Here is a 47,966-nt window from a genome sequence, read left to right on the forward strand (position 1 = left end):
GGGCCTATCTTTTTTTACCACAAGTGGGTCAACGCCTTACCTTGTCTAGCTTCTAACGGGGTTGTCACCCCCCCAGGCTAAAACAAACAATCTCAAAAACCCGCCCCCACCAACGGTAAATAGTATTAATTAGCTGTGACGCAGGGGAATTTCTATGTAAATTTTAGTACCTTTACCGGGTTCCGAAAAACACCTTAACTCTCCTTTGTGCTGCTCTACAATTATCTGATAGCTGAGAGCAAGTCCCGAGTAGATGGGTGGTTCCGCAGGGTGGGCAACCAAAAAGGCCTCAGAAAGTTGCGCTGTGATATCTTTGCTAATTGCCATGTCGTTATCAGCAATCTCAATAGAAATTCGCTCAGCATCGACCACCTGAGTGCTAATCAAAATCACAGGCTTAAATTTGATTGATTCCAACTCTGCCAGCTCTTGAGCAGACTCTTCCAAAATATCGATCGCGTGATTGATGATATTCAGAAAAGCTTGATTTAGCAGACCTGCATAACACTCAATTTGTGGCAAATTGCCGAATTCTTTCATCACCTTGATGTCTCGCCTTCCCTCGCGAGCCGGCAAGCGGTGCTGTAACAACAACAGAGTATTTTCTAAACCGTCGGAAACATCGAATAACTGCCAGCCCGATCGATCGCTGCGGGAAAAATCCTGTAGCGACAAGATTATTTGGCGGATGCGATCGCTCCCGGTACGCATGGAACTCACAATTTTTAATAAATCGTCCAGAACGAATTCCACATCCATATCTTGCTGCTTTTGCAGGATTTCATCTCCGGGAGTGACTAGCTCTTTTTGATACAATCGCAGCAGTTGAATTAAATCGGTCGCGTAGCTTTGGACGTGAGTTAGATTGCTGTAAATAAAAGTAATTGGGTTGTTAATTTCGTGGGCTATCCCAGACACCAGTTCGCCCAAACTCGACATTTTTTCATTTTGCAGCATTCGATCGCGCGACAGATCCAATTCTTGCTGGGTTAACTCCAACCGCCCCCTCAACTCGTGCGATCGCTTAGACGCGCGCACCCGCGCCAATAATTCCTGCTTAACTATCGGTTTAAACAGAAAATCGTCAAAGGGCGCATCCAATTCTTGAATTTCATCAAATTGCTCCGGTGTTGTCAGCAGAATAAAATAGGCTGCCGCCAATTCTCGATCGGCTTTCACCAGCCTGCACACCTCCAAAAAGTTGATTTGAGGCGAAGTCCCGTCGCAAATTATCGCTTCGGGGGAAAATTCCTTCGCCAAGTCTAAACCCTCCTTGTCGTCGGGAACGACTCTCACCTGATGTCCCTCTTGGCTGAGTAACTCTTGGACAACTTGAAAAGTCACAGTATCCGCGATGATCGCCAGAATCTTTGCCATACTTCTACCACCTCCACAAATTACTTTTTAGGATACAACCGCCCGAATTGCGCTGACAGATTTAAACTTCCAAAAGAGTTCAATTTCACCAAAAAACAGCCCATCCCTGCTCCCTCAAAACCAAAAATAGCTCATACCATTTTAGATTTTATATTTTAGAGTAAAAAATTGGTAATGACTTACTGTATAATAGGTGGGAGCTTGCCTAAAGTTGCATATTTTTTGGGGACTGGTATCACGAGAAGGTATAATTTTAGACGGGTAATGCAAAAATGCAAATTTTCTCCTTCGTAATTAATGTTACATCAGAGCTTGCGGTCGAAAGACTGCTGAGGGCGATCGCAGATACTTTCTCAAATTGCCCCAGGAAACAATAAAAAACTTTAAAATCAATTAATAGTATCGTTAAATTCACCTTCTCGGTCAGCGCCTGGGAATGCCAATTACCAACACCACCTCAACTTTGATTCAAGCCGAAACACTAGAACTATTAGAATGGCCGCGCCTGTGTCAGCACTTGGCTACCTTCGCTGCGACCAAACTCGGCGTCGCCGCCGCCCTAGACCTCGCAATCCCGGCAACTCAAGCTCAAACAGCAGAACTCCTCGCCCAAACTCAGGAAACTTATCAGTTAGAGAGCCGCGCTGGCGGTGCTTTGAGTTTTGAAGGAATCCAAGATATCGGCACTTCCCTGCAGCGAGCCGAACTCCAAGGTTTGCTCAGCGGCGAAGAATTGCTGGCAATTGCTACTACCCTCGCCGGAGCAAGGCAATTGCGCCGGATAATTGACTCTCAGCCAGATGTGCCGACGCTCAAAGAACTGGCAGCCCAATTGCGGACTTATCCTGAACTAGAGCAAGAAATCCATCGCTGTATAGACGATCGCGCTCAAGTAGCAGACAGAGCCACTCCTAAATTAGCAGGAATTAGAGTTCAAATGCGACAGTTGCGCGATCGCATTTATCAAATATTGCAGGGGATTTTGCAGCGCCAATCCAACGCCGTACAAGAACAGCTAATTACCCAAAGAAGCGGACGCTTTGTCATTCCCGTCAAAGCTCCCCAAAAAGATGCCATACCGGGCATCGTTCATGACTCCTCGGCTAGCGGCGCGACACTGTACGTAGAACCCCACAGCACAGTTAATCTTAACAACCAAATGCGGCAGTTGCTCAGGCAAGAACAAGCTGAAGAAGAAGCAGTCCGCCGCGTCCTCACGGAGCAAGTCGCAGCAGTAAAACCTGATTTAGACAGATTGGTGGTGGTAGTTACAACTTTAGATTTAGCAGCAGCTAAAGCGCGTTATAGTTTTTGGTTGCAAGCAAATCCGCCGAAATTTATCGAATTGGGAGAGCCAGAATTAGCACCAAAAAATCCCGAAAAAGAAGATGAGGAAAAAGAAGAAAAAGAAGATGAGGAAAACTCAGAAAACAGTCAATTATTAATTCGCAACCTGCGATCGCAAATTACCCTGCGCCAGTTGCGCCATCCTTTATTAGTTTGGCAGCAGCAATACGAGCAAGGCTTTCCAGTCGTGCCGGTGGATTTAACGATCGGGCCGCACATCCGCGTCGTCGCCATCACAGGCCCTAACACTGGCGGCAAAACTGTCACCCTCAAAACCTTGGGATTGGCAGCTTTAATGGCGAAAGCAGGAATGTTTGTTGCCGCCCGCGAACCAGTAGAATTGCCTTGGTTCGACAATATTTTGGCCGATATTGGTGACGAACAATCTTTACAGCAAAGTTTGTCTACTTTCTCCGGTCATATCCGCCGCATCAGCCGCATTTTAGAAGTTTTACACAATAAATCGCAGGCTGAAGGGGAAGAAAATTCAAACCTTCCAATTACTAATTCCCAACAGCAAGACCAAGAAGTCACAGATACACAGAACACTGTTTCTGATCTCCCAATTCTCAAACCAAAATTACAAATTCCCCAACCCCAAATCCCAATTACCAATTCCCAATTACCAATTCCCAAATCTTTAGTTTTGTTAGACGAAGTAGGAGCGGGTACAGACCCCTCAGAAGGCAGTGCATTGGCGATCGCCCTGTTGAAATACCTGGCCCAACATTCCCTATTAACAGTTGCAACTACCCACTTTGGCGAACTCAAAGCCCTCAAATATCAAGACTCCCGCTTTGAAAATGCCTCAGTAGAATTTGACGACAATTCCATGCAGCCAACCTATCGCTTGTTGTGGGGAATTCCCGGACGTTCCAACGCCCTCACGATTGCCAAAAGACTCGGTTTGCTAGCATCCATAGTCGAAGAAGCTCAAACCTATGTCGGGGGAGCGTCTCAAGATGTTAATCAAGTGATTGCTGGACTCGAAGCACAGCGCCGGAAACAGGAAACCAAGGCCAGAGAAGCAACTCAACTGCTACACCAAACCGAAAAACTGCACAGAGAAGTTTCTCAAAAAGCAGCGGCTTTGCAAGAGCGGGAGCGAGAACTAAAAATAGCTCAGGAAGTGGCAGTAAATGAGGCGATCGGGTCGGCAAAATCAGAAATTGCTCAAATCATTCGTCGCTTGCAGTCGGGCAACCAGACGGCTCAAAATGCCCAACAAGCGACAGACACTTTAAATCAAATTTCCCAAAAACACCTGCCCTCTCGGCAACAACCGGCTAAACCCAAACCGAGTTTTATGCCGAAAGTGGGCGATCGCATCCGCATTCCCAGCTTGGGCCAAACCGCCGAAGTCCTCAGCGGCCCCGACGCTAACGAAGAGTTGAGCGTTCGGTTTGGGATTATGAAAATGACTGTCAAACTAGGAGAAATTGAATCCCTCGACGGTCAAAAACCGGAAACTAAAGCTCAATTAGCCAAGGTAGCAGCCCAAGCCCAAGCACTGGCTGCGGCTAAAGCTAAGCAAGCAGCGGCGGAACCTGCAAAACCCAATCCCGAAATCGCCATCCGCACTGCTCATAATTCGATCGACCTACGGGGTGCAAGAGTCTCCGACGCAGAAATCGAAATAGACAGAGCTCTTTCCAAGGCCGTGGAATACGGAGTGCTATGGATAATTCACGGCAAAGGTACGGGACAGTTGCGGCGCGGGGTTCACGAGTTCCTCGCGAATCACCCGCAGGTTTCCCGCTTTGAACTCGCCAGTCAAAAAGAAGGGGGTGGAGGTGTGACGGTGGTTTATTTACATTGATTTGTGGCACCCGGTGGCGTAGCATGGTTAAAAGTAAAAATTTATGGGTTTTGCGGATTGCGATCGATCGAACTTGAAGCCGCAACTTTTAGCCCGCAACTCCGTCCAGCAGTTAGGATTGCCGGAATCAAAGCAACGAGCTATGGAGACAAATTAACAGATGTGCTGTTGCCCACAGGCCGCAAAGCTTTAATCACTGCATACTGTTTGATATCCTGCCTCAACCAGTCTTAATTTCCCGTGCTGAAGCCATGCGCTCGACCGTAAAGCCCTCCGCTCCCACAAACGAAACGGGCCCCTCTCCCAACTGGGAAGAATTGACCCGAAAAGCACCAGAACCTACCCAGTTGGACAACATTAAAGCCCAACTGGATTTAGTTCTGTTAGCCCTAGAAGCACTGGCAGAAATTGGCTCAGAGGCGATGCTCAAGGTAGCAGCCGAACTGAATTTAGAGCCAATGGTAGCCGATCGGGTAGCTTTGTGGCGGCTGCGACAGTCTAACCCGCTGCGGAAAGGCCAGGGAGGGCGCAAAAAACTCGATGTGGAGGAAGCTCGATCGCTCGTTTTGATAAGCTGTCATTTGGCAAAACAGCACCAAGCTTTAATCCGCCGCGCTGTTGCTTTGCTCGAACAAATGGCAGAGCAAAACCGCGAACCTCACACAATCGCTTTGCTGGGAGATTATATTGACAGGTTCAGCAACACTTATGGCTCGCGCATGGAAGATGGAGAAAATTTATCAGCCCGAGAACTGACTGATTTGGCCCTCAAACTCCTGATCGATTTGCTGTTTTACAGCAGTCCCGGCGGGCACCGCCGCCTCTGGCTGGCTCTTCTAGACCGCGCTAAGAATTAAACAATAGTCAATAGTCAGTAGTCAGTAGTCAGTAGTCATTAGTCAGTAGTCAGTAGTCATTAGTCATTAGTCAACAGTCATTAGTCAGCAGTCAACAGTCAACAGTCAACAGTCAACAGCCAACAGACTTTCTGCTATGGTTCTCAAACGGTACACGCCCCCCACTTGCACGCTGGAAATTACAGCCAAAAGTTCGCCTCTATCTCGCTGGGCGGGCCAACCGGTGTTTAAATCTTTAAGTTTCGAGCTGCGACTCGACGACCCCAGGCTGCCAGATAACGAACACGTTACTCTCAGGGGCGATCGAATTCAACTCGAAACCCTCCACGAAGCTGTCAGCAACTACGTCCAAAACTTGCTTGGCGAATCCCGCGATTGGGAAAGCAACCTCAACTCTCAAACCGATCGTATCCCTGCAGGTTCAGACTCGCCAGAAGCCGCGCGTAACGCCGTTATATTCGATCGAGCCGCCAACACTTCCGAACTAGCAACTTCCAACCCCTACTCTCTCCCAACTTCCTACCTTCCGGTTCCCCCCCGCTTAGAGCCCCGTGGCTTGCTCGCCCACAACTTGTTTTTAGGCTCTTTGAGCGCTGCAGAATCCGGGCCAGTAGTTCCCTTGAGTACCCTGCAACTGTTTGACTTGGCCACAGCACTAGATGACTGCGCCGCCGAAGTGATGGCGCTTCCCAACCTCAACCGTGAGTCCCGACGGCCGCTGTCCTCACCCTGGCTCAAGGTGGCAGCATTACTGGTCGCCAGCGCGGGCCTGACAACAGGAACTATCAAAATGCTCGATCGAACCGCCACCTCCCCGCAAACCGCCACAGCCCCCGATCCAGGACAGCCCCAGCTAGCTGCCGGCATCTCCCCCAGTCCTGTTCCCGCCCTACCGACACCCCCAGCACCAACACCCGCAGCCACACCCGGTTTACCGCCCCTGCCCCCCCCGCCCATCAACACCGCCGCCTCCCCCAGCCCCAGCTTGCCTCCCCTCGCCCTCGCCCCAACTCCAGCCACCAACAGACCCAGCCCTATCCAGCAGCCACCCCTGCTATTTCCCGCCAACGGCAGCGCACCCAGCGCCCCACAGAGCGCCCCAGCATTCCCTCAAGGGCAAACAATCACAATTCCCGCCCCCGAAGAACCACCCATTTCCGCCCCCCAAGCACCCGCACCAGTACCCTACGTGCTGCCCCCCCTACCGCCGAGACTAGCTCCCGCCGTACCTCCCCCCCTGCCGCCCTCCCTGTCTGCTTCCCGATTTCCCGTTCCCCCGCCCCAAACCTTCCCCAGCCCCATCGAGCCGATTGTCCCCCCCGCCAGTACCGAACTCCCAGCCCTTGAGGACACTCAACCAACCACCGAGTCCGAGGACAACAACCAGGCCGCGGCCAGCCGAAAAAACCGCACTTTATTTGATACAATTCCTCAAGTTTCAGAAGCTAGAACTTACTTTGAGGAACGCTGGAAGCCTCCTGAAGGAATGGAACAAACTTTGGAATACAGCGTGCTGATCGATGAAAATGGATCAATTCAAAGTATTGTCCCGATGGGAAAAGCAGCAGCAGATTATATCGAGCAAACTAATATGCCATTAGCCGGCGAGCCGTTTGTTTCTGCCGTTTCTAATGGAAAAAACCCGAAAATTCGAGTTGTTTTACGACCAAACGGTCGAGTACAAACCTTTTTGGAAGAGAGTGATTAAACACTCTCAAACACATTGTCGAGATGGAAATCCCGGTTAATTGCTAATCTTAAACAAGTTCAAGTCAAATCAAATTTAATTTGTTTTCACTGTCAAAACTTGCGGAGGCGACGCATCGGGCGGATAAATAAAATCCACTTCTACAAGTCGCTTTTCTCCCGATTTCATCTCTAGTTTTACCAAAGGTTCCCCCTGCTGTCCCCGCCGCTGGACTAAATGCACGTAGCGAGTTTGAGGCACTTTATTGTCATCATTATAGCGCACTCTGACCGTCCCCCTAAAAAAAGTTTGAGGTGCCGGAGGTTCTAAAAAATTAAGTCCTCCTGAAGTTAATTTGTCTGTCTTAATTGGAGTTTGAATCGCGACTGTTACAGTTTGATTTTTGCTGGTAGAATTGTACAGCGGCAAGCTGAGATTGTATTGAATTCCGTAATTGCCGTGGGCGCGGTATGCTGTATCTGGGTAGCGGACTAGCATCCTCGCACTTTGCACTTGATTTGTGCCCAGCATTCCGCGCGGGAGGCTGCTTAATGGGTAGGAAAATGCTGTTCCGGGTTGGGGAATTGCTAGGTTTGATGTGGCTTGGTTGTCTGAGAGAAGTGCTCGCCATTCTGAACCTAATGCTACACCGGCAACTCGGCCGTAAATTACTTGACCTTCGGTGATTTCTGGCGGTGTGGGAGTTCGATCGCGCGGCCCGGCTATATTACCATTGTCTAATAAGTTTTGCCATTCTGCTAAGTTGGGCGATCGCTCGTTTCCCTGTCCGTTTTCCTCTGGGTCAACTCGGGCAAACATCGCCAGACTGGCAACATAGACTATACCATCGCTCCGCAACCGCATCAAGGTCGATCGACCGTTTAGCGGCGGTACCAATCCCCGCACCGGTATCGGATGATTCATCAACAGTTCGCTTTTTCCCGGTGGAATAATTAACCCAGGCTCAAAGTCAGACTGTCTCCTTCCTCTGAGAATATCATTCACAGCGCGACTTCCCGGCCCCGCGTAAATATTACTGTTTGAATTATCCACTTGCGGCGGCAATTCAATAAAAGGTGCATCGGGTTGACTGAGATAACTCGCAGCTTGCAATATATCTAATCTTACAGGTTTATTGCCCGGATTATAAACAATTATTCCTTGATACAATGTTCGCAAATCTTCCGGGGAAGGTGCGCGGGCTATGTGGTGGGCAAATATGTCAAAACGTCCTTGAAACGGAAAGTTTAAATGTGCCGCCGGAAATCTTTTACCATCTGGGGGAAATGTCGAAAGCAAAATTCCTTCTTGCAGCACTACTTCGGGACTGTTGCTGTTAAATACTGGTATGTTGTCTAACTGTCCGGGGAGAGGTCGCACTTCTTGGATTTGGAGGATTTCTTGAGGTGCGGGAGGGGTTTGGGCTAAGGGGATAATTGATATAATTGGCAGCATTTTTGAGATGAGTTTTTTTTTACCGCAGAGGGCGCAGAGGGCGCAGAGGAAGAGAGGGAAGAGAAGAACCCGTAAATATTTGCGTCAGGGCGGGTTTTGTACGGAGATTTTGCTCACTTCTAGCAGATATTGTGATTTTTACCTCGCCCACTGTTCTAATATGTAATTGTAAAATTTGGCGGTGTCTACTTTATCCATTGCTTGAATTTTTCGCCCTCCTATTTTAACTTGTGTGCGTCCTTGGCTGATGCCTTCGGTAATAATTTTGGTTTCCCATTCTCGCAGTTGGTAAAATTCGGGATGCGCTAAATAAGCGGTTGCCAAAATGTCCCAAAAATAGTAATCTTGAGATATTGCTAGGGCATAACACTGTCCTGCTAAGTCGGAAATTGGATATTTGCGCTGTTTTGCTAAGAGATTGGAAAATTCTACAGTCAGCGGTACATTATTCGTGATGTCTAAAGGACACATGACAACGGGAATTTGGGTTTGCCAAATTCTCTCGATTGCTATCGGGTCCCAGTAAGCATTCCATTCCGCCGACATATCTTGTCCGGGTTCCATATCTTTGCTAACATTGCCCATAACATTTAGGGCGCCTCCCATCCAGACAATTTCTTGAATTTTGCTTTCAATTTCTGGCGCGATATCTAAAGCTTGCGCTACTGTTGTTAACGGCCCCGTTACCATTAATGTGACTGGTGCGGCTGCATCTCGCAAAACTCGCACCATAAAGTTTTGTCCGGGTTCTGATATTAACGGGGTGTCAATGGTTCCTTTTTCATTTAGAATGGGAAGTCGATCGACTGCAAAGGAATCTCGCCGAAATAACACGGGAAATGGGTTGAGTCCCCGCACGGTACTCGCCGCCACTGGAACTTCTGAACGCCCCATCAAATCCAGGATTTTGCGCGTTGCACTCACCGCCGGTTGAATGTAGCAGTCCGCAGGAGTTACAATTACTCCCAGAGTTTCGACTTCCTCCATTGTCATCAGCAACACGACTGAGAGATAGTCATCAACTGCACCGTCGTGATCCATTAGTACGAGTTTTTTGGACATTTTGCTTCCCCGGTGACTGAGTTAGTGTAAAGTACAAATATTAATTTTTTTGTTCGAGAAACACAACTGCCTCAACTATATGAATACAGTATCACCTTACGGCTCTTGGAAATCACCTATTTCTTCCGATTTAATTGTTTCTGGAACTGTCGGACTCGGACAAATTGCTATTGACGGCGATGATATTTACTGGGTTGAGGGAAGGCCTTCGGAAGCGGGAAGAAGCGTCCTCGTGCGGCGCACTCCTGACGGTATAATTAGCGACGTGACACCGCCTCCTTTTAATGTTCGCACTCGGGTTCATGAATACGGCGGCGCTGCTTTTGCAGTTGCTGGCGGTGTTGTCTATTTTTCTCATTTTGCCGACCAACGTATTTATTCTCAAGCATTAGATTGTCAACCAGAACCTCTGACACCTGCTGCTAATTCTTGCTATGCAGATGTGATAGTTGACAAGCAAAGAAATCGCCTGATTTGCGTGCGCGAAGACAATGCAGGTGAGGGCGAACCTGTCAATAGTATTGTTAGCATTAATTTAGATAACGGCGAAGATATTCAAATCTTAACTCAGGGCAATGACTTTTATGCTTCCCCTCGTTTAAGTCCAGACGGTTCTCTACTTTCCTGGATTTGTTGGAACCATCCAAATATGCCGTGGGATGGCACAGAATTGTGGGTGGCAGAAATTAAGGCCGATGGTTCTTTAGGTGAAAAATACTTAGTTGCTGGCGGGCTTGATGAGTCAATTTTTCAACCGGAATGGTCGCCCGATGGAGTTTTGTATTTTGTTTCTGACAAGTCTAACTGGTGGAATTTATATAGAACCGTCAATCCTTGCTTGCCGAGAGAACAGCAAGAGGTCGAACCTCTGTGCGAAATGGCGGCGGAATTCGGACTTCCTCAGTGGGTTTTTGGAATGTCTACTTATGCCGTTGTCTCGGAGAGCAAAATTATTTGCACCTACACTCAGCAAGGCAAATGGCATTTAGCGAGTCTTGATTTAACGACAAAGCAGTTGACAACAATTGAAACGCCTTACACTGATATTTCCTCGGTCAACGCGGGGGGAGAAACTGTGGTTTTTCTGGCAGGTTCGCCGACTGAATCTACTGCTATTGTACAACTCAATTTAGCAACAAATCAACTAGAAATATTGCGCCAATCGAGCAATTTAAGCATCAATCCGGGTTATCTTTCTGTACCGGAACCTATCGAGTTTCCTACGGAAAATAATTTGACTGCTTTCGGTTTCTTCTATCCCCCGAAAAATCAAGATTTCGCAGCACCTGGGGGTGAAAAACCGCCGCTTGTTGTCAAAAGTCACGGCGGCCCAACTGCTGCTACTTCTAGCAGCATGAATTTAAAAATTCAATATTGGACGAGTCGCGGTTTTGCCGTACTTGATGTTAATTACGGCGGCAGCACTGGTTACGGCCGAGAATACAGAAAAAGACTGCAAGATAGTTGGGGCATTGTCGATGTTGACGACTGCGCTAACGGTGCTAAATATTTAGCTCAAAAGGGTTTAGTTGATGGCGAAAGAATGGCGATCGCCGGAGGCAGTGCAGGGGGGTACACTACTCTGTGCGCTCTTACTTTCCGCGATGTGTTTAAGGCCGGTGCGAGCTATTATGGAGTTAGCGATTTGGAAGCTTTGGCAACGGATACTCACAAATTTGAAGCGCGCTATCTGGATGGATTAATCGGGCCTTATCCTGAAAGAAAAGATTTGTATGTAGCTCGTTCGCCGATTCATTCCGCCGAACGTTTATCTTGTCCCGTTATCTTTTTTCAAGGATTAGAAGATAAAGTGGTTCCGCCTAATCAAGCGGAAATGATGGTAGAGATATTGAAAGCTAAAGGTTTGCCGGTTGCTTATGTTGCTTATGAAGGGGAACAGCACGGTTTTCGCCGCGCTGAAAATATCAAAAGAACTCTTGACGGCGAATTCTATTTCTATTCCCAGGTGTTTAAGTTTGAGTTAGCTGAACCTGGGGAGGAAGTGCAGATTTACAATATGTAGAAAAAATTAAGTTTGCAGTTGCTTTGTTTGGGCTAAAACGCAACTGCACGCTTTAGCATATTTCGCAAATAGGGAATGTGATGTCGTTCACAATTTTGGCTGTTTGCTGTCACAAGTTTTGGCGGTTGATTGTCACACCTTTTAAGGAAATACACTGACAGAATATCAGAGTGCGATCGCCTTTTGTTACCGAAGAAACGCCCGATCGCGCCATCCTCGATTTTAGAGTCAATCGCTATGCAAACTCCTATCAACCTGATTCCATCTGCTTTGGGCGAGCTGTTTGCCGAAGTGAATCATAATGGGTACATTACTCTAGCCGATCGGTACGGTTTGATGGCTGCTATTTTTGACGAAAATTTGACTGAGGAAGACAAACGCTCGATCGATCGACTCCTGCGCTCTGTGTGCCGGGGAAGAATAAAATTAGTTAACGAATTGTCTATGATCAGGTAAGTGCCGATAATTTTCCTTAACAGTAATTTTCAACATCTCAATAATCAAAAAAAGTCCCAATTGTCTCGTAGTTGGGACTTCGGGCGAGGAAACTATTGTTAATTTTTTATCGACATAGAACTTACGCAAAAAAAGGTTTAGCGCGCGAATTTATAGCGGTAGGGTTTGCACTGCGAACCTTACATATAGTTTTGCGTAAGTGCTGAACAAGTTTAATGTGCAGACATAGTTGTCGCCAACTGTAACTTGCTTAAACTTTCTTCAGGCTGAACATCCATCTGATAGCTGAGTGCCGCAGGAATCCCGAGCACGCAGCACGGAAAATTATTGCCTAGTTCCTTAACCAGCGAGTGGTTGCCCGAATCGCAGCCCAAGAATAGTAAATCTGCTGATTCTAATTCAACCACATTTCTCAGTTCTGTAGCAACCTGCCCGATGCGTAAATGAGCTTTGAATAAACCGCGCCATTCCTCAGCCAAACAGCGCGCTTGCCACAGCAACTTATCTGCTATCTCATACTCATTCTTTTGACCAAAAATTTCTCGAAAATAATGCGGATCAATCCAAGTTTTTGGCTGGGATACCGATTGGATTTCGGTTGGTAAACTCATCGCAGACGCTGCACAATTAAGGGCGAATGTTTCCTCTAAATTAGACACTTTCTGCTGTGCGACCAAGGCATTTGCTACAGCAAATTCGCAAGGATCTTCACCGTAACTTTTTGGCGATTCGTCGATTACGTAGACGACTTGAACCGTGACTTCTTTAGTTGTTACTAAACGAGTTTGATGCGCCATCCAAAGGGTAATATCCAGAGCTATTTGACTTTGGGGAGAACTGTTGTAACCGACCATAAAATTGATTGTTTTGGCCTGTTTTGAGGATTTTGATTTCTTAGAAACTGGTAATGTTGGCTCAGGCAGCAACACCATTTCTTCTGCTAAATTTTGGTATCCCAATGCAGTTTCAAAACGCGCTAACATTGTTTTGAGATTCACAGGCTTAACCTCTCTTAAGTGAATTGTTATGTCGATCCGTCGGGTGTTATTCGTCTTGAGTAAAGTAGCGATCGAGAAAATTCAAAGCATAGTTGCGGAGTTCGTAATAATCCTTCGATTCCCGCAACTCCTGGCGATCGCGCGGGTGTGCAAACGGCACTGACAAAATCTCTCCTATTGTCGCAGCCGGGCCGTTTGTCATCAGCACAATACGATCGGACATATAGATAGCTTCATCCACATCGTGAGTAATCATCATTGCAGCTTGTCTGTGATTTTCCCAGATATCCAGCACCTGTTTCTGCAACTTGCCGCGAGTCAGAGCATCCAACGCTCCAAACGGTTCGTCCATTAATAACATTTTCGGTCGAATCGCCAAAGCTCGCGCAATCCCAACCCGCTGTTTCATGCCCCCTGAAATTTCGTCTGGATATTTATCGGCTGCCGATGTTAAGTTTACCATTGCTAGGTGTTCGTTGACAAGACTAATCTTCTCGGAACGGCTAAGACTTTGCAAAACTTCATCAACGGCCAGCCGAATATTTTCCCGCACCGTCAGCCAAGGCAGCAATCCGTAGTGCTGAAATACCATCATGCGATCGGCTCCAGGTTTGCGAATTTCTTTTCCTTCCAGTGTCACCATACCCCTGCTCTGTTTTTCCAAACCAGCCACTATTTTTAGCAGCGTTGATTTGCCACAGCCAGAGTGACCGATTACGGAAATAAATTCGTTTTCTCCAATACTTAAATTGATATTTTCCAAGACGCTAAATTCTGTACCGTCACCATTTTTGTAAGACTTGAACAAATTGTCTATTTCCAGAAATAGACGATCGCTCTTGACGGAATTTTGGGTACTGATAGAAGTAGAAGTGTATTGACTCATGGTATTCTCCTAAAAATTAGTAAAGTGTTAATTGACTTTTCTGGCTATTGCCTAAATCCTAAAATTGGGCAGTCGGTTGAAACCGACTTTAGCTATTAGCCAGGGACTTAAGTCCCTGGCGGGACATTAGGAAAAGCGCAACATCTCAAACATTAAGCCTGAAAAAAAGACTGAGGGCGGTTTGCTCGAATTTCAAAACTATTCAAATAACCCACCGGATCGCTAGGATCAAATGCCTTTTTATCAATGAAAAGTTCTGCCGATTCCACTTGGTAATCCTCCTTGGGACAATCGATCGCCATTTCGGCAACAATCTTGCGGTAAAGGTCGGTTCTCCAACCTTTTTTAGCTAATTCCTCAGCATTTTTTGGCACTTCTTTAATCTGTCCCCAGCGTGCGGCTTGAGTCATCAACCAAATACTCTGAGACTGCCACATAAATGTTGAATGATTTCCGGGTATTTGAGGTAAATTCTTAGGAATGTCATAGAAAATAGTTGCATCTTCCGATTGTATGGTGCGGTCTTTTTCGTCAAACCCTCCATAGTTGTAGTCGCCAACTATTGCTGGTCGCGTAAATTTGTCGATCGCCCCTTTTTTCGGTTTCGCCCCCGTAAACGATCGCTCAGTCAGCAGCGCCGATATTTCATTGCGATTTTCCGGCTTGCTGCAATACTGACAAGCTTCCACCATTGCTTTAACCAGCGAGTAATAAGTCTTCGGATTTTCCTCAATGAATGATTCCATTACTCCCAAAAGGCGATCGGGATGTCCCAGCCAAACTTCCTTGCCTTGCACGAAGGTAAAACCCACTCCTAAATTGCCTTGAATTGCCCGCGTATTCCAAGGTTCGGCTACCATGTAAGCCTGCATGGCGCCAATCCTGATGTTCGTTACCATCTGCGGCGGCGGCACAATAATTACCCGAAATTCTTTGAACGGATTCACACCCGCAGCCGCCGATATGTAGCGGACAAAGTATTCATAAATAGAAGAACTCAGAACCACTGCCCAAACTCTTTTTTCCGACGGCTGACTGTCAAAAAAAGCTCGAAATTGTTTGCCAAATTCTTCTAAATTGCCGTTGTATTCGTGCCAAGGGCGTAAACCGAAATCCCACATAGCTTTGTTCATCGTCATGGCGTTGCCGTGGCGGTGAATTGTCATTGCCGCACACAGGGGTGCGTGTCGCGCTCCTTCGGCGCCAACTCGGGCGTTTGTGACGGCGCCGGATACGACTGGGGAGGCGTCGAGGCGGCCGAAGATTACGCCGTCGCGAGAGGTTGCCCAGCTTGCTTCGCGGTTGAGTTGGACGTTTAAACCGTATTTGCGGAAAAAGCCTTTTTTCCAGGCGATCGCAAATGGTGCACAATCGTTAACCGGCACGTATCCTACGGTTAAATTTGGTTTTTCTAAGGTTCGGGAATCGACAACCGGCTTTACGGCTAAGGCTTCTTCTGTGAGTCCTTTTGCCGATCGATCCGCGCTAATTCCACAACCAGATAAAGCCATTCCCGCCGCCGCCGAGCCCATTCCTTGCAAAAACTCGCGGCGCTTCCATTCATTGGAAAACTTGTCACTCATATTTAATTCTCGATCGCTAATAGCTAAATGTCTGTCATCAAAAACCCTGAGCTAATGACTAATCACTAATGATTAATGACCGATCGATGCGTTACCAATTCCTGAACTTTGTCCACAGCAGCGTCGAGCAACAATCCAGTTAAGCCAATTACAAACACCGCTAAAAATACCGAACTCAGATTCAAACGGCTCCACTCATCCCAGACAAAAAAGCCAATTCCTACACCGCCTGTCAGCATTTCTACCGCCACAATCACCAGCCAAGCAATCCCTAAACTAATCCGCAAACCTGTAAAAATGTATGGCAAACTCGCCGGCCAAATTATCTTGGTAATCCGCCTCCAGCGCGGCATTTCCAACACTCGCGCCACATCCAGATAATCCTTGGAAACGCTAGAAACTCCCAAAGCTGTGTTGATAATTGTCGGCCACAAAGACGTGATGAATATGACAAAAATTGCCGACGGCTCTGCTAAATTAAAAATCGATAAAGCTATGGGCAGCCAAGCTAGCGGCGACACTGGTTTGAAGATTTGAATCAGCGGATTGAGCGCCATCATTGCCGGTTTCGACATCCCGATCAGAAATCCCACAGGAATCGCAACTGCTGCACCCAGGAAAAATCCCACCAACACCCGTCGCAAACTCGCTAGCAGCAGCCACCCAATGCCTAAATCTCCAGGCCCGCGCCGATAAAATGGATGGAATATGTAATCTAAATTAGCGATTAACGCCTGATAGGGAGTGGGAATCAAATCGCTGTTGAAGCTGGCAACAATCCACCACAAGCCAAGAATTCCCAAAAAACCCGCAGCAGGCAACAAAACAGCATCTCGGATGACAACGGGTTTGACCCGCTTCCACGTTGCAACTCCTGCAAGTACGATCGCAGATAAATTAAGCTGTATGAACATTTCAATCTCCTTCAGAGTCAGGGCAGGTACAAGAATCTTGAACAATACCAACCTGAGACACTGACGAAGCCAAACTATCTTGTTCAGAAATTTGGCTTTTCAGTCTCTTCTCAATGCCTGCGAAGTTAGCTGACGGGCTAGGACTGAGAGATGTCCTTCTCCTTAGATTTCAAAATCAAAAATTACACTCACATTTGGCAATTTTTAACTTTGCTTTTTAATTCTGTAGAGATTCGCCCCGAAAATTGGTTCCTCCGCTCCAGCCACACGCTTGGTTTGATCGCGCAGTGCTGGATTAGGCTTGACTTTTTAAGCCAATTTAACATAAATTAGCACGAGCATTTAATTTTGTCAATATGTCTTTAGAAGTAGCCATTGGCGATCGGCAAAGCTCAAAAAGAGAAAATTCAAAAAGTTAACTATTAAACTAGCCTAGAGAGATAAAATGCGATCGCTCAATTTATTTATAAGAGCCATGATAGATTTTAGCCAAGCGCTACAAGATAAAATTGACATAATTGTCCAAAACTGGATCGAAGCTGTTCGCGCCGACGAGCAAATCGAAACCGCCAAGCAACTCACCTACACTTCCGTGCGCGACAGCCTTCCCATCGTACTGCAAGCGATGGTAACTATGCTGTCCCAATCAGAAGAAAGCGACATTCGGACACTCATAGAAGAAAGTTTAGACCACGGAACTCTCAGGGCAAAACAAGGCTACGATGCCGAAGAAATTGCGCGGGAATACCGCTTGCTGCGGAGGGTAATTTTCTCGGCTATAGAGCCAGAATTGCTAAAAGGCTCAGCCGCTGAAGTGAGCCGAGCTTACCGCTTAATTGACAGTGCCCTCGACGAAGTAATTGCTGACTGTTTCCAAAGCTATACCCAGGCAAGATTCCAAGAACTACAGGAGTTGCAAAACCAATTGCAACTTACAAATCAAGAGCTGACTCGCTTAGTTCGCGCCAGTCAAGAGAATCTATCTCACTTAGCTCACGAATTGAAAACTCCCCTCACCTCTATTATTGGTTACTCAGAATTGTTTTTGCGCCAAAGAAACAATTCTCAACTTAAAGATTCTACTCCCAATTTGGCACATATTGATAAAGTCCTCAGCAACGGCAGACGGTTACTTAGATTAATTAACGATACTCTCGAAATCTCGCGGTACGACGCGGGACGCATAAAATTGCAGCTAACTGCGACAAAGGTGCGATCGGCGATCGGCACTGTTGTCGAAATAATCGAGCCTTTGGCCAAAGCAAAAAATTTAGAGATCGCCCTTGAATGCGATCCGGTTCTGGATCAAGTGATGACAGATTACTTGCGCTTGCAGCAAATTATCACCAACTTGACGAGCAACGCCATTCGCTACACCCAAGCTGGTACTATTACCATAAAAACCGAATTATTGTCACACAAACATTGGAGTCTCTGCATCACCGATACAGGAATTGGCATTGCTTCAGAAGACTGCGATCGGATTTTTATGCCCTATTTTCGAGCCGACAGCTCCCTGGCTTCTGGGATGCCGGACAGTACCGGCTTAGGGCTAGCAATTGTCGCTCGATTAGTCAACCTCTTGCAGGGTAAAATCGAATTAGTTTCTGAAGTAGGAGTTGGCTCCTCCTTCACTGTAATTTTTCCCTTAGAATTGGATGGAGTTTAGATTTAGGACTCACTGCAACCTCTATACTTAGGTCACAACTAAGCACCTTACTCCTTCTTTATTCCTCTCGCAACAAAACTAATGACTAATAACTAATGACTAATGACTTCTTCAAATCAGAAACCGAAGAGTTACATAAACAGCCGCACTTATTAATTGCACCGCCATCACAGGAAGTCCGTAACGCAGAAAAGTTTGAAAAGAAATCCGGCGTCCGTGCTGTTCAGAAATTCCCGCCGCCACTATATTAGAAGAAGCTCCTACCAAAGTGCCATTTCCGCCTAAAGTTGCTCCATACATCATCGCATAAAACAGCGGCAGCACAGCAGGTGGAAACTGCCCTGCAAAATCCGGCGCCAGCACTTCTGCCGGTGCAAGCCCGACATTGACAACATACTGTTTTAGCAGCGGCACCATCGCCACTACCAACGGAATATTTGGCACCACGCTCGACATCAAACCCACAAAAAATAACAAAACTAAAGAACCCAGAACAATATTTTTACCTAAAATCACTGCTAATATTCCAGATATATTGCCGATTACTCCGGTTTTTTCCAAACCGCCAATCAGCACAAAGATAGACATAAAAAATAGCAGCGTGCTCCAATCTAAATCCCGCAAAATATTATTAACAGAATCAATTTGGGAATGGTGAGCTAAAAGCATTGCCAAAGCAGCCCCCAACAAAGCAACGGCTGCCGGTGAAATAGGCACGGGCAGAGACTCTCCTATTACAAAAAATGTCAGCACGAAAGCTATAATTAAGCCGCCTACTGCTAAAACTCGCGGGTGATTAATTTTTGGGTGGGGCAAATGTTCCAAATCGTCTAAGTTCTTGTGCCAAATTTCGCGGAACAGCCAAGGCAACATAACTACTATAACTCCTACTGCAATTGCCCCGCCCAAACTTAACTTTACCAGGTAATCTGCAAAGCTCATGTTAATAGCATCACCGACAATGAATGTCGCTGGATCGCCCACGATTGTCAGCAGTCCCGAACTGTTAGCTACAAATACCATTAAAATCAGTAACGGCACAAAATCTACACCGACTTCTTCTGCCATTGGCGGAATTAATGGTGCTAGCAGCATGACTGTCGTGGCATTGGGCAAAACTGCACAAATTGGGGTAGTAATTGCGACAATACCCAGCAATAGATTTTTGCCCTTGCCTTTCGCCAAAAGCACCATTTGAGTTGCCAAGTATTCAAATACTTTGGTAGGCTCAAAGGCTCTCACCATTACCATCACACCGAAGAATAAACCCAGTGTTGCGTGACTCCGACCAATATATTCGATCGCGTTGTTTAACGTCATCACGTGGGTAAAAACCAGAATCACCGCTCCCAGAAATGCCGCAACTGTGAGGTGTATCCATTCTGTAATTATTAAGAAAATTACACATATAAATGTTGTTGCAGCAATCACAGCTTGTACGTTTTCCATTTATTCCCCTGAAAAATTTAAAACTTAAAATTAAAAACTATTAGTGTGAGGCAATTTACTACTTTATGGCTCTTCTGTCAATAGGTTGAAGGGCTGATTATCGTAACAACAAGCTGGGATCGAGCCCTAGAGAGAGATCCGGCATAGGGAAAAAATAACCTCAAAACTACTTCTTTTGGCAGGGTCGCGATCGCCCGAAGTTTGGTATGGCGATCTGGCGATCACTAAACTACAATGAAGCATGGGCAATCTCTGCCAAACTCACCCCCTACGCAGACATCATGGACTACAGCCAAGTGCTCGCCGACAAAACCGATATTATCGTCCAAAATTGGATTGAAGCAGTTCGTCAGGATCGGAAAATTGAAACTGCTGAGGCCCTACCGCACTCAGCAATCGAGAATCACATACCTCACCTGTTGGCGGCGATGGCCACAGTGCTTTCCCAATATCAACGCAGCGAAATAAAAGTAATAATTGAAGCCAGTTTAGATCACGGATTTCTCAGGGCCGAACAAGGCTACGACGCCGCAGAAGTAGCCCGCGAATACCATTTATTGCGTCAAGTAATATTCTCCCACTTAGAAGCAGAATTGCTAGCAGGAACCACCGCCGAGGTATTCAGAGCTTTTCGGCTCATAGATGCCGTACTAGACGAAGCAATTGCCCAGTGTTTCAATAGCTACGTTGCTCAGAGGCTGCTGGAACTTCAACAAATCCAAACTCAGTTACAACTCACAAATCAAGAACTCTCTCGCCTTGTCAGCGCCAATCAAGAAAACGTCTACCATTTGGCTCACGAACTCAAAACTCCTCTCAACTCAATTATTGGTTATTCCGAACTATTCCTGCGAAAAGAAAGATGGCAACCTGAAGTCAAAGATACCCTCCCCGGCATCGAACACATCGAGCGAGTATTGCGTAACGGCAGACAGTTGCTCCGCATGATTAATGACACACTAGAACTTTCTCGCGCCGATGCCGGAAAAATTAAACTTCACCTGCAGCGAACTAATGTACAATCAGTAATTAGCACCGTAGTAGAAATGATGCAGCCAATTGCTGATGCTAAAGGACTAAAGCTCGCTGTTACCAGCGACTGCGGCCCAACACAAGTAATCTCCGACTTTGGGCGGCTGCAACAAATTCTGATCAACCTGCTGAGCAATGCCATTCGCTATACAGAAGCTGGTAGCATTGAATTAAGTTGCCACCCTGCTGGAGAAGGAAATTGGGCGATCGCAATTACAGATACCGGCATTGGCATCGCCCCCGAATATACAAACCGCATCTTTGACCCCTTCTTTCAAGCCGGAGAAGTCGGCAAACAGCTCTTTCCTGCCGAAAGCACCGGCCTGGGATTAGCAATAGTATCGCGGCTCGTCACGCTGCTCCAAGGCAAAATCGAGGTAGTATCAGAAATAGGAGTCGGTTCAACTTTTACCGTGATTCTACCCCAAGAAGTTAAAATTCTCCAAGAAGTAAGCTAAACATTAAGTTCAAATTTTTACATCCGAAAATCCTATGCCCGCAGCCAACCTTAGCCCTTCCACCACAGCCTTTCCCCTCACCGCCGTAGTCGGGCAAGAAGCAATCAAATTAGCCCTGCTGTTAGCAGCAGTCGATCCCGGATTGGGAGGAGTTGCGATCGCAGGCCGCCGCGGGACAGCAAAATCAGTAATGGCCCGCGCCTTGCACTCTCTACTGCCACCAATTGAAATTGTTAAAGACTCTTTTTGCAACGCCGAACCTACTCATATTCTTGCAGAAAAGGCATCTTTTCTATTGGAAGAAAACGGGCAAGATTCCAACACTACCGATACTAATTCCCCAAAGACAGAAATAATTCCCACACCCTTCATTCAAATTCCTTTGGGTGTCACCGAAGACAGACTCTTAGGTTCAGTCGATGTCGAACAATCAGTAAAATTCGGCCAAACCGTATTTCAACCCGGACTCTTAGCCCAAGCAAATCGAGGCGTACTTTATGTAGACGAAATTAACCTCCTCGATGACAACATTTCCAACCAATTGCTAACAGTATTAACCGAAGGGCGCAACCAAATAGAACGCGAAGGGATTAGCTTCCAACACCCCTGCAAACCTCTATTCATCGCCACCTACAACCCCGAAGAAGGGCCGCTCAGAGAACATTTGCTCGATCGCATCGCGATCGTACTTTCAGCCGACGCAGCACTCGAACTAGAAGAAAGAGTCTATGCAGTAGAACAAGCTTTATCCTACTCCAGCTCCCCCCAAGACTTTCTCAATCAATACAGCGAAGACACCGACAACCTCAAAACCCAAATCATCCTAGCCAGAGAATGGCTCAAAGATGTCAGCATTAAACGCGAACAAATTGCCTACCTAGTAGAAGAAGCCATCCGGGGTGGCGTTCAAGGACACCGCGCCGAAATATTCGCAGTCCGCGTCGCCAAAGCCTGCGCCGCCATCGAGGGACGCACAGAAGTTAACGCCGAAGACCTGCGCCGCGCCGTAGAATTAGTCATCGTACCCCGCGCCACCATCATCCAAACTCCCCCAGACGAAAACTCTCCTCCTCCTCCCCCTCCACCACCACCCCAAAAGCAGTCAGAACAAGAACAAGACGAACCAGAAAACGAGCAAGAAGACGAAGAAGACCAAGAGGATGAAGACAACCCGGAACCTGAAGAAGAACCAGAAAAAGATACCATTCCCGAAGAATTTCTCTTCGACCCCGAAGGCGTAATTCTCGACCCCAGCGTGCTTTTCTTCGCCCAAGCCGCCAACCGCCAAGGCAAATCGGGCAGCAGAAGCACTATTTTCTCGGAAGATAGAGGCCGTTACGTCAAGCCAGTATTGCCCAAAGGCCCCGTCCGCCGCATTGCCGTTGACGCTACCCTCAGAGCCGCCGCACCCTACCAAAAAGCCCGCCGCGACCGGAATTCAGACCAGGAATCCACCGCCGGCTCAATCACAAATCGAGAGAAGCGTGTATTTGTCGAACAGGGAGATATTCGGGCGAAGCGCTTGGCCAGAAAAGCTGGAGCTTTAGTTGTCTTTGTCGTCGATGCCTCCGGTTCGATGGCCCTCAACCGGATGCAGTCGGCCAAAGGTGCAGTCATGCAGCTACTCACAGAAGCTTATCAAAGCCGCGACCAAGTGGCTCTCATTCCCTTTCGCGGAGAACAAGCAGAAGTGCTGCTACCGCCGACTCGCTCGATAGCCTTGGCCCGCAAGCGTTTGGAACGTTTGCCCTGTGGTGGCGGTTCCCCCCTGGCCCACGGATTGACTCAAGCAGTGCGGGTGGGAGTCAATGCGCGACAGTCTGGAGATATTGGTCAAGTGGCGATTGTCGCCATTACTGATGGGCGGGGGAATATTCCTTTGGCTCGTTCTTTGGGCGAACCGATTGTAGATGGAGAAAAGCCTGATATTAAGCAGGAATTGTTAGAAATTGCTGCCAAAATTCGTGGGTTGGGAATGCAGTTGCTGGTGATTGATACCGAGAGCAAGTTTATTTCGACTGGCTTTGCGAAGGAATTGGCCAAGACTTCTGGAGGGAAATACTATCACTTACCGAAAGCTACCGAACAGTCGATCGCAGCTATGACTAAAAATGCTCTGCGCGACGCGATCGGCTAAAATCCTGATATCCGCGTTTATGTGCGGTTAAAAATCCAAAAATTAGACTTTTTTTTGCCAAAAGTCTAATTTTTAACTCTCACTCTCCGGCGAGTCACCGCCAGCGAACCCGCAACTAAACCCAACCCTATCACCGCCGAAGGCTCAGGAATTCTTACGGGCAGAGGCTCCCGGCTTACCGTTGCCCGGTTCTGGCTTGAAGAAGTTGTACGTTGGGGGAGTTGACCGATACTATCAGCCAGCAGCAAATGTTCTGAACCCTGCCCTGAAGTAGCGGTAGAAACGGCTCGGACATTAGCTGCAACGGCAGCTTGACTACCGGAAATAACGGTGGCGGCAGCCAATAATATTCCGGCTGTAGGTGACAATAATTTGCGTTCAAAAAAGGTGGGCATTGGACATTACCTATTTAGCAGTTTGTCGATCGAACTCGCTCTATTCATTAATTTTATGGGCATCCTCTGTCTGAGCTACCTTAGTAATTAACGGAACCGATTGTAGATTTTAGATTTTAGATTTTATATTTTATATTTTATATTATTCAAGTTTCTGATCCCTAGTTTCAACTAAGTCGCAAATCAAAAACCTAAAATCAACTGTGGCCCCTGCCTCTAGCATATACTCCTTAATCCCCAATCGTAAATCCCCCATCCAAAATTGATTGACTTCAGCTATATCTGCGATTTGATGGACTTTAAGTTGGCCCCTGGCTACATATAGCCCCGACCCTTTAAACTCAATTATAGCTTTGCCGCGAGGCGCAACGGTGGGAGACAGCGACACGGCACAGACCTGTACGCAGTCGATTATAAACAATCGATCCCTGCTTTGGAGTGATTTCACCCCCGTTCTTTATCAAATCTTTAAACTCTTTCAGGTTTTGCAAACACAGTGTAAAGCTGTCAAAATGATAGATAGCAATTCTCAGCCAAAATTAGGTAAATCCTCGTGAGTAACACTAGCAATTTCCGCGAAGCCGTGCGCGAGGCCAAAAACCACGCGCTGGTAGGCCCCAACGTCATCTCCAACGCTCTCCCCTTCGTCGGCGGCGGACTTGTCTTAACTGCTGTCGGCACCTACGGTGGCCTGGGAGTGATCCGCAACTATCCCGCGATCTTCTTTCCCACATTCATCGCCGCGATCGTCCTACAATTAATTCTGTTCTTTGTCGCCCGCGGCGCAGCCGAACAAAACAACAAAAATACCGCTTTGCCTCTGCTGGCAACCTACAGCTTGCTTACAGGCTACACCCTCAGCGGATTGGTGTCTCTAGCCCTCAGAAGCGAAGGCGTCGGCATCGCCGGTATTGGTTTTGCTGCACTTGGATGTGGCATTACTTTTATCGCCGCCCGCCAAATTGGCTCCAACCTTTCTGAACAAGACGGCATGGCCCTCACCAAAACTATCAGTTTAGGTGTGATTGCTTTGTTAGTCGTCGTTGGCGGTCAGTTTCTGCTCTCTCTATTTGGCGTCTACACCCCAACATGGTTGGAAATTGGCATTTCTGGCATCGGCGTGTTTATATTTGCCGGCGCTGCGATCGTCGATTTTTACATATTACCCCGCAGCTACCGCGACGACCAGTATTTGCCCGCCGCTCTGTCGATGTACTTGACCTACATCAACTTGTTCATCTTTATTCTGCGCCTGTTGATTGCTATCAACAGCCGCGATTAATTGAAACTTTAGCTTAAAAAAACCGCGGCTCGATCGACATCCGGCCGCGGTTTTTTAATTAAGATTTGGAATCAACATAGTCGTCATCGCCTCCTTTGTCCCTCATACAAAAAACTTATATCATGTTCACAGCCGACAGACATAAGGTATAATTTTAATTTTTAATCACTCAATCAAAACTCTTGGTATCTAATTGTGTCGATCGCGATTTGAACATTCATAAAAAATTAATTGGGGAAAACTCATGTACTTAAAATATGAAGATATCAGGAGAGTCAGCGTAGAAATTACCTCCAGGTGCAATGCAGCTTGCCCGCAGTGTCCCCGCACCGACAACCCGATTTTGCCGGGGGCAGAATTAAAGATGGAGGATATTGAGAGAATTTTCCCCCAAGAGTTTTGCTCTCAGTTGGATTTGGTTTATATGTGCGGCAACTACGGCGATGCTATGACTAGCAATACCACAATTCCGGCGATCGAGTATTTGCACCGCATGGGAGTTCCTCATATCAGCCTGTACACCAACGGTAGCGGACGCAATCCCGACTGGTGGCAATCGCTGGCAAAGGCGATGACAGGAGAACACGATCGCGTAATTTTTAGTATCGACGGGTTGGCAGATACTAACAGCATCTACCGCCAAAATACCAACTGGGACAGGATAATGCAGTCGGTTAATGCCTTTATCCAAGCTGGCGGAAAAGCTGTATGGCACTACTTGATATTTGAACACAACCAGCACCAAGTAGAAGCAGCGCGGGATTTAGCCCAACAAATAGGATTTGTCGAGTTTGTACCGAAAGCTACCTCTCGTTTTGTGGCGAAAGAGATTTATGATAAAGAGTCAGCAAATCAAGAGCCTCAGAAAGCAGAAAACTCTCAGGTAGATGCCAAGAGCGATCGCCAAAACCAACCAGCAACAGCTAATGTGTCAGCCCCTCAGCATCAAGAACAGGCAGCGCTTCAGTTCCACCGACAAGGTGAGGAATGTTTGAAACAAGGGCAACTGTCAGAGGCGATCGCAGCCAGCCAACAAGCCCTGAAAATTCAACCTAATTTTGCAGCAGCCTGGAAAACTTTAGGCAATGCTGTTCAAGGTTTGGGGAAGATGCAAGCAGCAGCAGATTGTTACGCCAAGGCCCTCAAAATTCAGCCTAATTTTCCCGAAGTTTATGCTAATGTCGGCAGTCTTTATGCTCAACAGCAACAGTGGCAACCAGCTAGTGCTTATTACCAAAAGGCGATCGAGCTTAAACCCAATTTTGCAGGAGCTTATCGCAATTTAGCTAAAGTTTTGACGCAGTTGGGGCAACCAGGAAAAGCCAATTATGCTTGGTATCAAGCTATAGCTATCGAAACCTCTCAAGCACCCGCTCAAACTCAGCCTATCCCATCACAGCCAGCCAGCGAAGAACTGCAACCCCCATCACTGGAACAATATAAAAATCCACAGGGAGACCAATTTATCCAAGCTGTAGAAAAATTTGGTAGCCTAAATAATTACTACCGTAATGTAGAAATTAGCTGTCAAACTCAAGCCACCAAAGAGATTTTCATCAGTTTTGAAGCGGAACTCTGGCCTTGCTGTTGGGTAAGCCATACTAAATACGCTGTTTATAACCACACTTACAGACCGCAAATGCTGGGTTTAATTGAAAAGTACGGCAAGGGGTTTAATTCTCTCAGAACTCAATCTGTGAAAGATGCGATCGCCAGAGATTGGTTTCGCGAAGACCTCACAAAAAGTTTTTCCTGTTCTAAAAGGTTGGACGTATGCGCTCACGAATGCGGTAAAACTTTCAATTCAACAGGTTCGCAGTATATATAAGAAGGAAGGCACTACACGGATAACGCTGTTAATTCTATCGGGAACCCTGGTTTTAATGTGGTGAAGCGATCGAATTTCATGTCACGATTCAGGCAGGTTATCGGGATCGAGCCCTTGCGATCGCAAATACTCAGCTAGGCGTTCGGCTCGCTGTCGTTCTACCCTCAACTCCTCGCGCATCTGCCCCGCCGCTACATCCGGCAGGGGATAGACATTTCCCGACTCGTCGTACCAAACCAGAATTTCTTGCTCGATGCCCCCAATAACTTGCCCAGATCGCCCCATGCCCAGTCCCACTTCTGGCATCCAATAGGGCTCGCCAATCTGCTGGCGATACTGCCCGTCAATCAGCTTGTAGGCTTCAAACGGTTGATGCCGATCGCGCCGCCAAAATTCGGGGTTGTAAATAATGTAGTACAAAACCCCTAACCCGGCATAAATCGACATTTTATCGTCGTATTCTCCGCCGGGTTTGTGAGACACCATTTCCAATGCTACGATCGGCACAACCTCGTTTTCTTCCCAGACAGCATAGCTGCGGCGAGATTTGCCCCCTTTTCGGCGCTCCACCCCCAAACTGAGAAACCCGTCGGGGACGACAGGCACTTTGGGACTGATTCCTGTGGTGTGATACACCGCCATATCCACCCCAAAGTACCAATCCATGCGAGCCGACCAAATGCTGGTCAGGACAAACAACAATAGGTTCGGCAGCAGATTCTGGTCTTCGTTATCCACAGGGGTATCGTCCGAACAGGGCAGGTCTTCGGTGGACGGCAAGCTGAATTTTAGTTCTGGGGAAATCATGGCAGTTAACTCCCATCGAGAGCGTTAACCTGATTTTAGACTATAGCAACTTTTTTTGAATTTTGAATTTTTAATGCGGTAAAGTTTTTAATTCAACGGGTTCGCACTATATCTAATCAGGAAGAAGCAATAACATTTTGTTGAAAAATCCCAATTTCAGCTAAACTCAAAAATACACCCCAAAACTAGGAGAACTCACAGTGGAAGTTCTAGACATCAAACACAATATCGAAACTTTGTCCGATCGACTGGGTACAACCCAGGACTATCTTTGACATCCCCGCACTCACAGCAAAAATTCAAGACTTAGAGCAAATCTGCGCCCAACCAGCATTTTGGGACGACCAAGATCGAGCTCAAGAAACCCTCCAAGAACTTAATGACTTCAAATCTCATTTAGACCAATACCGCGGCTGGCAAACTAGCTTGGAAGACGCTAGAGCTATTTTAGAACTGCTGGAGTTAGAAGCCGATGAGTCCCTGTTCCAAGAAGCCTCATCGAGTCTTTCTCAGTTAACCCGCGAACTCGACCAGTGGGAACTGCAACAATTACTATCGGGGCCTTACGATGAAGGCGGCGCCGTGTTGACAATTAACGCCGGGGCCGGCGGCACAGATGCTCAAGATTGGGCCGAAATGCTGCTGCGGATGTACACCCGCTGGGGGGAAAGTCAAGGTTACAAAGTACATTTAATGGAAATTTCCGAGGGAGAGGAAGCAGGTGTTAAATCGGCTTCTTTGGAAATTGTCGGCCGCTACGCTTACGGTTATATGAGGTCGGAAAAAGGCACTCACCGTTTGGTCAGAATTTCGCCTTTTAATGCTAACGACAAGCGTCAAACCAGTTTTGCCGGCGTCGAAGTGATGCCAGTTCTCGATCGATCCGTCAAGTTGGACATTCCAGAAAAAGATTTGGAAATCACGACTTCCCGCGCTGGCGGCAAGGGCGGGCAAAATGTTAACAAGGTAGAAACCGCAGTCCGCATCGTTCACCTTCCTACTGGTTTGGCCGTCCGCTGTACAGAGGAACGCAGTCAGTTGCAAAATAAGGAAAAAGCTCTGGCATTACTCAAGGCTAGGCTGTTGGTGATTGCTAAGGAACAGCGGGCTTCGGAAATTGCCGAGATTCGCGGCGACATGGTGGAGGCGGCTTGGGGCAACCAAATTCGCAATTATGTTTTTCACCCATACCAAATGGTCAAGGATTTGCGGACTGGGGTGGAAACAACCGCCATCGCAGATGTAATGAACGGCGAATTAGACCCGTTTATTCAAGCTTACCTGCGGCAGGAAAATCAGTTGATAGCCCAAACTGATTCAACCGCCCGAATATAATTGGCGCCTTGACATACAAAGTCTGCCTGTGCAGACTAAAGAATCAAGAGCAGTAATGGCAGCGGATTTGCTATAATTTTGAGGTTTTGGTCGATCGCCCGACCTCCAATAGGTCGCGCGGTCAAAAACCTTGATATGATAAAACTTGATCTAACGAACAAAAGGAGAAATAATGACCCAAGTTGTAATAGGCGAAAATGAAGGGATTGAGTCAGCCCTACGACGGTTTAAGCGACAAGTTTCCAAAGCGGGTATTTTCCCCGACATGAGAAAGCACCGCCACTTTGAAACCCCCTTGGAAAAGCAGAAGCGCAAAGCTATTGCCAGAAGGACTAAGAGACGCTTTCACCGCACTAACAAACCCTAGAATTATTAGCACTAAATTGATTCGGCAGATATAATGCCTTGCGATTCTAGTACCGCAGCGACTCGGAGAATCACCGCTTCGCTGTAGGGAGCACCAATAATTTGTACCCCCAAGGGCAAAGCGCCGGGTCGCTGTACGGGCACGCAAAGAACGGGCAAGCCAATAAATGATAGGGGTTGGGTGAACAGTCCGAGATTGGGACGCACTAAGATTTCTTGTCCGGCTATTACCATTTTCTCGACGCCAATTTCAGGGGCAGCTATCGGGGTTGCGGGTGCGAGGATGATGTCTGTGTGTTGGAATATTTCGCGAATTTGATCGCGGTACCACTGTCTGAATCTCTGGGCTTGCAAGTACCAAGTTGCAGGGATCAGGGTTCCCGCTAAAAAGCGATCGCGCGTGGCGGGATCGAAGTCTTGAGGGCGCGATCGCAAATTGTCTAAATGCAAGTTTCCCCCCTCGCAAGCGGTAATGATAAATGCCGCAGCCCTGGCGCGATCGGATTCCGGTATGCTGACAGTCGCAAGCCCCCCTATTTTTGGGGGGTTTGTTGTTTTATCTGTGCTGTTACCACAATCCAAGACATTTGTCAAGGCTTTAGCAACTATTTCTACAGCATCCATTGCTTCCGGTTCGGTCCCTGTGGCGAAATACCCGTCAGCAACAGCAATTCGCAATCCTTCGATGCCTTGATTTAACTGCGGCGAACAAAGTTCTGGCGGGCGTTGAGTGCAAACTGGGTCACGAGAATCAGGGCCTTGCAGGATATCGTACAGCAGCGCCATATCTCTGATCGATCGCCCAAACGGCCCCACACAATCCAAACTACCCGAAAATAAATAAGCGCCAGCCCTGGACAAACGGCCGTAAGTAGGCTTAAACCCAAAGACACCGCACAAAGCAGCCGGTACGCGGATGGAACCGTTAGTATCAGAACCAAGGGTGATGGGTACAAAACCGGCGGCGACTGCTGCAGCAGAACCGCCGCTGGAACCGCCAGCGATGCGCGTAGTATCGCGGGGATTGCGAGTCGGGCCGTAGTGGCTGTTTTCCGTCACGAAACCGTAGGCGTACTCGTCCATGTTGAGAGTACCCACGAGAACAGCCCCGGCTTGTTTTAGTCGGGCGACCACGGCCGCGTCCTGGGTAGCCGGAGGATGGTCAGCGTTGATTTTTGACCCTGCTAGAGTAGTAATTCCGCCGATGTCGAACAGGTTTTTGGCTGCGAAGGGAACGCCTGCTAAAGGGCCTGGGTTTTGGTTATTTGCGATCGAATTATCTATATTTTCGGCTGCTGCGAGTGCGCTGGATGCAGTGATTGCAGTAAAGCAATTAAAAGCTTTATCCTTAACAGCAATCCGTTCCAAAGCAGCACTTACCGCATCTGTAGCCGTAACCTTACCACATTTAACAGCCGCTGCCGTAGCAACCGCATCAGCCTTATCTAAAAAACATCTGCGTTCATCTGCGTTCATCGGCCCTCATCTGCGGTTAAAAATCTAAGGTTCAAACACCGGCGCGACTTCTACTTCTTGAGGTAAAGGGAATTCAGTAACGAGTCGGGCGATCGCAGCTATCCTCTCGAAGTTTACCACAACACCGGGCCGATGTTCAGGGTCTAAGGGTAAGTTTATCAGTTCGGCCGTGCGATCGACATATTCTTCTATATTTGTCATTAGTCCATCCCAAACAACATCAGCGTTTATCCGCGTACATCTGCCCTCATCTGCGGTTGAAAATCTAAGGTTCAGATATAGGTGCGATGATTATTGTATTGTAATCGCGATCGGGCTGTCATTTATTATCGCTCAGTTTTTTGTATTCCTCGGATTGTCTGATATCATCTAGAGGCGATATAGGTTCAGTTGGTTGATCGGGACAGAACTCTATACATATATCTATAACAGCTTTCTTATACTTTTGAGCATCGTAATTTTCATAATATGAATTTACTATTCTTGCCTGCACTCTTACTGTTCCTTCCTGCCACCCTCCAAAACCTACTTTGAGAAGTTTACAGCTTACTCCTTTACCTTCCCAGTGAATTTCATTGTTCCACATATAACGTTCGGAATCGAAGGAAATTTTATTTATGTCGGATTTTATATCAGCACGTTCTTCCGAAGTACCACCCCTAACTTTCCAGGGATAAATATTTAAAAAAATTTCCGTAAATTCTTTACTAACTACCTCCTTGAATTTCGCTACTGTAAATGTATTATTGTTATCGAACAACAAAACATCATCATCGCGGTCTAGTGGTTTAAATTTATCATTCATAAAATTTGATGCTGTCATGGAGCTTTAAATATCAGGCGTGTAGAAGCAGGAGTTACAAATGTTCTCGTGGCCATCTCCACCTACGAATACAACTATCTTTACCTTTTTTATGTCTGCTTGCTTAGCAGATTTTATGAACTCACTCCGCTTCGATGTTTGTCTTTAACTCAAACACTGACAGTTTCCCGCAACTTATCAACGGCAACATCCAGGGGAGGCAAAGTAAAATCCTCAGCATCCAGTAATTCCTTAACCTTCTCAAAAATCTCAACCTCCGCCTCTTCCTGATCCGTCAGCTTATCATAAAAATAAGGGTCAGTAAACCACTGCTCAAACGCCATCTCTAGCCGCCCATTCGGTGCTAGTTCAAACCGCCAATACTTAGAAACTCTACTATCAACCACCTCAAACAGCGGTGCAGGATTCTGCATGGGATAATAGGTGTAGTTATCGTCACAGATATAGTACCAAACATTACCCTGCGATTGGTAAAGAGCGTAGACAACATATTCCTTGCCAAGCGTTAGGGGGAATTCCACTTCTTTCGTAAAATAGAACTCAGGCTTGAGGTAACTTTCAGGGAGAGCATTACCTGTATTGGCAATACAGCGAATTTTCATGTTTTTTATAACTACAGATTTTTTAGTGCAGCTTTAAGATATGTACGTTTGAATTTGAACTCAACAGTTTTGGCAGTCTCGTTATTTCTGAACCAATGTAGTTCAACAACTGCTCCCTCAATTACTGCGGTTTGGGCACTAACCATTTTAACCCCATCACCGACTTTCCCTCCGTAATTAGCAACCAATCTGGGAGCATCTCCCAACGGCTTATCTGCACTGCCTTGAATTCGCTTGCCCACGCTAGCTTTAGCATCTTGCAACAGAAGTTGCTCCTGCAAATTTCTCGGACTCTCATCGGGAATAGCACCTTGATTCACCATTTAACAGCTTCAAATATTGTTTGTCAAATACCATAAAAATTAATTTTAGCAGGTGAAGTTTCCGCCAGCAACTTTCCCCGCGAAATCACATACCGAACTGCAGCGCGCCTTCTAATTGCATCATAACAATCATCAGCATCCAACACAATCAAATTTGCAGGTTTCCCCGCCTCTATCCCATAATTCTCATCTCCCAGATAGAGAGTTTTAGCACCATTGATAGTGACCATATTAAAACAAGCTGCAATCTCAGCCATTCCCGTCATCTGACAAACATGAACCGCCATATGAGCGACATCCAACATATTTCCCGTACCTAAACTATACCAAGGATCTTGCACGCAGTCGTGACCAAAACTCACATTCAATCCCTGCAGCCACAACTCCTTAACTCGCGTCACCCCACGGCGTTTGGGATAAGTATCAGCGCGGCCTTGCAGAGTGATATTAATTAAAGGATTCGCGATGAAATTAATTCGCGATTTTGCCAAACTTCCCATCAGCTTAAAAGCATAAGCATTGTTATAAGAACCGAAAGCCGTCGTGTGACTAGCTGTCACCCGCGAACCCGCCCCGCTTCTAATCGCACAAGCTGCTACCACCTCCAAAAATCTCGACTGCTCATCATCGATTTCATCGCAGTGAACATCTATTAATCTATTGTATTTTTCAGCAAGTTCAAAAATTCGCTCAACCGACTTCACCCCATCTTCCCGCGTCAACTCATAATGCGGAATCCCGCCCACAGCATCCGCACCCATATCCAGAGATTTCTCTAAAAGTTTCTCATTTTCTGGACTTCCGTAAATCCCGTCTTGGGGAAAAGCCACAACTTGCAGAGTCATCCAATCTTTGACTTGTTCTCGAACTTCCAAAAGTCCTTGCAAAGCAGTCAGCGTCGGTTCGCTAACATCAGCGTGACTCCTGACAAACAAAATCCCTTGAGACGCTTGCAGCCTTAAAGTTTCAACAGCCCGTTTTTTGACATCATCCAGAGTTAAACCTTGCTTTCGTTCCCCCCAAATTTGAATTCCCTCGAACAAAGTGCCGCTTTGATTCCATCGCGGTTCCCCCGCCGTTAAAGCCGAATCGAGATGAATGTGCGACTCCACAAAAGGAGGACTAACTAATTTGCCTTGAATGTCGATTTCGTGTTCGCCAACTGCTGATATCCGAGGCGAAACGGCGACTATTTGCTCATTCTCAATAGCAATATCTACCGTTGGGCGATCGTCGATCGCACCCAACAAACGACATTCGCGCAGAACAATGCTATACTTTTGCTCAGGCATGACAATTGCACTTATTTTAACACTTGTAAACTTTATCCTTCCTAGTTGCGATTCAGCCTAGTGAGACCACAAGAATTCGCCAATCACTTGCGAACCCCATTTTTCTCTTCCTCTGCGTCCTCTGCGCCCTTTGCGGTTAAAAAATCTTACTAAAAAAACCAACCTATAACCCTAATCACCCCGAATAAAGCGCAACTACAAATCGCCAATATCAGACAATCTCAAACTCCAGATTGTGATTTTTCACCAAATCAAAGGTAAAATGGTCAACCACATTAGTATTGCTCAACTCCAGATTGTAAAAATCAACAAAATCCGCATCAAAATACGGCCCCGCGTGCCAAGTACCCACATCTAACTTAATAAAACAATTGCCCGGAATCCGAAAAGCAGCCATATCCTCTAAACTCGGTTTATAGCTATCCCCAGGAGGCGCAACCGCCATCAACCAATCCTTCCCCTCCAAAGAACCCAAACACTGAGTACATTGAATATGCCTCGTAATTTTGCCAAACTTGCGACCTTTCTGGTGCAGTCGCATGATGTAAAATCTAGGAATACCATTTTGCAAATTTAACTGAGCATCCTCAGCATCGAAAGACTTGCCATCAACAGCCGCCCAGATAACTTGACCGTAACTCCGAAAATTCTCCGGTGTCACCCATTGTGCGGATAACTGCTTAGTCGAAATTGATTCGCTCATAAAGCCCAACATTCCTAGCTTGATCCGTTAGGAACATTCTAATACAGTAAATCCTCTCTCATCTCTTCTCTGTGCCCTCTGTGTCCTCTGCGGTTAATTAAATAAAAAAATCTAGTTCACTTTCTCGATCGCCCAAAACACCCTTACAATAAAAATCAGCACACTGCTGCAAAAAACGAGCCGGAATATCAGGCCGAGCACCCCAATGCAAATGCAAGTAAGAAGCGTGCACTTGACAAACTCCCCAACCTTCAGCAACCGCCTCAACTTCCCCCCGCTTCCCATACCTCCAACTGTGATAAACTGGATTACTCGGTTCCACAATTAAATGCGATCGATGAAACTCATGTCCCCAAACCTCATCAAGAGCAGTTAACACCAAACTATCCCTCACCGCCACAGCTTCTCGGTATCCCAGCGTCAAACGCTTTCCCATCGCAGCAGCAGTTTCCAACACTCCCACCCCTGGCCAAGAATTGCCATCGAAGTCTACAATAGAATCACACAAGTACATTAAACCGCCGCACTCCGCATAAGTCGGCATTCCCAAAAAAATAGCACTTCTTACCGCATCCCGAATTAAAACATTACCGCTCAATTTTTGAGCAAACACTTCGGGAAAACCGCCACCAAAATATAACCCTTGCACATTGTCAGGAAAAACAGCATCATCAAGCGGACTCCAAAATACCAACTCCGCACCCAAATCTTCCAACAAATCAAGATTGTCCTGATAGTAAAAATTAAAAGCCCGATCGCGCGCAACTGCAATCCTCACTCCAAATTGTTTTCCCAAACAGTTGACAACATCATCTTTTTTAGTTACAATAACGGAAGGGACACTGTGCCTACCCGAAAGTTGCTCTGACCCCTCACCCCCCTCATTTCGAGTTGCAGCCAACAAAGGCAAAAGTTGCTCCCAGTCAAAACTAACAGCAGCCAAATCCGCTAACTTATCGATCGCAGCATGAAGATTCGGCAACTCCTCAGCAGGAATCAGCCCCAAATGTCGATCGGGAATAGTAACAGCCTCATCCCTACGCAAAACGCCTAAAATCGGTAAATTGAGCGGTTTGAGAGCATCTTGAAGCAACTCCAAATGTCGATCGCTCGCCACCCGATTCAGCACCAAACCAGCGAATTTAAGGTCAGGGTTAAAAGAACGAAAACCGTGGGCGATCGCAGCCACAGAACCCGAGAGTCGGCTGCAATCTATCACAAACAATACCGGCAAATTCAGCAAATAAGCAACATGAGCGGTAGAAGCAAAGGAAATAGAATAGTGTTGTTTTCCTTCTGGCTTCCTTAAATCCGTTAAATCTGTTACATCCTTTACATCTCGTACAACCGTTGCCGAACTTGTATCCGTTACATCCGTTACGAAATCCGTTGCCGAACTTTCTTCTTCCTTCTTCCGAGAAACCCCATCAAATAGCCCCATTACCCCTTCAACTAAGGCATAATCGACATCTTGAATATGACGATAAAAACACTTATTTACATAAGATTCAGAGGTTAATACCGGGTCTAAATTCCGACAGGGGCGACCAGTAACAAAAGCATGAAACATGGGGTCAATGTAATCGGGACCAACCTTAAAAGATTGAACATTCAAGCCGCGACGGATTAAAAAAGCTAAAAGGGCGATCGTTACAGTAGTCTTTCCCGCCCCGCTGCGTTCGCCAGCAATTACTAAAGTCATAGTTCTAGATTAGTTACAAAAAATACATATTTAACGAACCGCGAAGACGCGAAGGGCGCGAAGGAAGAATGAGAAGAATAGCGGTAATTTCGTGGTTTTTTGGAAGTAATTTAAACTTTTGAGTTAAAGAACATTATTAATTCAAAATTCCTAACTGAAAATTCATAACTCCTAAAAAAGTAGGGCAGACATTGCCTGCCCCACTGAATGCTAACTCAATCCGTCTTACTTATTCCTTTCTCCTTTCTCCTGATTCCATCCATCCGTTACATCCGTTACATCCGCTACACAATCCGTTGCCGAACTTCTCTTTACCGCTTAGCCAACTTCAGCATTTGAGCCGTCACTGCCAAACTTTCTTCGTAAAGCACATCTCGGCCCCAACTCTGCAAGTGCTGACCCAGCAAGTGTTCCGTTACCTGATCGAACAGAGGACTCACCTGGTTAAACCGATCGGTTTGAGCGCCACCCTTCGTTTCCATCCGCATACAGCCACCGGCTTCCGAACACAGAACCGTACCGCAGTCAGCCTTTTCGTTGGTAGAATTCAAACGCAGAGCAATCAAATCGCCCGCGATATCGCCCGAATCAGCAGTAGGAATAGCAGCCAACTCAGCTTCGACAACCCGTTCGTCCGGCCCCGCGAATTTAATTCGCTTGATGTGGTAATCGCCCTCCTCTTGTTTGAAAGCAACCGGACGCCACTGAAGCCGGCTCGCCAGCCAACCCAAATACATCAGCGCTTGCGTAGAATTGTCCTGTTCGTAATCGATCGTCACCCGATCGATTTCCCGAATCGCAGCCCGACGTTCCGGGGCGTCAAAAGCCTCAGCAGCCAACTCCTGCCACGCGGCCAGTCGGCGCCAATTCAGATCCGCGATCGGAATTCCCTCCTCGATCAGACTTTGCATCAACAGCAATTCCGCTTCACACTCGGCAAAGCTGCTAGAGTCAACAATCACAGAACTGCTAATTGCCGCCAGCCGCTGGAACAAACCTCGATCGGCATCAGGATTCGCTTTCCACCACAGCAGCGTCGGCAAATTTGGGATAGTCAACGCCGTCACGATGCCGCTCACCCGTTCCAAAGCAGCTTCCGTACCCCGTAGCGTAATATACTCGCAGCAGATCAGATTGCCAGTGGTGCGCTTGTGAACCGGACAATAAGCAGCGACTTGAGCCTGTACGCCCGTATCTTCCCCCGCCGTCGGGCACAGAGCAATAATCCGGCAGGGATTGGCAGCGACAATCGCGTCAGCCACGCCCGAACCCCCAGAACCCAAACCACTCGATCCCATCTCCTCGCCATTTGAATTTTTGCGAGCCACTTCTTCCCGCAAAGTCGCCAGCAATTCAGCGTTAGGTTTGCCAGTTCTCGGCAGTCCGTAAGCTTTTTGAGCCGCCCTGATGCTAGATGCCGTCATGGGCCCGGTAATACCGTCCACCGGCCCGTCGTAAAAGCCCAGATCCGCTAATAAACGCTGAGTTTCTTCCGGTTCGTAGACTACAAAAGTAAAAGTTGTTGCCCTACTTGCGATCGGAAAATCCCCTTTCGACCCCGATTCTCTGTAACTTTCCCAAATTTGACTCAATTCGGCCTCTATTTGGTCGATCGACACATCTTTAGGACTTTGTAGCGAAACCAGAGGCGGAGCTTTCATCGGTGTCATCGTCATAAATCTTTTCTCCTTTGTTATTTGTTATTAGTCATTAGTCATTGGTTCTTAGTCATTGGTTTTTAGCTAATCAATAATGACTAATCCTGACCAATAAACTAAAGACTGCGGACTAATGACTCTTAAAGTCTGCGCCACTTGCGACCGTCTCTGTTAATTAGCAGTTCTGCTTCCGCCGGTTCCCAAGTACCCGCTTCGTATTTAGGAACCAACTCCTGTTCGTTGGACGATTCCCAAGCCATCAGCGCCGGCGTTACCACCCGCCAAGCTTCTTCCACTTCATCAGAACGGGTAAACAAAGTTTGGTCGCCCAGCATACAGTCAATTAACAGTCGATCGTAAGCATCCGAAGATGTCACCCCAAAGGAAGAACCGTAACTGAAATCCATATCCACCGTCCGCGTCCGCAAATCCGGCCCCGGCATTTTCGCCTCAAACCTCAGCGAAATCCCCTCGTTCGGATGCACCCGCATGGTCAAAACGTTAGGAGTAGTTTGTTGGGCGGCAGACTGAAAAATTAACAGCGGAACTTCGCGGAACTGAATCGCAATTTCGCTAACTTTTTTCGGCAACCGCTTGCCGGTTCGCAGGTAGAAAGGCACTCCCTGCCAACGCCAGTTGTCAATCATAAACTTCATCGCCACAAAAGTCGGCGTTGTCGAGTTGGGAGCAACCCCCGGTTCTTCGTGATATCCTGGCACCTGTTTGCCCTTCATCCAACCGGCGGAATATTGACCCCGAATCGCTGAGAACTCCAAGTTATTCAAATCTGCCAAGCGAGTTGCTTGCAGAACTTTCATCTTTTCGGTGCGGATGCTGTCAGCGTCGAGCGAGTTCGGCGGTTCCATCGCCGTCAGACAGAAAATCTGCATCAAGTGGTTTTGCAGCATATCCCGCAACGCCCCAGAGGATTCGTAGTAACCCGCCCGGTCTTCTACGCCTACTGTTTCTGCAACTGTAATTTGTACGTGATCGACAAATTGCCGATTCCACAGCGGTTCAAAAATCGCGTTAGCAAACCGGAACACCATTAAATTCTGAACAGTTTCTTTACCCAAATAGTGGTCGATCCGGTAAACTTGCTGTTCTTGGCAAACCTTCTGCACGACTCGGTTGAGAGCTTTTGCCGAACTCAAGTCGCGGCCGAAGGGTTTTTCAATTACCAAGCGGTGTTTTACTGGATCGACCAGCATTTGAGCCGCGCCCAGTTGCCTAATTGCTTCTGGGAAAAAGTTCGGGGAAACTGATAGATAAAATATGTGATTGCCGCGAGTTCTCCTTTCTTCGTCGAGTTCCGCTAAGAAATCTTTGAGTTTTTGATAGCTTTCGGGGTTATCTATGTCGCCCGGACAGTAGTACAAACCTTTAGCGAAATCTTGCCAAAAATCTTCATTGCCAATACCGCCGCCAAATTCTTCAATGCCTTCGCGCATTTGCTCTCGGAAGTAATCGTGACTCCAAGGGCGACGGGCTACTCCCACCACGGTGGTTTCCGGTGGCAAGCGTCGATCGCGCTTCATCTGATAAATTGCAGGTACCAGTTTGCGCTGGGTAAGATCCCCAGAAGCTCCGAAGATTACCAGAATTTGTGGTTCCGGCACTCGTTCTTTTCGCAAACCGACCCGCAGTGGATTTTCAAGTAGCGTTACCATTTACTTTCCTTTTTCTAGTGCTGTTAACCGTGCCAAGACACCATGATAGTTTGCGGTCATTTCTGCTAGTTGCTGGGTGAGAGAGTTAATTTGCCCTTCATACTCTGCTTTGACTTCCGCTCTGATTTCCTCCCGGATTTTTATCCTCTCAGCAGCCAGTCGCACTTCCCAATCTTTATCGCGCTGTAGCAGTTCAGCTTTCAACTGCCTGTTTTCGGCTCGCAGTTGCTCCAACTCCAACGCCACAGCAGCACTACGGCGATCCCTTTCTCTGTTTTGCTCTCGGATTTGCTCTCTAAGGCGCTGATTGTCCGATCGCAATTTCTCCAATTCTGAAGCACTATCTTTATGAGTTCTCCCGCTTCCGTCTGAAGGAAATCGCTCCTCAACCAAGCGCTTAACGGCTGCACCAGTTGGAATGCCGTTGGGTGATGACTCTACTGCTTCTTGCCAGATTTGGATTTGTAATTCTGGGGAGAGTTTGGTCAAAGGACGAACTTGATTTTCCTTTCTAGGCAAAATGTGCGCAATTGCGCACAAATTTTCCATCACGAGGGCTGCCTCAATAAATTGATAGGCTGTCCGTCTGGCTATGTTCCACTTTTCTAAGCAATAACCCTCAAAGGTCTTGTGGGTTTCCCGGTACAGTTTCTGTACCAGAATTCCGTTAAGGGCTTTGCCGACTTCGTAAAAAGTCTGAAGTCCTTGTTCTACGATCAATTCCAGTTCTTGAAGCCTCGCCCGTTCGGCGACATCAAGTTGGCCGGTTGCATACTCGCTCTCTAGTAGGGTATTGGTACTTTGCATAGCAATTCCTCAGCGGTGGGAGATGGAGAATTGGAGTTGGAGTTCTGGCGAGAGTCGTGCTAGAGGACGGACTAGATTTTTTTTTCTAGGAAAAATGTGCGCAATTGCGCACATTTTTCCTAGAGAGGATTTAAAAATCAGCATTTAGGAGCCAAAACAATTATCTATTCCGAATCCTCAACGCTTCTGCCTTCAAGGATACAGATATCTGTCTAGGCGACGGGTGACAACTTCTGGACTTTCTCTTGCAAGGAATCCATCAGGGATTGGAACGGGGTGACGAATTTCTCAATCCCGTCGAGGAGCAAGTCTGCCATCACTTTGTCCAAGTTGATGTCGATGTCGGGATCTTTGAGACTTTCGATCAGCGTGTAAGCTTCTTCGACATTGTTCTCAATCCGGGGTGCGACATCGCAGTGGTCGAAACAAGCTTCAACAGTGTTCGGCGGCAAAGTGTTAACGGTGTCGGGGCCGATTAGTTCATCGACGTACATGACATCGCTGTAGTTGGGGTTTTTGGTGCTGGTGGAAGCCCACAGCAAGCGCTGTACTTTCGCTCCCTTGGCAGCTAAAGCTTGCCAGCGATCGCTCGCTACGATCTCTTTATACTTCTGGTAAGCTACCTTCGCATTGGCGATCGCAACTTTCCCCTTCACTGCTTCCAGTTTGGCTTTGGTGGAAATATCTGTGACATTTTTGAGTTTCTCGTCAATCTTGCCATCGATATTGATGTCGATCCGGCTCAAGAAGAAACTGGCAACAGAAGCAGTATTGCTCACATCCAAACCTTTAGCAGCCCGCGCTTCTAAACCGCGAATGTAAGCCCAGAAGGTTTCGACATAGCTGTCAACCGAGAACAGTAAAGTCACGTTAACGTTAATGCCTTCGCTGATGACTTGCTCGACTGCGGGCAAACCTTGAGCGGTTCCCGGAATCTTAATCATTACGTTTTCTTTGCCGAGGGCTTGGTAATAGCGCAGGGCTTCGCTAATCGTGCTTTCTGTGTCGTTGGCGATCGTCGGTGGCACTTCAATGCTAATGTAACCGTCCAAACCCTTCGACTCTGCGTAAACTGGGGCGAAGATGTCGCAAGCGTTGCGGATATCTTCAAATACCAGAGATTCGTAAATCTCCATGACAGATTTGCCGGCCCGGATGCCCGCTTCGATATCTGCGTCGTAAATCACATTACCCGCGATCGCTTTCTCGAAAATAGCTGGATTAGATGTAATCCCGCGCAGTCCCCTACTTTCAATCATCAGTTTGAGTTCGCCCGACTCGATCAGATCGCGAGTCAAATTGTCCATCCAGATACTTTGGCCAATTTCTTTGATTTCTAACAGGTGATTCGTTGGTGTTGCTGTCATTACTGTAACTCCTACAATTTGATAGCTGTTAATTGGGACTTGGAAATTGGAAATTGAAAATTGAAAAGTGGTAATTGAAAAGTGGTAATGGGCAATTGGTAATTGGGAGTCGAAAGTTATAAGTTAAAACCCTCTTCCTTCTTCCTGACATCCGTTACATCCGTTACATAATCCGTTGCCGAACTTCCCTCTTCCTGACATCCGTTACATCCGTTACATAATCCGTTGCCGAACTTCCTTCACTCTTGGGCTGTTCTAGGATTGCGCGATCGATCTTGAATAAAAGACTCGACCATCGCTACATTTTCTTTACTGCCGATTATCAAGGGCGATCGCTCGTGCAGTTTGGTCGGCACAACGTCTAAGATGTCTTGAATGCCCGTACTGGCGCGCCCGCCGGCTTGCTCCATCAAAAACGCCAAGGGAGCCGATTCGTAGAGCAAACGCAATTTGCCCTCCGGTTGTTTGACCGTTCCGGGGTACAAAAACACGCCTCCCTGAAATAAAATCCGGTGGAAATCTCCCACCAAAGCCCCACCGTAACGGGCGCTGTAGCCTTCGCTGCGGTGTACGTAGCGAATGTAGTCTCTCAAAGATTCCTCCCACTGCCAGAAGTTGCCTTCATTAACGCTGTAAATCGGGCCGCGATCGGGAACCTTAATGTTTTCGTTAGCTAGAATAAACTCGCCCAAACTCGGATCGAGGGTAAAGGAATGAACGCCCTGACCGATCGAATAAACCAGCATGGTACTCGGGCCGTAGAGCACATAACCAGCGGCAATTTGTTTGTGTCCATGTTGCAGCAAGTCGGAAGCAGAACCATCTTCATCGTCCCCCTCTTGCCTGCGGATGCTGAATATGGAGCCAACATTGAGATTGATGTCAAGATTGGAAGAACCGTCTATAGGGTCGTAGAGCAGACTGTAGCGTCCGATCGGACAATTTTCGGGAATGTAGTAGGGTTTTTCCATTTCCTCCGAAGCCAAGCGGCAGACAAGTCCGCTTTGCTGGAATACCGAGATAAAGACTTCATTGGCATAGATATCCATCTTTTTGACGGATTCTCCCTGCACGTTCGTAGCCCCTGTAAACCCCAAGGCATCTGCCATTAACCCGGCTCTGCTGAGCCGCCTCGCGATCAGCTTTGCCGCCAGCCCGATGCGATTCATCAGCGCACTGAGATCCTGAGCATCTGCTGAAAAGCTGTGGAGTTGCTGGAGTACGTGACGGGAGAGAGTCGTGCAATCTCGGTCTAAGGCTTGCACCTGATCGATCGGGCCCAGTCGGGCTTCCCCTGTCGGCGCTTGTACCATGATATTGATAACCTCCCTGTCTTGCGGCTCTGAGTTTGGGTTGTTCAGGTGCTTGACACTTGCGCCTGAATCGGCTATTAGACCGATATTCCCCTAACTTCTATCTTAGGGAGGGTTTTGCGAAAGGGCGTCGAACTTTAGGTGAATTTTAGATCCGCATCGAAAATTGAGGAGTTCGATCGACTGTTGAGTCGGGAATTGTATCCAAAATTACTAAATTCTTTAAATTAACCGCTCTTGACGCTCTTGACGTAGAGGAAGAGTCGAACGAAGAACGAAGAACGAAGAAGGAAGCTTGATTAATTATCAAGAATATTTCTAAAGATGTAGCAGGAGGAATTAGTCCTACATGGGCAAAGAATCTCGATATTTATAAAAATACGACTACAAAAGGGGAAGCCGATCGCACTTCTTGAATACAGAGTTCAAATGATTAGTTGAGAGTCGCAATCGCCTTTTCGATTGCTTATGCTTGACTCAGGGCGATCGTTACTGCCAGTTTACTGACCAACAAAAATAAAGATGTTTGTGCTTAAATACCGTAAAGGCAAGAAATATCTCGCCCTGACTGGGATAGTCTCGTTAAACTCCTGTATCTCCTAAGCGTGAAGGTTCCATTGATGAGTAGTACCCCAAGAAAGAAAAAAACGATCCTGTTTTTGGCCGCCAACCCGAAAAACTCCACTCCCCTGCGCTTAGGTGAAGAGGCCAAGGAAATTGCAGAGGGGTTGCAACGCTCTAAAAAGCGCGACAAGTTTCAACTTGAGCAACAGTGGGCGGTGACGCCAAGAGAAATGCAGCGAGCCGTATTAGATTATAAACCAGAGATGGTGCATTTCTCAGGGCATGGTGCAGGAGAAAGCGGTTTAGCCCTAGAAGATGACATGGGGCAGATTAAGCTGGTAAATGCCAAAGCTTTGGCAGCTTTGTTTGAGGCGTTTAATGAGTACGTGGAGTGCGTCATACTCAACGCTTGCTATTCAGAAGTGCAAGCGTCTGCGATCGCACGTCACATTCCCTATGTGATCGGCATGAACCAAGCCGTGGGAGATAAGGCCGCACGAGAATTTGCTGTAGGTTTTTACGATACGTTGGCGGCGGGGGAGTCGATCGAATTTGCCTATAAGTTGGGTTGCGTTAGCATCAGCATGGCAGGAATTCCAGAAGAACTTACTCCGGTATTAAAGAAGAAGTCGGATTTTTCTCATTTGGATGCACCAGAGCGATCGCGCGATGCTTCTGTTAGCGATATCGTTGAGGAGTCGTCGCCTATGCTGGAAAATGCGCGATCGATCGCCGCACCTCCCGTTTCTCTGCTCAATTTAGATAACCCAGAAGGTTCTGTTAGTTTAGATTCTCCCCTGTATATCGATCGTCCTCCCATCGAATCGGACTGCTACCAAACTATTGTAAAACCCGGAGCTTTAATCCGAGTCAAAGCCCCCCGGCAAATGGGAAAAACTTCCTTAGTGCAGCGAATTTTATACCACGCCAAGGAACAGGGATATCAAACAGCGTATTTAAACTTTCAATGGGCTGATGGTAGTTTTCTCACCAATCTTGATGAGTTGTTGCAGTGGTTTTGTGGTGAGATTACCAATGAATTAAATTTAGAAGATAGGTTAGGAGAATATTGGAAAGGCGTTCTCGGCAGTAAAAATAAAACTACGAAGTATTTCCAACGCTATCTACTATCGGACAGCGATCTGCCTCTTGTTTTAGGGTTAGATGAAGTCGATCGGATTTTTCAGCATTCCGAAATAGCCACCGACTTCTTTGGATTATTACGAGCTTGGCACGAGCGGGGAAAAAATGAGGAAATTTGGAAAAAGCTAAGGTTAGTCATTTCTCACTCTCAAGAAGTTTATATTCCTCTCAATATTAATCAGTCGCCATTTAACGTGGGATTGCCCATAGAGTTACCTGAACTCAATCAGAGACAGGTAACTGATTTAGTGAATCGACACCGATTAAATTGGTCAAATCAAGAGATTTGTGACCTGATGGAAATAGTGGGCGGTCATCCTTATTTAGTTAGAGTTGCTCTCTACCAAGTTGCCAGGGGTAGAATTACCTTAGATAGCTTGCTAAAAGTCGCTCCTACTGAAGAAGGCCCTTACTACGATCATTTACGACGGCATTTAGTTAACTTGGAAACAGATGCAGAACTAGCAGCAACAATTAGACAAGTAATTAACAGCGAACAACCTGTAGAGATTCACACCGGAGAGGCTTTTAAATTGCGAAGCATGGGGTTGATCAAATTTCAGGGAAATGCTGTCATGCCATTGTGTGGTTTGTACCGTCAATATTTTCGCCATCGCCTAGCCTCTCCCCAAGCGAATATGACTGCTGTGCAACAAATTAATAACCAATCAAGCTTGCACGTAGAGAGTAATTTAGCAGCTATTATTTTTTCGGATGTCGTTAATTCCACCGCCTTATCAGTTGCCAACCAAAAGCTGACACTAGAATTAGTGAATCGAGATTTCAACATCATCCGAGGCATCTGCGCTAAACATCAAGGCAAAGTCCTTAAAGAAATGGGCGATGGTTTATTAATTTGCTTTCCCGAAAGTGCCGTAAAAGCAGTAGCCTGTGCGCTAGAAATACAACGAAGTCTCGCCCAAGCTGCTACAACCTTACCTCCGAGTCATGTCCTCCAACATCGCATTGGTATTCACTTGGGGGAAATATTCTCTTTTAATAATGATATCAGAGGGGCTGGTGTAAATTTAGCGGCTCGTTTAGAAGGGAAAGCAGATTCAGGTGGAATCTGTATTTCTGAGACAGTTTATCAAGTCGTTAAAACCCATTTATCTTTAAATGTGATTGACTTAGGAATGCAACAGTTAAAGGGAATTCCTGAACCTGTACGACTGTACAAATTGATTCCTTGATTCTCTGATTTTTCACCTATGAATTAACAATTACCTATGAAGGATTATCAATATCAAGTTGGAGGGAGTCTGCCTGCAAACGCCCCAACTTATGTCACTCGAAAGGCGGATGAAGAACTTTATCAAGCTTTAAAAGCAGGAGAATTTTGCTATGTTCTTAATTCCAGACAAATGGGAAAATCGTCCCTGCGAGTGCGGACAATGCAGCGGTTACAAGCAGAGGGAATCGCCTGTAGTAGCATTGATATCACAGAAATTGGCACCTCAGATATTACACCAGAAGAGTGGTATGCAGGCGTGATCGATAGCATCGTCAGCCGATTAGATTTGTATGACGTTTTTGATTTAGATGAATGGTGGGAGCAGAACAGCTTACTATCCAATGTTAAACGATTTAGTAAATTTATTGAAGAAGTATTACTCAAGAATATCTCAGGGAACATAGTAATTTTTGTCGATGAATCGGACAGTTTAATTAGCTTAAACTTTAAAATAGAAGATTTTTTTGCTGTGATTCGTGATTGCTATAATAATCGAGCCGATCAACCCGACTATCGTCGATTAACATTTACGATGTTAGGGGTGGCTACTCCATCAGATTTAATTCAAGACAAGCGACGCACTCCTTTTAATATTGGTCGAGGGATAGAGTTAACGGGGTTTCAATTAGCAGAAGCCCAACCTTTGGCAGTTGGGTTAGACACTCAAGCAGAAAACTCTCAACCATTGTTAGAAGCTGTGTTATCTTGGACTGGTGGACAGCCATTTTTAACGCAAAAACTTTGTAAATTATTGTTTAATAATGCCAACTCTGCATCCAGGCAAAATCCTGCTGAGTGGGTAGAAACTTTAGTGCGAGAAAAGGTGATTGAGAATTGGGAAGGACAGGATGAACCAGAGCATTTAAAGACGATTCGAGGACGCATTTTACGGAGCGAACAACGGGTCAGTCGGTTATTGGGACTATATCAGCAAATTTTGCAGCACAATGAGATAGCGGCTGATGATAGTCCCGAACAAATGGAACTACGATTAACTGGGTTGGTGGTTAAGCAGTCTGGAAAACTTAAAGTTTATAACCGGATTTATCAATCGGTTTTTAACCTAGATTGGGTGGAAAAACAATTAGCGGAACTACGCCCTTACAGCGAAAGTTTTAAAGCTTGGATAGAGTCTGATTGCCAAGATGAATCGCGACTGTTGCGGGGTCAAGCCTTACAAGATGCTCAAACTTGGGCCGCCGATAAAAGTTTGAGCGATTTGGATTATCAGTTTTTAAATGCCAGTCGGGAAGTACAACAACGGGCAGTGGAACGAGAGTTAGAAGCCCAGAGACAAGCGAATAAAATTTTGACTCAAGCGAATCAGACGCTAATTAAAGCAGAGCAATTGGCCACCTATAAAGTCACTCAAGCCCAGAATTTAGCAAATGTCATCCAGGAAACTGCTTTTTCTAATGAATCATTTCGTTCAGGACAGAGATTCCAAGCACTGTTGGAAGCATTAAAGGCAGGGCAAGCATTCAAACAACTAGATGCTTCAGCCGAGACAACAAAACATATTAGAGGACGAGTGATAGCTGCGCTGCAACAAGCAGTGTCCGCAGTAAAAGAGCGCAATAGTTTGGAAGGGCATAGCAATTCGGTCTATAGCGTCGCCTTTAGTCCAGATGGCTTGACTTTGGCTTCTGCAAGCAGGGATAAGACGATCAAACTGTGGCACCTCGAAAGCCAAAAACCCATCGCTACCCTCACCGGGCACAGCGATTCTGTCTTGAGCGTCGCCTTTAGTCCAGATGGCTTGACTTTGGCTTCTGCAAGCAGGGATAAGACGATCAAACTGTGGCACCTAGAAAGCCAAAAACCCATCGCTACCCTGACAGGGCACAACGATTGGGTCTTGAGCGTCGCCTTTAGTCCAGATGGCTTGACTTTGGCTTCTGCAAGCAGTGACAACACCATCAAACTGTGGCACCTGCAAAGCCAAAAACCCATCGCTACCCTCACCGGGCATAGCGATTCTGTCTTGAGGGTCGCCTTTAGTCCAGATGGCTTGACTTTGGCTTCTGCAAGCAGTGACAACACCATCAAACTGTGGCACCTGCAAAG

At 46.8% G+C, this 47,966-nt stretch carries 37 protein-coding genes and 1 riboswitch; of the genes, 14 read left to right on the forward strand and 23 right to left on the reverse strand.

What is annotated here, in order from left to right:
• Positions 1-129 precede the first annotated feature (129 nt).
• Positions 130-1,377 carry a response regulator gene (locus QUA70_RS18820; RefSeq protein ID WP_333349248.1) on the reverse strand — a complete coding sequence of 416 codons (1,248 nt, stop codon included), beginning with the start codon at positions 1,375-1,377 and terminating at the stop codon, positions 130-132.
• A 463-nt stretch (positions 1,378-1,840) separates the two neighbouring features.
• On the opposite strand from QUA70_RS18820, the gene QUA70_RS18825 reads away from it, so the two are divergent.
• The 3 genes from QUA70_RS18825 (at position 1,841) to QUA70_RS18835 (ending at position 7,108) form a co-directional block, all read left to right on the forward strand.
• On the forward strand, positions 1,841-4,543 hold the full coding sequence (locus tag QUA70_RS18825) for an endonuclease MutS2 (RefSeq protein WP_333349249.1): 2,703 nt from the start codon (positions 1,841-1,843) through the stop codon (positions 4,541-4,543).
• Between the two features lie 251 nt (positions 4,544-4,794).
• A complete protein-coding gene (locus QUA70_RS18830) occupies positions 4,795-5,400 on the forward strand; it encodes a DUF3038 domain-containing protein (RefSeq protein WP_333349246.1) in 606 nt (201 codons plus the stop codon).
• A gap of 136 nt (positions 5,401-5,536) precedes the next feature.
• Positions 5,537-7,108, forward strand: a complete 1,572-nt coding sequence (locus QUA70_RS18835; RefSeq protein WP_333349243.1) for a DUF4335 domain-containing protein — start codon at positions 5,537-5,539, stop codon at positions 7,106-7,108.
• Positions 7,109-7,183: 75 nt separating this feature from the next.
• Here QUA70_RS18835 and QUA70_RS18840 read toward each other — a convergent pair whose 3' ends face one another.
• Both QUA70_RS18840 and QUA70_RS18845 read right to left on the reverse strand, forming a co-directional pair.
• Positions 7,184-8,542, reverse strand: coding sequence for a DUF3370 domain-containing protein (locus tag QUA70_RS18840; protein ID WP_333349242.1), 1,359 nt, complete (start codon positions 8,540-8,542; stop codon positions 7,184-7,186).
• A 138-nt stretch (positions 8,543-8,680) separates the two neighbouring features.
• Positions 8,681-9,604 (reverse strand): nucleoside hydrolase, encoded by a 924-nt coding sequence (locus QUA70_RS18845; RefSeq protein ID WP_333333630.1) that lies wholly within the window; start codon positions 9,602-9,604, stop codon positions 8,681-8,683.
• A 79-nt stretch (positions 9,605-9,683) separates the two neighbouring features.
• Here QUA70_RS18845 and QUA70_RS18850 point away from each other — a divergent pair, with 79 nt between their 5' ends.
• Both QUA70_RS18850 and QUA70_RS18855 read left to right on the forward strand, forming a co-directional pair.
• Positions 9,684-11,627 (forward strand): S9 family peptidase, encoded by a 1,944-nt coding sequence (locus tag QUA70_RS18850; protein ID WP_333349240.1) that lies wholly within the window; start codon positions 9,684-9,686, stop codon positions 11,625-11,627.
• Between the two features lie 237 nt (positions 11,628-11,864).
• Positions 11,865-12,083 carry a hypothetical protein gene (locus tag QUA70_RS18855; protein WP_333084085.1) on the forward strand — a complete coding sequence of 73 codons (219 nt, stop codon included), beginning with the start codon at positions 11,865-11,867 and terminating at the stop codon, positions 12,081-12,083.
• A gap of 212 nt (positions 12,084-12,295) precedes the next feature.
• On the opposite strand, the gene QUA70_RS18860 is transcribed toward QUA70_RS18855, so the two are convergent.
• From QUA70_RS18860 to ntrB, 4 genes are all read right to left on the reverse strand, one after another.
• Positions 12,296-13,081, reverse strand: coding sequence for a universal stress protein (locus QUA70_RS18860; RefSeq protein WP_333349238.1), 786 nt, complete (start codon positions 13,079-13,081; stop codon positions 12,296-12,298).
• Between the two features lie 46 nt (positions 13,082-13,127).
• Positions 13,128-13,967: a nitrate ABC transporter ATP-binding protein gene (locus tag QUA70_RS18865; protein WP_333333624.1), complete on the reverse strand. Its 840-nt coding sequence runs from the start codon at positions 13,965-13,967 to the stop codon at positions 13,128-13,130.
• A 152-nt stretch (positions 13,968-14,119) separates the two neighbouring features.
• On the reverse strand, positions 14,120-15,550 hold the full coding sequence (locus QUA70_RS18870) for an ABC transporter substrate-binding protein (protein ID WP_333349236.1): 1,431 nt from the start codon (positions 15,548-15,550) through the stop codon (positions 14,120-14,122).
• Between the two features lie 65 nt (positions 15,551-15,615).
• Positions 15,616-16,464 (reverse strand): nitrate ABC transporter permease, encoded by an 849-nt coding sequence (gene ntrB / locus QUA70_RS18875; RefSeq protein WP_333349235.1) that lies wholly within the window; start codon positions 16,462-16,464, stop codon positions 15,616-15,618.
• Between the two features lie 99 nt (positions 16,465-16,563).
• Positions 16,564-16,776: riboswitch (cyclic di-AMP (ydaO/yuaA leader) on the reverse strand.
• 163 nt (positions 16,777-16,939) lie between these two features.
• Between ntrB and QUA70_RS18880 the strand changes: the two genes are divergently transcribed.
• Positions 16,940-18,133: a sensor histidine kinase gene (locus QUA70_RS18880; RefSeq protein ID WP_333349233.1), complete on the forward strand. Its 1,194-nt coding sequence runs from the start codon at positions 16,940-16,942 to the stop codon at positions 18,131-18,133.
• Positions 18,134-18,244: 111 nt separating this feature from the next.
• Here QUA70_RS18880 and QUA70_RS18885 read toward each other — a convergent pair whose 3' ends face one another.
• Positions 18,245-19,582 carry an ArsB/NhaD family transporter gene (locus QUA70_RS18885; RefSeq protein ID WP_333349231.1) on the reverse strand — a complete coding sequence of 446 codons (1,338 nt, stop codon included), beginning with the start codon at positions 19,580-19,582 and terminating at the stop codon, positions 18,245-18,247.
• A 206-nt stretch (positions 19,583-19,788) separates the two neighbouring features.
• Between QUA70_RS18885 and QUA70_RS18890 the strand changes: the two genes are divergently transcribed.
• Both QUA70_RS18890 and bchD read left to right on the forward strand, forming a co-directional pair.
• Entirely contained in the window at positions 19,789-21,072 is a 1,284-nt protein-coding gene (locus tag QUA70_RS18890) for a HAMP domain-containing sensor histidine kinase (RefSeq protein ID WP_333349228.1), read from the forward strand.
• Between the two features lie 34 nt (positions 21,073-21,106).
• Complete coding sequence (gene bchD, locus QUA70_RS18895; protein WP_333349226.1) at positions 21,107-23,209, forward strand: magnesium chelatase ATPase subunit D; 2,103 nt, start codon at positions 21,107-21,109, stop codon at positions 23,207-23,209.
• A 65-nt stretch (positions 23,210-23,274) separates the two neighbouring features.
• On the opposite strand, the gene QUA70_RS18900 is transcribed toward bchD, so the two are convergent.
• Positions 23,275-23,604 (reverse strand): PEP-CTERM sorting domain-containing protein, encoded by a 330-nt coding sequence (locus QUA70_RS18900; protein WP_333333610.1) that lies wholly within the window; start codon positions 23,602-23,604, stop codon positions 23,275-23,277.
• A gap of 553 nt (positions 23,605-24,157) precedes the next feature.
• On the opposite strand from QUA70_RS18900, the gene QUA70_RS18905 reads away from it, so the two are divergent.
• Together QUA70_RS18905 and QUA70_RS18910 are read left to right on the forward strand one after the other, a co-directional pair.
• Positions 24,158-24,886 (forward strand): Bax inhibitor-1 family protein, encoded by a 729-nt coding sequence (locus QUA70_RS18905; RefSeq protein WP_333333608.1) that lies wholly within the window; start codon positions 24,158-24,160, stop codon positions 24,884-24,886.
• Between the two features lie 244 nt (positions 24,887-25,130).
• The gene (locus tag QUA70_RS18910; RefSeq protein ID WP_333349224.1) at positions 25,131-26,714 is read left to right on the forward strand and encodes a tetratricopeptide repeat protein; all 1,584 of its coding nucleotides are present in this window, start codon (positions 25,131-25,133) and stop codon (positions 26,712-26,714) included.
• Between the two features lie 81 nt (positions 26,715-26,795).
• Here the strand turns inward: QUA70_RS18910 and QUA70_RS18915 are convergent, their stop codons facing one another.
• Positions 26,796-27,521: a Uma2 family endonuclease gene (locus QUA70_RS18915; protein ID WP_333333604.1), complete on the reverse strand. Its 726-nt coding sequence runs from the start codon at positions 27,519-27,521 to the stop codon at positions 26,796-26,798.
• Positions 27,522-27,721: 200 nt separating this feature from the next.
• On the opposite strand from QUA70_RS18915, the gene prfB reads away from it, so the two are divergent.
• Positions 27,722-28,856 (forward strand): peptide chain release factor 2 gene (gene prfB / locus QUA70_RS18920; RefSeq protein ID WP_333349221.1). Its coding sequence is split into 2 segments (ribosomal slippage): positions 27,722-27,793 and positions 27,795-28,856, totalling 1,134 coding nucleotides; the frame shifts between segments, so codons are not numbered across the junction.
• 172 nt (positions 28,857-29,028) lie between these two features.
• Positions 29,029-29,223, forward strand: coding sequence for a 30S ribosomal protein S21 (gene rpsU, locus QUA70_RS18925; RefSeq protein WP_333044279.1), 195 nt, complete (start codon positions 29,029-29,031; stop codon positions 29,221-29,223).
• 11 nt (positions 29,224-29,234) lie between these two features.
• Here rpsU and QUA70_RS18930 read toward each other — a convergent pair whose 3' ends face one another.
• The 13 genes from QUA70_RS18930 to fbp form a co-directional block, all read right to left on the reverse strand.
• Positions 29,235-30,698 (reverse strand): AtzE family amidohydrolase, encoded by a 1,464-nt coding sequence (locus QUA70_RS18930; protein WP_333349219.1) that lies wholly within the window; start codon positions 30,696-30,698, stop codon positions 29,235-29,237.
• A gap of 24 nt (positions 30,699-30,722) precedes the next feature.
• Positions 30,723-30,899, reverse strand: a complete 177-nt coding sequence (locus QUA70_RS18935) for a DUF4089 domain-containing protein (protein WP_333044277.1) — start codon at positions 30,897-30,899, stop codon at positions 30,723-30,725.
• Between the two features lie 118 nt (positions 30,900-31,017).
• On the reverse strand, positions 31,018-31,521 hold the full coding sequence (locus QUA70_RS18940; RefSeq protein ID WP_333410543.1) for a KGK domain-containing protein: 504 nt from the start codon (positions 31,519-31,521) through the stop codon (positions 31,018-31,020).
• 149 nt (positions 31,522-31,670) lie between these two features.
• On the reverse strand, positions 31,671-32,123 hold the full coding sequence (locus QUA70_RS18945; RefSeq protein WP_333349215.1) for a hypothetical protein: 453 nt from the start codon (positions 32,121-32,123) through the stop codon (positions 31,671-31,673).
• 11 nt (positions 32,124-32,134) lie between these two features.
• A complete protein-coding gene (locus QUA70_RS18950) occupies positions 32,135-32,446 on the reverse strand; it encodes a hypothetical protein (RefSeq protein ID WP_333349213.1) in 312 nt (103 codons plus the stop codon).
• Positions 32,447-32,469: 23 nt separating this feature from the next.
• Positions 32,470-33,738 carry a cytosine deaminase gene (gene codA / locus QUA70_RS18955; protein ID WP_333349212.1) on the reverse strand — a complete coding sequence of 423 codons (1,269 nt, stop codon included), beginning with the start codon at positions 33,736-33,738 and terminating at the stop codon, positions 32,470-32,472.
• A 211-nt stretch (positions 33,739-33,949) separates the two neighbouring features.
• Complete coding sequence (locus QUA70_RS18960; protein WP_333349210.1) at positions 33,950-34,441, reverse strand: ureidoglycolate lyase; 492 nt, start codon at positions 34,439-34,441, stop codon at positions 33,950-33,952.
• Positions 34,442-34,538: 97 nt separating this feature from the next.
• Complete coding sequence (locus tag QUA70_RS18965; RefSeq protein WP_333349208.1) at positions 34,539-36,143, reverse strand: cobyrinate a,c-diamide synthase; 1,605 nt, start codon at positions 36,141-36,143, stop codon at positions 34,539-34,541.
• Between the two features lie 311 nt (positions 36,144-36,454).
• Positions 36,455-37,819 carry a glucose-6-phosphate dehydrogenase assembly protein OpcA gene (gene opcA / locus QUA70_RS18970; RefSeq protein WP_333333584.1) on the reverse strand — a complete coding sequence of 455 codons (1,365 nt, stop codon included), beginning with the start codon at positions 37,817-37,819 and terminating at the stop codon, positions 36,455-36,457.
• 122 nt (positions 37,820-37,941) lie between these two features.
• The gene (gene zwf / locus QUA70_RS18975; protein WP_333333582.1) at positions 37,942-39,471 is read right to left on the reverse strand and encodes a glucose-6-phosphate dehydrogenase; all 1,530 of its coding nucleotides are present in this window, start codon (positions 39,469-39,471) and stop codon (positions 37,942-37,944) included.
• Positions 39,472-40,278, reverse strand: a complete 807-nt coding sequence (locus QUA70_RS18980) for a hypothetical protein (protein WP_333333580.1) — start codon at positions 40,276-40,278, stop codon at positions 39,472-39,474.
• 212 nt (positions 40,279-40,490) lie between these two features.
• Positions 40,491-41,645, reverse strand: a complete 1,155-nt coding sequence (gene tal / locus QUA70_RS18985) for a transaldolase (RefSeq protein WP_333333578.1) — start codon at positions 41,643-41,645, stop codon at positions 40,491-40,493.
• 239 nt (positions 41,646-41,884) lie between these two features.
• Positions 41,885-42,958 (reverse strand): class 1 fructose-bisphosphatase, encoded by a 1,074-nt coding sequence (gene fbp, locus QUA70_RS18990; RefSeq protein ID WP_333333576.1) that lies wholly within the window; start codon positions 42,956-42,958, stop codon positions 41,885-41,887.
• Positions 42,959-43,578: 620 nt separating this feature from the next.
• Between fbp and QUA70_RS18995 the strand changes: the two genes are divergently transcribed.
• Together QUA70_RS18995 and QUA70_RS19000 are read left to right on the forward strand one after the other, a co-directional pair.
• Positions 43,579-45,858: an AAA-like domain-containing protein gene (locus QUA70_RS18995; RefSeq protein ID WP_333333574.1), complete on the forward strand. Its 2,280-nt coding sequence runs from the start codon at positions 43,579-43,581 to the stop codon at positions 45,856-45,858.
• Positions 45,859-45,894: 36 nt separating this feature from the next.
• On the forward strand, positions 45,895-47,966 hold a 2,072-nt coding region (locus QUA70_RS19000; protein ID WP_333349206.1), incomplete at its 3' end, for an AAA-like domain-containing protein.

The sequence above is a fragment of the Microcoleus sp. LAD1_D5 genome, from assembly GCF_036702115.1.
Lineage (GTDB): Bacteria > Cyanobacteriota > Cyanobacteriia > Cyanobacteriales > Microcoleaceae > Microcoleus.

Bases quoted from the DNA above. Each gene is read 5' to 3' on its own strand.
- QUA70_RS18820 (WP_333349248.1), bottom strand. From the start codon at position 1,377: ATGGCAAAGATTCTGGCGATCATCGCGGATACTGTGACTTTTCAAGTT.
- QUA70_RS18830 (WP_333349246.1), top strand. From the start codon at position 4,795: ATGCGCTCGACCGTAAAGCCCTCCGCTCCCACAAACGAAACGGGCCCC.
- QUA70_RS18835 (WP_333349243.1), top strand. From the start codon at position 5,537: ATGGTTCTCAAACGGTACACGCCCCCCACTTGCACGCTGGAAATTACA.
- QUA70_RS18840 (WP_333349242.1), bottom strand. From the start codon at position 8,542: ATGCTGCCAATTATATCAATTATCCCCTTAGCCCAAACCCCTCCCGCA.
- QUA70_RS18845 (WP_333333630.1), bottom strand. From the start codon at position 9,604: ATGTCCAAAAAACTCGTACTAATGGATCACGACGGTGCAGTTGATGAC.
- QUA70_RS18850 (WP_333349240.1), top strand. From the start codon at position 9,684: ATGAATACAGTATCACCTTACGGCTCTTGGAAATCACCTATTTCTTCC.
- QUA70_RS18855 (WP_333084085.1), top strand. From the start codon at position 11,865: ATGCAAACTCCTATCAACCTGATTCCATCTGCTTTGGGCGAGCTGTTT.
- QUA70_RS18865 (WP_333333624.1), bottom strand. From the start codon at position 13,967: ATGAGTCAATACACTTCTACTTCTATCAGTACCCAAAATTCCGTCAAG.
- QUA70_RS18870 (WP_333349236.1), bottom strand. From the start codon at position 15,550: ATGAGTGACAAGTTTTCCAATGAATGGAAGCGCCGCGAGTTTTTGCAA.
- ntrB (WP_333349235.1), bottom strand. From the start codon at position 16,464: ATGTTCATACAGCTTAATTTATCTGCGATCGTACTTGCAGGAGTTGCA.
- QUA70_RS18880 (WP_333349233.1), top strand. From the start codon at position 16,940: ATGATAGATTTTAGCCAAGCGCTACAAGATAAAATTGACATAATTGTC.
- QUA70_RS18885 (WP_333349231.1), bottom strand. From the start codon at position 19,582: ATGGAAAACGTACAAGCTGTGATTGCTGCAACAACATTTATATGTGTA.
- QUA70_RS18890 (WP_333349228.1), top strand. From the start codon at position 19,789: ATGGCGATCTGGCGATCACTAAACTACAATGAAGCATGGGCAATCTCT.
- bchD (WP_333349226.1), top strand. From the start codon at position 21,107: ATGCCCGCAGCCAACCTTAGCCCTTCCACCACAGCCTTTCCCCTCACC.
- QUA70_RS18900 (WP_333333610.1), bottom strand. From the start codon at position 23,604: ATGCCCACCTTTTTTGAACGCAAATTATTGTCACCTACAGCCGGAATA.
- QUA70_RS18910 (WP_333349224.1), top strand. From the start codon at position 25,131: ATGTACTTAAAATATGAAGATATCAGGAGAGTCAGCGTAGAAATTACC.
- QUA70_RS18915 (WP_333333604.1), bottom strand. From the start codon at position 27,521: ATGATTTCCCCAGAACTAAAATTCAGCTTGCCGTCCACCGAAGACCTG.
- rpsU (WP_333044279.1), top strand. From the start codon at position 29,029: ATGACCCAAGTTGTAATAGGCGAAAATGAAGGGATTGAGTCAGCCCTA.
- QUA70_RS18930 (WP_333349219.1), bottom strand. From the start codon at position 30,698: ATGAACGCAGATGAACGCAGATGTTTTTTAGATAAGGCTGATGCGGTT.
- QUA70_RS18935 (WP_333044277.1), bottom strand. From the start codon at position 30,899: ATGACAAATATAGAAGAATATGTCGATCGCACGGCCGAACTGATAAAC.
- QUA70_RS18940 (WP_333410543.1), bottom strand. From the start codon at position 31,521: ATGACAGCATCAAATTTTATGAATGATAAATTTAAACCACTAGACCGC.
- QUA70_RS18945 (WP_333349215.1), bottom strand. From the start codon at position 32,123: ATGAAAATTCGCTGTATTGCCAATACAGGTAATGCTCTCCCTGAAAGT.
- QUA70_RS18950 (WP_333349213.1), bottom strand. From the start codon at position 32,446: ATGGTGAATCAAGGTGCTATTCCCGATGAGAGTCCGAGAAATTTGCAG.
- codA (WP_333349212.1), bottom strand. From the start codon at position 33,738: ATGCCTGAGCAAAAGTATAGCATTGTTCTGCGCGAATGTCGTTTGTTG.
- QUA70_RS18960 (WP_333349210.1), bottom strand. From the start codon at position 34,441: ATGAGCGAATCAATTTCGACTAAGCAGTTATCCGCACAATGGGTGACA.
- QUA70_RS18965 (WP_333349208.1), bottom strand. From the start codon at position 36,143: ATGACTTTAGTAATTGCTGGCGAACGCAGCGGGGCGGGAAAGACTACT.
- opcA (WP_333333584.1), bottom strand. From the start codon at position 37,819: ATGACGATGACACCGATGAAAGCTCCGCCTCTGGTTTCGCTACAAAGT.
- zwf (WP_333333582.1), bottom strand. From the start codon at position 39,471: ATGGTAACGCTACTTGAAAATCCACTGCGGGTCGGTTTGCGAAAAGAA.
- QUA70_RS18980 (WP_333333580.1), bottom strand. From the start codon at position 40,278: ATGCAAAGTACCAATACCCTACTAGAGAGCGAGTATGCAACCGGCCAA.
- tal (WP_333333578.1), bottom strand. From the start codon at position 41,645: ATGACAGCAACACCAACGAATCACCTGTTAGAAATCAAAGAAATTGGC.
- fbp (WP_333333576.1), bottom strand. From the start codon at position 42,958: ATGGTACAAGCGCCGACAGGGGAAGCCCGACTGGGCCCGATCGATCAG.
- QUA70_RS18995 (WP_333333574.1), top strand. From the start codon at position 43,579: ATGAGTAGTACCCCAAGAAAGAAAAAAACGATCCTGTTTTTGGCCGCC.